Genomic DNA, 47,794 nt, shown 5'->3' on the forward strand with positions numbered 1-47,794 from the left:
TGGGCACCTCCGGCCTTGCAGCCTACATCGGGCTGCTCGAGCATGGCCGTCCCGAGCGCGGCGAGACGGTGGTGGTGAGCGCCGCCGCCGGCGCCGTGGGTTCGGTGGTGGGGCAGATCGCCCGGCTCCAGGGGTGCCGTGTCGTGGGCATCGCCGGAGGTGCGGAGAAGCGGCGCGCCGCGGTCGAGGAATTCGGCTTCGACGCCTGCGCGGACCACCGTGACCCCGAGCTGGCACAGGCCCTCGCGCACGCCTGCCCCGATGGCGTCGACGTGAGCTTCGAGAATGCCGGCGGTGCGTCGCGTGACGCGGTGTGGCCCCTCATGGCGCGTGGCGGACGCATCGTGGTGTGCGGCCTCATCTCCGAATACAACGAGCCGCAGGCCACGGGCCCAGGCTGGTACCGGCTACTGACCCAGCGCCTGACGATTCGCGGCTACATCACCTCGGACCACTTGCACTTGCGCGGCGCATTCGAGCGCGACATGGCACGCTGGTGGTCCGAGGGGCGCATCCGCATGCGCGAGGACGTGAGCCAGGGGCTGGCCAGCGCGCCCGCCGCCTTCATCGGGATGCTGCAGGGGCACAACCGCGGCAAGGTGCTGGTCTCGCTGGCTGCGGACCACGGGGATGCGGGCGCCGGCCTCACTCCGGCTTGATGCCCTGTTCGGTGATGACCTTCTTCCACATGGCGGCGTCTTCGCGGATCTGCCGGTCGAGCACCTCAGGCTTGCCGGGCGTGGCCACCAGGTTGGAAGCCTTGAACTTCTGAAGCACTGCCGGGTCGGCGAGCACCTTGTTGAGCGCTTCGTTGTAGGTCTTCGCGATGGCCGGCGGCGTGCGGGCGGGCAGCAGCATCGCGTACCAACCGTCCGTGACGAAGCCCTGGTAACCCATTTCCTTGACGGTCGGGGCATCCGGGAGCTCGGGCAGGCGCTGCAGGCTGGTCACCGCCAGCAACTTCATCCGTCCGGCGCGCACCAGCGGTTCGCAGAACGCGATGGTCGACAGCGTGAAGTCGACATGGCCGGCCGTCACGTCCGATTGGCCGAGCGACGGGTTCTTGTAGTGAACCATCCGGATGTCCACGCCGCTCTGCTGCTTCAGGCGCTCCAGCATCAGGTGTTGCGGCGTCCCGATGCCGATGGACGCAAAGGTGAGCGAGCGGCCCTGGCTGCGCGCCAGGTCGAGAACCTCCTTGAGGTTGGAGCCGGGCAGGGATGGCGTGGCAACCAGCGCATAGGGCGTGGTCGCGATGATGCCCACCGCCTGGAAACTGGCCACCGGATCGAAGGGCAGGCTGGGGTGCAGCGCGCCCGCGATGGGATGGACGTTGAAGGTCACGAGTGCCGTGTTGCCGTCGGGTGCCGCCTTGGCCACGTGGTCCGCGGCAATGTTGTAGGAGGCGCCGGGCTTGTTCTCCACGATGATGGTTCGGCCCATCACGCGGCCCATGTGGTCGGCCAGCAGGCGGGTGAGGATGTCGGTCCCGCCGCCGGGCGCGCTGCCGGTGACGAACTTCGTGACCTGCTGTGCGCGCGCGCCGGTCGTTCCCAGGAAGGCCAGCAGGGCGGCAGTGGCGGTTCGGCGATTGCATGTCATGTCGACCTCGGCAGTTGTGGGCAAATGGTTCCGGCTCGGCGGCTCTAGCACGCGGGGCTCGCGGGCGGCTGCCGGGTGATGCCATCCTTCAGCATCTGCTCGATCTGCGACTCGCTGTACCCGACGTCGCGCAGTATCTCGGCGCTCTGTTCTCCCTGCAGGGGCGGGGGACGGTAGTTCGCCGGCGGAGTGCCGTGCCATTCGCTGGGAACCGCCATCTCCCGGATCTTGCCCACGTGCGGATGGTCGACTTCCGAGAAGAAGCCGATGTCATGCAGATGGGGGTCGTCCAGCAGGCTTTCGAAGGTGTTCATGGGAAACACCGGGATGTCGGCCGAGGCCAGCGCCTCCTGCCATTGCGCCGTTGTGCGCAGGACGAGCTGGTCGCGCACGAACGCGTTGAGCTCTTCGCTGTGCGCCGTGCGCGTGGTCATGGTGGTCAGTCGCGGGTCCGTGCCCCACAGGTGGCCCATGCCGACCACCTCCAGGAACGCCTTCCAGTGATGGTCGTGGTAGATGGCGCAGCACACCCAGGCATCCTTGGTGCGGTACGGCTGACGGGCCTTGGCCAGCAGGCGGGGATAGCCGAAGTCGCCCTGGGGCGGCAGGAATTTCTGGCCATAGAGATGGTCGCCGAGCACGTAGGGAACCATGGTCTCGAACATGGGCACGTCCACCTGCTGGCCCTTGCCGGTCCGGTCGCGGCTGTACAGCGCGGCGAGCACGATGCCGAAGGCGTAAAGGCCAACGGAGCGATCGGCGATGTTCACGGGCACGTAGTGCGGCTCGTCGTCGGTGTTGGCGGCAACGGCCCACGGCAGGGCGGTGGCGGCCTGGATCAGGTCGTCGAAAGCGGGCGAGCGGGCATAGCGGCCGCGCTGCGAGAAGCCGACCATGCTCACGTAGATGATCCGGTCGTTGACCTCGGCCACGTCCTGGTAGGTCAGGCGCAGGCGCTTCATCCCATCGGGACGGACATTGGTCGTGAGCACGTCCGCGTCCTTCGCCAGCCGCAGGAAGGCCTCTCGGCCAGCGGGCTGTGCCAGGTCCAGCACGATGCTGCGCTTGTTGCGATTGGCGGCAAGGAAGACAGGGCCCATGCCCGCGTCTCCCTGGGGCCCGATCTTCCTGGTCGCGTCGCCCACGGCGGTCTCGACCTTGATGACGTCCGCCCCCAGGTCGGCGAGCATCTGCGTGGCGGACGGCCCCATCAGGACGGCGGTGAGATCGACGATCTTCAGGCCCGAGAGCGGGCCGGTGAGTGGCTTGTCTTGCAGCATTCTTGGAGACCAGTTTTCAATCCGGTGTGCTTAATGTACCATTATCGGAACTTCCGGGCGAGATGTTCAGTCCCGGACTTTTCCGGGCGGCCTCGCGCCGTCTTCCATGCCCTTCCAAAGGAGTCGAAGTGACCCAGAACGCCATGTGCAGCATGTTCAACATCGAGATCCCGGTCTTCGGGTTTTCCCACTGCCGCAACGTCGTGGCCGAGATCACCAAGGCAGGTGGATTGGGCTGTCTCGGAACGGCTTACTACACCCCTCAGGAGCTCGAGTGGGAGCTCAAGTGGATCGACGAGGAGGTGGGCGACAAGCCTTATGGCGTCAACCTGCTGTTGCCGCAGAAGTACGAAACCGTGGGCGAGGCGTCCCTCGATCCGGCCCGTCTTTCGCCCGACCATGTGAAGTGGCAGCGTGATCTGCTCGATGCGGCGGGCATTCCTCCACTTCCGGCCGCGGAGCGGGAGGAGCTGATGCAGGCCGAGCTGGGCCGCCTGCACATGACGCCCGAATTTGCAGGCGAGCTGCTCGATGTCGCCTTGCGGCACCCCAACGTGAAACTGGTCGTGAGTGCGCTCGGCTCGCCGCCGCGTCCCATCCTCGAGCGCCTGCACGCGCAGGGCATCAAGGTCGGCGCCATGACGGGCAAGGTCGAACACGCCCTCAAGCACAAGGAGGCCGGGCTCGACCTCGTGATCGCCCAGGGAACGGAAGCGGCCGGCCATACCGGCGTGGTGAGCTCGATGGTCCTCTGGCCGGAGGTCGTGGACGCGGTCGCGCCCATGCCGGTCCTGGCGGCCGGCGGCATCGGCCGGGGCCGCCAGATGGTCGCTGCGTTTGCACTGGGTGCGCAGGGCATCTGGTGCGGCTCGATCTGGCACGGCACCCGTGAGAGCGACCTGACCGACGAGATGAAACAGTTGCTGTTCAAGGCCCGATCGGGTGACGCCGTGCAGACGCGGTCGAAGACCGGCAAGCCCGGGCGCATGCTGCGCAGCAAGTACACCGAGGCATGGTTGCAGCCCGATGCGCCCAAGCCCCTGCCCATGCCCTGGCAAAGCGTGCTGAATGTCGAGGCTCGCCTGCGCATCGACCGTGCGCGCGCGCTGGACTACATGACGTGCCCGGTCGGCCAGATCGTGGGAACCATCAACCACGAAAGCTCGGTTCGCCAGGTGATCTATGACATCCTCGACGAGTTCGCCGACACGATGGAAGGGCTGGGCGAAAGGTCCGGCCTGGTCTGAGAAGGTGGGCGGGCTCAACCGCCACGGCCACCTGGGCGGGTCGCCGGTGCGCCGTGCATGAGGGGCCTCGGGTCGCTCGTGCGGTCCGCCTGGCCGGGTGCCACTGCCAGTGCGTAGCTGACGTCACGCTCGACCGCGAAGCGGTCCGCGCGATAGACGAGCACCCCGAGGTAGACCAACTGGCGATTGGGCGCGAAGAAGGCCCGCATCACGTGTGCCACCGGGCTGCCGACCGCCACCTGCAGATGGGTTGCGTCCTCATAGGTCGCCACCGAGATCGAGGTGCGCTCGATGGCGGACGTGAGCGGCGGCCGGGCGTTGTCGCGCACCAGGCGGCTCAGCTTGATGGTGTGCTCGCTGCCGGAAGGAAAGCGCTGGTACAGCGACAAGGCCACATAGTTGTCCGACACCGTGTAGGGCGTGCCGTTCAGGCCATCGATCTTGCGGATGCGAACGTACTTTCCGGCGGGCGTGCCCAGACCGGCGAACTGCGTTGGCAACTGGTCGAACTCCTGGTGGGAGAGCACCTTGATCGAATAGCTGTTGCCGTCGCCCTCGCCGTCCATCGAGCCGGTGGAAGAGAACAGCGGGGCGTCGACACTGGCGGGATCGAAGGTCACGCATGTGCGGCGGCCGCGCTGGCTCGACAGGAGGCCTTCCTCCACCAGGATCTGGATTGCCTGGCGGACGGTGACCCGTGCCACCGCGAACTCGTCGACCAGTTGCTCGAGCGTGGGAATCTCGTCCCCGGGCTTCCACAGCCCCGTGACGATGCGGTCGCGCAGGATGCCCGCGAGCTGCGCGTACAGGGTGATCGGCCCGGCTCGCAGCGGGGCGTGGTTCATGCTTGCGGGGGCATAGGCGGCTGCGAGTGACATCCGGGTCTCCTGCGGGTTGTCTAGAAAGACTAATGACAATCTTATAGCACTAGCCTAGACTCGGCACGTTCTTTCCAGCACCAGCATGACGGGCTTCCAGCATCACACTGCCGAGTTGAGGCTTCACTGTGGCGAACGGGCCCTGGAGGCGTTGCCGCGCGAGCTCGACCGCCTGGCATGCCGCCGGGCCATCGTCTTTTGCGGCACCACGCTGAGCCAGCCGGGCGGCGCGTTGGACCGGGTCGCGCAAGCGCTGGGCGACCGCCTGGCCGAGGTCTTCCGGGGGGTGCTCGGGCACAGCCCGGTCGCCAGCGTGGAGGAGGGCGCAGCGCGCATCGCGAACGCAAGGGCTGACGCGGTGGTCGCGCTGGGGGGTGGCTCGGCCATCGTGACGGCACGCGCTGCGAGCGTCCTCGCCGCGGAAGGAGGCCGTGTGAGCGACCTGGCCAGCCGCATCGACGGCGACGGCCGGATGCGCAGTCCGCGGCTCGGCAAGCCGAAGCTGCCCCAGTTCGTCTTGCCGACCACGCCCACCACGGCTTGCGTGAAGGCCGGTAGCGCGGTCCAGGGCGCCGACGGCGACCGCCTTGCGTTGTTCGATCCGAAGACACGCGCAAAGGCGGTGTTCATCGATCACGCCTTGCTCGCCACGGCGCCTGCGGCCTTGGTCTGCTCCGCTGCCTTGAACGCACTGGCCATGGCGGTGGAAGGCTTGGAGTCGCAAGACAGCGACCCCTTGTCCGATGCCTTGCTGATGCATGCACTGCGGCTGCTGGCGCAGGATTTGCCGGCAATGCGCGATGAGCCGCACGACGCATCGCGGCGGGCGCGACTCGTGCTGGCGGCCGTCCTGTGCGGGCAGGGCACCGACCAGGCCGGAGGGGGGCTCGCTTCGGTGCTGGGCCACGCCATCGGCCACCGCAGCCAAGTGCCCAATGGCATCGTCAACGCCATCGTGCTGCCGCACACCATGCGGTTCAACCTTCCGGCAACGCACGAGCGCTTGTGGAAGGTACGGGCCAGCCTCCCGCCATCGACCGGCGCGGAGCCGACGACGAAGGTGATCGAAGCGCTTGAAAGCCTGTTCGTCGGCCTGGGCCTGCCACGGCACTTGCGCGACACGGGCCTGCAGCACGCCGACTTCGACGGGGTTGTCGCCGATGCCGGCGCCGACCACTTCCTGCAGCGCAATCCGCGTCGGGTTGAAGGCCCGGCGCAGCTGCGTGCGCTGCTGGAAGCGTGCTGGTGAGCCGGCCCGAGGATGTCTCTCCTGGATCTTTCGAATTCAAACAAGTACTATTGACAGATCTTTAAGACCATTGTCCACTCGACCCTGCCAGGTCAATTCGCTTTGCCTTGCGACCATCGTCATTCCGAAGTCCAGACAGGAGACCCAATGTCACAGATTCCCCTCCAGCACGGCGTGTTCCTCGCCCCCTACCATCCGAACGAGGAAAGCCCCACCACGTGGCTGCGCCGCGACATCGAGCTGGCACAGCATCTGGACAAACTGGGGTTCGCCGAGCTGTGGGTGGGTGAGCATCACTCGGGCGGCTTCGAGATCATTGCGTCTCCTGACCTGTTCATTGCGGCGGCTGCCGAGGTCACGCGCCGCATCCGCTTCGGCACCGGTGTGATGACGCTGCCGTATCACAACCCCCTCGTGGTCGCCAACCGGATCGCGCAGCTCGATCACCAGACGATGGGCCGCGTGTCCTTCGGCTTCGGTCCCGGGTTGTTGATGTCCGATGCGCTGATGATGGGCATCGATCCGGAGAAGACGCGCGACATGCTGCTCGAGGCGATCGACGTGATCGTCCGGCTGCTGCGCGGCGAGTCCGTGACTGCCAGGACCGACTGGTTCAACCTCGTCGAGGCGCGCGCCCACCTGCTGCCGTACTCGCAGCCGCTGGAGATGGCCGTCGCCAGCGCCGGAACGCCCTCCGGCGGACGCGCCGCCGGAAAGTTCGGCATGTCCATGTTGTGCGTTGCCGCGTCCCAGGTGGGTGCATTCGACGTGCTGGCAAGCAACTGGAAGATCGCCAACGAGGTGGCTGCCCAGTACGGCAACACCATGGACCCGGCCAAGCTGCGCCTGGTTGCGCCGGTACACATTGCCGAGACACGCGAGAAGGCGCTCGAGAACGTCCGCCACGGCCTCGACCGCTGGGTGCGCTACTACGACATGGCCTCGCCCAACCCCTTCCCGAAGGATGGCCGGGATCCGGTCGATATCCTGATCGATTCCGGCCGTGCCGTCATCGGAACGCCCGAGGACGCCATCGCCATGATCGAGCGGCTGCGCGGCAAGCAGGGTCAGTTCGGCGTGTTCCTGGCGCAGCACGTGGACTGGGCCGACTGGGACCAGACCATGAAGTCCTTCGAGCTCTATGCGCGCTACGTCATGCCGCACTTCAGTGGCGCCAATGCCAATCGCATCGCCACCTACAACGTGATGGCCGAACGGGTCGAGGAGTTCAAGGCCCTGCGGCGCGGCGCAGCCGACAAGGCCTTCGCACAGCACGAGGCGGCCCCGCGCAAGGTCGGTTGAGCATCCATGAGCGCCGTTGCAAGCACTGGAGATGCCGGCACGGTCACCGAGTTCAGCTCGGTCGACTTCCGTCGCTGCCTGGGTGAGTTCATCACCGGCGTCACCGTCATCACGACCGTGGGGCCGGACGGGCGCCGCTACGGGCTGACCGCCAACTCCTTCAGCTCGGTCTCGCTGGACCCGCCGCTGATCCTGTGGAGCCTGAGGCTCAACGCGTCGAACTTCCCGATCTACAGCACCGCCGACCATTTCGTGGTCAACATCCTCGCGGAAGACCAGATCGTGCTGTCGCAGCGCTTCGCCAAGTCGGCGGCCGACCAGTTCGACGGCGTGGCGTTCACGCCAAGCGCGGACGGCGTGCCGCTGCTCGAGGGCTGCGTCGCGCAGATGGAGTGCCGTCGCGAGGCGACGTATCCGGGCGGCGATCATGTCGTTTTCCTCGGGCGCGTCCTGCGCATCCGCAATCATGGGCGCCAGCCGCTGGCGCTTCGCAGCGGGAAGTACATGGTGGTCCACGCGCACGAGCCGGTGGCGCCGGGGGCCGTCGACGAGGCCAACGTCGCGACGCTGTCGGCGATCCATGCAGCGCGTCCCTTGACGGATGAGCTCGGCCGTGAAACCGATCGCACGGTCGGCATCTCGGTATGGGGCAACCTGGGCCCCACCATGATCTGGTGGCGCGAGTCGAGCCGGCCGCTGCGCACCAGCGTGCGCTGCGGGCTGGTGGTCTCCCTGCTTGGCTCGTCGACGGGCGCGCTGTTCGCGGCGTACGCGCCGCGCGAGGTGACCGGGCCGTACCTCGACCAGGAACTGGAGCAGCAGGAGCCGGGCGACGAACGGCGCTTTCGCACCCGCGACGATGTCGAGAACTACCTGCGCGAGGTGCGCGCCCGCGGCGTCGGCACCATCACCGATGCCATGACGCCTGGCGTGAACGAACACCCGGTGACGGCAGTGGCCGCACCGGTGTTCGATGCCAAGGGCGCCATCGTCCTCGCCATCGCCATGCTCGGCGACGCGAAGGAGTTTCGCGTCGACGATTGCGCTGTCGAGCGGCTGCGCGCCGTGGCGGCGGGCCTCTCCATGCGCCTTGGCTACAAGGCCGAATACCAGCGGCATCGCTGACCCGATCGAAGGAACAACACATGGACTATGGACTTGCAGGCCGCGTCATCGCGGTCACCGGGGGCGCTTCGGGCATTGGCCTGGCGGTCGCGCGAGAGGCGCTTCGGCAGGGCGCGCGCGTCGCGCTGCTGGACAGCTCCACGCAACAGATCGACGCCGCATTGACGGAACTCAAGGCCATGCCTGGCGCCGCGGTCGTCGCCCGCGCCGTGGATGTTCGGGACAAGGCCGGCTGCGAGGCCGCCGTCGATGCCATCGAGCGCGAGTTCGGGCCGATCGACGGCCTGGCTGCGTGCGCCGGCGTCTCGCGCCCCGAGCCGGCCGAGCAGATGGCGGAGGAGACGTGGGACCTGGTGATCGACATCAACCTCAGCGGAGTCTTCCACAGCGTTCGCCCGGTGGGTCGGCGCATGCTGGCGCGCGGCCGCGGCGCGATCGTGACGATCGCATCGACCGACGCGCTGGGCGGCCATGCAGGGCGCTCGCACTATGCCGCGTCCAAGCACGGCGTCGTGGGGCTGACGCGCTCTCTGGCCATCGAATGGGGCCGCCACGGCGTGCGCGTCAACGCGGTGGCGCCGGGCGTGGTGGATACGCCCTTGTTGCGCAAGGTGGCGCCGCCCGAACACGTGCAGAACGCGATGGTGGATCGCGTCCCGCTGGGGCGCTTCTCGCGCGCCGACGAGCAGGCCCACGCCACCTTGTTCCTCTTGTCCGACGGTGCGTCCTACATCAACGGCTCGACGCTGGCGGTGGACGGCGGGCTCACCGCAGGCTACTTCACGCGCTGGCACGGCGCCGACCTGGGCTCCAAGGCCATGCTGGAAGAAGGCGTGTATGGGCCACCCGCCAGCCCGTCCGTGGCTTGAAGGAATCGATGATGCCGAGTGAACCAACCAGGCGCGTTGCGTTGCTGACCGGCGGCACCGGCGGCCTCGCGCACGCCACGGCCGAGCTTTTCGCCGCCGACGGCATGACCGTGGTCATCGCCGACCTCGACCCGGTGCGGGCGCACAAGGTGGCCGAATCGCTGCCGGGCTCCGGACATCGGGGCATCGGGATGGACGTCAGCGACGAGGCCTCCGTGCGTTCGGCGTTCGATGGGGTCGAGCGCGACCTGGGGCCGGTCGGCGTGCTGGGCTGCTTCGCCGGGCTCCTGAGCACAGGGGCCGTGCCCGGCCGCGTTCTGCTGACGGATCTCTCGCTGCACGAGTGGGAGGGGGTCAACGCCGTCAATGCGCGCGGCACCTTCCTGTGCATCCGCGAGATGGCACGACGCCGCGCAGCCGTCCCGGTGGCGCATGGGCGGATCATCACCATCGCCTCGCTGGCCGGACAGCAGGGCGGCCTGGCCGCAGGCGCCGCCTACAGCGCCTCCAAGGGCGCGGTGCTCGCATTGACAAAGGTTTGCGCGCGCGAGCTCGCCAGCCAGGCCATCACCGTGAACGCCATTGCGCCCGGTCCGATCGACACCCAGATGCTGCGGTCGACCGTGCCGGCCGAGCGTGCCGGCGAGAAGTACGAGCATGTCCAGGGCATTCCGCTGGGCCGCGTCGGGCTGCCGCGCGAGATTGCCGCGGCCGTTGCCTGGCTCGCCTCGGTCGACGCCGGCTACATCACCGGGGCCACCATCGATGTGAACGGCGGCCTGTACATGCGCTGAAGCAGCAGCGACCCGAGACACACATACACAGACAAGGACCTTCATGGAATTCTCCGGACCTCTGGCGGGCGTGCGTGTGGTGGACATCACGGCGGTGCTCATGGGCCCGTCCGCCACCCAGATGCTCGCGGACCTGGGCGCCGACGTGGTGAAGATCGAACCCCCGGCCGGCGATGCCACGCGCAAGATCGGACCCGCGGGCGACGAGCGCATGGGACCGATCTACCTGGGCCTGAACCGAAACAAGCGCAGCCTCGTGCTGAACCTGAAGACGCCTGAAGGCCTGGAGGTCCTGCGCAAACTCGTGGCAAAGGCGGACGTGCTGACCTACAACGTCCGGCCAGCGGCGATGGAGCGATTGGGCCTGACCTACGAGGCCCTGAGCGCGCTCAACCCGCGCCTCATCTACGTGGGCATGTTCGGCTTTTCGCAGCGCGGCCGGTACGCGCCGTCACCCGCGTTCGACGACCTCATCCAGGCCGCGACTGCGATGCCCAGCGCCATGGCGCCCAGCGTGGACGGGACGCCGCGCTTCATTCCCATCAACCTGGCCGACCGGTCCGTCGGCCTCTACGCCTTCGGCGTGATCGCGTCGGCCTTGTACGCACGCGAGAAGACCGGCCGCGGCCAGCGGGTCGACGTGCCCATGTTCGAGACGATGGTGCCCTATGTGCTCGGCGACCATCTCTATGGAGAGAAGTTCGTCCCGGCCCGGGGCGACTTTGGCTACCCGCGCCTGCTGTCGCCGGCACGCCGGCCCTTTCGCACCTTGGACGCCCATGTGTGCTGCGTCATCTACCAGGACCACCACTGGAAGGCGTTCCTGGAGATCCTGGGCATGGGAGACATGTACGAGACGGATCCCCGGCTGGCCAACATCACGACGCGCACGCAGCACGCCGATGAACTCAATGCGTTCGTCGAGCAGCACCTTGCACTCAAGAGCACTGCGCAGTGGCGCGAGTTGCTCAAGTCCGCCGATATCCCGGTGTTCCCGGTCCATACCTTCGAGACCCTGCTCGACGATCCGCACCTCAAGGACATCGGCTTTTTCCGCGAGCAGGACGTGCCATCCCTCGGCGTGATCCGCGAGACGGCGGTCCCGAGCGAATGGCATGGAACACCGCCCTCGAACTACCGGCCGCCGCCGGCGCTTGGCGAGCACAGCGCCGAGATCCTTCGCGAGCTCGGATACGGCGAAGACGACATCGAGGCGCTGGCCGGGCAGGGCGTGACGCGTGCCGGCATGCCTTATCCCAGGAGCGAAGCCGAGCCGATCTGAGCGGCGCCCGATATGCAGCTGTTCGATTCGACGAGCTCCCCCTTTGTGCGCAAGGTCAATATCGTGGTCCACGAGCTGGACCTGGAGAGTCGCGTCGAGCGGCTGGCGCAGGACGCCCATCCCGTCCGGCGCGACGGCAACCTGGTGCGCTTCAACCCCCTGGGCCAGGTGCCTGCGCTCATCCTGGATGACGGCAGCGTGCTGAGCGACAGCCGTGTGATCTGTGAATACCTGGATCGCCTTGGCGAAGGCCGCATCTTTCCGCGAGAGGGGCCTGCGCGCTGGGAGGCACTGACCTGGCAGTCCCTCGCGGATGGCCTGCTGGACGCGGCGGTCCTCATGCGCTATGAAGCCAATGCGCGCCCTGCGCAGTACCGGTGGGAGGGCTGGGAGGCCGCGCAGTGGGCCAAGGTCGAGTCGGTCCTGCAGTCCCTGGAGCGTGCTGCTCCTTCGCTCGGCGAGCGATTGGACATCGGCACGCTCAGCGTTGCCTGCGCACTCGGCTACCTGGACTTCCGCTTTCCGGAACGGGCATGGCGCCCGCAGCGCAGCGCGCTTGCCGAATGGTTCGCCCGGATGTCGACGCATCCCTCGATCCAGGCGACCCGGCCTCGCCCACGAAACTGACCACCCCGTCAAAGATCCACCTGATCCCCATGGAAATACATTGGACCGACGGTACGCTGTCCCTGCAATCGCCGGACGATTTCAAGGCGTTCAAGGTCGTCATTCACGGGGCATCGGACGTGAAGGACCGCGTCTTGCAGGACTTCGCCGGCACGGCACGTTTTGAAGGCGATCAAGCCTGCTGGGTGTCCCAGCGCGGCTTGCGGGCGCTGGCCGGACCGCTGGCGACGCCGCAGTGGCTGGCGAACCTCGACATCATGGTGTCGAAGGCCCGGCCCCATGGCTGGATCGACGGCCCGACGGGGGACATCCGCGCTCATGTGGTGCGGGGTTGAAGAGGCTGGGATTGATTTGATCCACCATGGACCGCCCCCTTCGGGGGACAGATCGGTGATCAGGGATAGATGGATCGATGGATCAGTGGAGCGGGTGAAGGGAATCTAATACCATCTTGGAGCCCGCAGCAGATGTAGAAGGTTCGGTTAGATCGGCGGATTACGCCCCCACGTACGCCCCCAAATCGGTCAGAACTGTGCTGTGCAGGGCCTCCAAACGTGTAGGGGCTGCTCCAGGTCAAAGGGCTATGCAGTGCTGCTTTCGGGCAAAGATGCCCGCTATGGCCCGATCTGGCGCCTTGCTGGGCCGGTTGCTGGCAGCTCCGGCGACTTCACCCTCCTGACACTCAGCGTCGAGCCCCAGGGTCCGTGCGCGTGCTGCCGCGCTCTGCTTGGCGTTGCTGCTGCTTGCGCAGCACCTCGTCGGCCAAGGTGCGCGCGCCGGAAAGATCGCGGGGTCGCCTGCTATCAGCGTCTTGCGTGTCCGGCGTGACTGGGCTTTTGCACGAGCCCTTGCGGGCGTGCGTTCAAGCCTGCCCGCGCTGTGATGGTATTACCCACGCTTGCCGCGCGTCACTGCGGGCCCGGATTCAAGCCGGCGCGGGCAGCGCCCCAGGCAGGGCGTGCGGGCGGCGCGGCGGACCTGCTGGATCAGGGCAACGCGTGCAGGTGCCTGCGCACGAACCGGACATGCCGATCATCGGATGCATAGACGTACCGCGCGGCGGCGGTCACAGTGTGCATGTTCACGGTCCGCGGGAACTGCGCGTCGCTGATCTTGCGGATGTTGTCCCAGGTGTTGGCCTCGCCGGAGTAGAGGAACGCGCAGCGCGGCGACAACGGCACGACGAGCAGGAACGCCGCATCGAGCGCACCGACGTACAACAAGGGATGGTCCCCGATCATCAGGTCGAACCTGCAGCCGGGCGTCAGCGTGCGAGTCGCCCAACTCCCCTTGGTCACTTGGGCCAGCAGGTTTTCTGACTGGATCAGGTGCGGCAGCACGCCCACAGCGACCTCGGCATAAGCCTCGGGCCAGTGCTTGTCGATCCACTGCCGCGTCGTGGTGGTCGGGTCGTATTGACGGCCGAACTCGGGATCTTCGTCCAATTGCTCGCCCGAGGATCGCGCGGGCTCTTTGGTGCAACACGGTCATGATCCTCGGCACGCGCACGAGCAGCGAAACGATGAACTGCGCCCAGTATCTGCGCTGCGCGGCGCCCAATGATCTGATGCCGCCGGCCAGGATCGCGCGGTGCACTGCGGCGGCTGGGTCATCGACGTACGGACCCATGAACTCGCGCTCAACGGTGGTATCCATCTGTCCGCCCGGCTTCGGGGTCGAGTACAGGTGCCGAGCGAAACCAACTTGGTTGGCCGTGGCGCGCTTATGCACGAACTCGCCCCTCAGGCTCTGCTGCAGCGTCAGCATGTTGTCGTGCCCGCTGTGCCATTGGCGCAGCAGAAACTGGGGGACGTAGTGCTGACGGGTGTAAGGCTGTCCCATGCGCTACGGGGTTCAGGCTCGGCCCGCCTGCCGACTCTCTTTACGCGCGTCCAGCACCCGCCTGAATGCGCTTCGTCAGGTCCGGGGACAGCTTGGCCTCGACATCGATGCCGACTGACGTGCTGACAGTGCCGCGCATTGTCTCCAGCGGGGCGTCCTGGACGTAATCGGCGATGTAGCCCAGCCACGCGGTGCCGGTCAATTCAATACCGTAGTTCGCCTTCTGCGCGTGGTCGAGTCGAGTGGGCACGTCGGCCAGCATGCCTGAGACATCCTGATGCGAACCGCCGCCCCTTGCCCTTGCCGATGACCCAGCCGACGGCAGAGATCGTGATGGGGCGATCGGCGAGGTTGGTGACATCGAAATTCACGAACTGCATGCGTGATGTCCCGTCGCCGCGAATCAGCTCATAGACGCCAACGCGCACCTTGAGGCGCACGCGCCGGGCATCCAGCACCAGCCACAGCGAGATGCCGACGGCGGCGAGCGTGCCGAAGCCGGCGACCCATGTGCCTACGGCGTTCGCGATCTGAATCCATTGATCGAAGGTGATGCTGCTAGCCGGCATCAATTTTCTAGCAGGGCAGCTATGGCGATCTTGCCTAGGCCTGCAAGCGAATCGAATCCGATTGCAACGCCGCGCGCCTTCGCGACTTCTTTCATCTTGTCCCACACTGTCTGCGAGCGGATGCTGTCGAGCAGGTCAGCGCCTGCCATCGTCAGTTCGGGCGACAGCAGCGCATCGTCGCCGTTGGTCGGCGCGCGAATGCCCTTCAGGTAGCCGTGATCTTCCAACATGAAGGCGTGGACCGCTCGAATCGCCTCGGGGTCATCGCTCGCAATGGGCGCGCGGTACTCGAAATTGAAGGCTTTCTCTCGCGTCATCGACTCCACTTCGAGGAGAACGGATCGCATCGTGTCCCAGTCGCGCTTCATCGGATCGTCTCCGTCAGGCAGGTAGAGACGGCGGCTCGGCCGCGTCGACCTTCGGCGGGTCATGCCGCTTGTCCCGAAGCAACTCACCGCGCTCGTCCAAGTATGCGTCGAATTGAGCCGAAGCTCCCTGGATTGCGGCGGCGACCTTGCCCATCGAATCAGGTGTTAGCTGGACGTATTCCTGCCGCATGCCCCCGCGCTTGATGTGCAGCCGGGTGTACGTGTAGCCCTTGGCATCGCTGCTCAACCAGTCGGCGTGCACGACGAGATTGCGCAGCACCGACACAGCCTTCAGCCGGGCAATGAGACCTTGAAAGGACGGCACCGGCCCCTCGACCGTGGCGTGCAGGTCCTCACACAGCCGTTCATACACATCGACCTTCTGACCGTAGGGCATGCCGTGAATCACCAGCAGGCCGACCGAGTCGGTCCGGTCGTTGATTGCCTCACAGATCGCGCTGTCGATCGACTTTTCCAGCGCGTTGAACAGCAGGACGACCATGCCGATCAGCGGCAGCGTCTCAAACAGCACCGCTCCTTCGACATCATCGTCGTCCCCGAAGTCATGCCCGAGGTACTGTTGAAAATCGGCGAACCGCTTTTTCAGTATGTCCATGTGGGTCACCCGACCGGCGCAGCGTCTTCGTCCTCGCCCGCTGCGCGCGGGCCGTGCTGCTCGTCCGGCACCTGCCTGACCAGGGCGATGCAGCCAGCATTGAAGGCTTCCATCCACGACACGAACGACTCGGCGCTCGATTCCATATCGACCCAGACGCTGGCGTCCTCGGTCGACTCGTGCAGGACCCAGAAGAAGCGACCGGGATCAGGCTCGTCGACCCAGACGGACAGGTGGCGAAGGTGAGACATGGAATTTTTGGCCTTGCTGAGATTTGCGCGAATGTCGCACATTTGAGTCTCGACTGTACTGTATGTTTGACCAGTACTATGAGGGTGCGAATGAAGCGGCGGTTTCGATGCGGCGTCGAGTTGAGCGACCGCGAGTTCGGCGAGCAGCCATGGGTCGGCGGCATGTTGGAACTCAGCGGCGGCGCGCTGTACCTGGGCACCAACGGCAAGGCGAGTAAGCCTGAGCCGCTGGTGCTCTACAGGCCGGCCATTCGGGCGTGCTTCAGTGACACGATCAGCTTCTTGGGCTTTGAGCGAAACGGCGAGGCGTTGCACTTGCAGGGCTGGTACTGCGAGACACGCGGAGCAACCGAAGGCAAATAAGTAATTGGGGCTGGAAAGGCGGAAGCGACGCAGGGTCAATCGGGCATGTAGTTGCGCCCCTTCGGCATCGGCCAGCGCACACCGGCACCACGGTCGAGCAGTTCGTGCACCGCGTCACCGGCAGTACTTTCTTGCCCCTGCAGCAGGTCCGCGACAGCTCGGATCGCAGGCCAGTATTCGCGCACGAAAGTGTCGGCCATCCGGTGCCCGGCGTCGATCAGCTCAGGGCGCTCGACAGGAAGCAGGTCGGCCACTTCCAGGGCTTGCCGATGGTCGTCGGCGCCGCCGCCAAGCATCACATCGACGGCAGCCGTGTGCTTCTGTCGTGCTTCGGCGTACGAGCCAGCCAAAAGGACCGCGAATTCTGCTAGCAAGTCGTGCCGGGACAGCTTCCAGCCGGAATCGACCATCCCTCGCGCCATATGTGGTTGCACCCGACGCGACATCTCAGTCAGGCCGTGGTGCATACATTGACGCCCTTGGCGATCGATGATGATTCTTCTGCCCGCGCGCGCATCTGCCAGCGTACGGAGGTGGATGGCGTAGACGCGCTCCCCCAGTACCCAGCCGACGACCGCGTGCCCGGCTTCATGGTGGCGCACGTAACCGGGGAAGTCGTTTGCGGGCATCAGCCGATCGTACTGCGGCCGGGTCCCTCATCTCACGCGGCGGACGATGCGCAGCGGCAGACCCATGCCCGGCCGGTCATCGGGCAGCAGGTCGGTGACATCCAGACCGCGCTCGGCCATGACCAAGGCCAGCCGCTCGCTGAAGTGCTCCATGGCCTTGCATTCGAGCTGGCGCGCGCGCGGAGCAGAAACGCCCAATGCCCGCGCCACCTCCACCAGGGAGCAGGCGCGCTGCGACTCGTCCCCTTGCCGTGCCAGTCGAGCCGTAGCGCCGAGGTCGGGAAAATCAGGATGCCGGCGCAGCATGGGCTACCCCTTCCCCTTGGCGACATAGGAGCCCGGCACGTCGCCGATGCGCCCAGCCAGCCGGTCGGCCAGGGCGATGAGGCGATCTTCCCGGCTGCCCTCGCCCGCGGCGGTGAGCAGTGCCCCGGTGCTGGTGGCGTCCGCGCGCAGCAGGGCGACGAGGATCGCGAGCCGCGCATCATCCCTGCGTTGCTCCGGTCGCAGGAGTGCAGCAAGGGTGGTGCCGAGCGTCATCATTGCACCGGCCCCTTCGGCTTCGCGCGTTCGCGCACGATCATGGCTTCACCGGCTTGCGAGAGTTGCGCGCGCCGACGCAACTGCGGCAGTTGCCAGCAGGCACAGAGCGTGGCTGGATAGCTTCCTGGTGCCGGTCGCCGACGCACCGGCGGCTCGTGCCGGCTGGTGCGCTGGCGTCGCGCCGCGCGCAAGGTCTTCCAACCTGTCGAGGCGTTCATCGCGCACTTTGAGCTTGGCGGTGAGGGCCGCGCCGACTGCATCACCGATTACATTGATGTCGGTCCGCGTCAAGGTCATGCGGGCAGGCGCATCAGCGCACTTGGCACTCAGGCTAGGCGGCGGCTTCACGGCACCGCTGGCCAGCATGACCGCGATGTCGGGTCTGCTTGCTGCTACTCGCACGCGCTCGACGCCGCCCGGAGGCTGCACGATGAAGCCTCCACCTTTGCCGTCGCGTTGGATGCTGGATGCATCGAGCGCGTTGCCGTCGCGGCGCAAGTAGGCGGTCATGGCTGCTCCATTGCGACGGGCAGGCGCCGAGGACGTGCAGCGCGCCGGCTGCCCGAGAGTGGAAGCAGGTTCGTCGACCTATCAGTTGGCGCGTTCGCGAAGGCGTCCAGCGTTGCGATGAGTGTGCGCACCATCAGGTCCTCGCGCGTGCCTTTGGGCAGGGTTGGCTCGATGTTCTTCAGCGTTGCGGAGAACCTGGCCATTGTGCCGCGCGCCATTGCGAGCGCCTCGTCGCGTTGGCGCTGGGTGAGGTCCGCCGCAGCGCGGGCTGGCCGCTCAACTGCTTCGCGTCCTCGCGCCTCTTCTTCAGCGCGCTGGCGCGCGCTCATCTCGTCGAAGATGCTCAGGAACTGGCCGGCATCCGTGACCGGTTTGAGGTTGCTTTGGGGAGGCGACGGAGTTGCGTTCGGGTTCTCGAAGAAACCGCACGTGTCAGGGTCGATGATTGAAACGGTAGGCATAGGATTCCCTTCGTGCATGGAGATAGGGGAGGTGGGCTGTCGGGCGGACTTCGCCTGCGGCTTGCACTTGCGCCGAGTCGGTGCCAACTCGCCTGGCGCGGTTCTGGTGCTGTCAGGCTCCAACTGATCGGTATCAGCAGGCAGCGCGTCCTGCATCCCCGTTTCTCTGCCGCTGACCAGTCGCCAGACGGCGCAGGCCGCCTTCGGATCGGTGAGTTTCGCGAGGTCCTGGCGCGCCTCCAACTCGCTAAGGCGGGCGCCAAGGTCAATGAAAAATTCCTGGTCGAACAACTCAGGTCGCTCGCCGTCCTCGCGTTCATATCTGTCGTCGTGCTCGCGACCCTTACGCGAGTAGTTGGCCAACCTGCGGCGCACCTCGTCCGGGCCATAGAAGAGGGCCAGGCGCTCACGGGATTCGAGGCGTTGGGGCATGTGTCTTTCGAAGGCACTGCGTCAATGCAGCAGGTTGCGCTATTCTGAAACGCAATACGCACTTTGCCAAGGGCATCGATTTTGTAATAAACCCCCGGCGCGAGGATCAGAGGTGCTGACCGCTGAGCGCGCGGCTATGGTGAGCTGCAACTGTGCTGGGATCGCATGCCTGCTCACGCGCCAGGGCGCTGAGGTGATGCCGGTGAACGACGCAGCACTGTTGGGGAACTTAACCCTAAGCGCATGCGCTGGCCGAGGACACCGCTCCAGCCAGACCGCCGACCGGCGCCGCCACCTTCCACGTCAGCGAAGCACAAGCCGCATCATCGCGCCAGTCTGACTCGCAATGCCTGTATGAGTTCTACCGCCCCGGCAATAGGCTCAAGGTACGGAGGTAGTTCTTCATCGAGCCATGGCGCCGTTTCCCGATATTCCGTCGGGTTGAGAAGTACGAACCGGATTGCGCTGGCTCTATCATCCATTTGGGCGAGCAGCACTAGGTGCGCAACAGGCCGTCGCGACTTCAGGACATGCCACCGCTGAACGCCTCGATAAGTTCGCGGCCAAAGCAACTGCAGCCGTAGCTTCACCATCCCTGCGAACACGAGTACCCGGCTTCGGGGGTGGACACGGCAGTCCATTCCGACCTGCTGCAGCAGCCCCGCGATGTCGGATGTCATCCGGTCGCCGACCTTTCTGCCGACCAGCTTTCTTCGCTCATGGAGTGCGCGGACCGCACCCGAGTCGCGGCCAGCCAACTCCAGTGCTCGTGACACGGATCCGAATGCATTGGTATAGGCCTTCTTCGAATGCAGTCCCAACGCTTCGAGATCGAGGGCGTTTAACTCGGGGTGCTCGGCCAGCCGCTCACGAAGAATTTGGAGCAACTGTTCCTTGTCACGACGAAGCCTTCGACGGGCCCAGAGCTTGGCCTGCACCCGCATCCAGAGATCGGTCGGTACTACCGGCTCAATGACGTTATCCGCGCGCGTGACGGGGCGCTTATTCCTGCCGAGGCCTCCGATGTAGCGCTCGCTGCCCCAAACAAAGTTGCCGGCGAGCGCCTCGCAGCGCAACAGTCGATCTACCATGGACTCTGTGAACGGTCGCCCATCCTGTGCGACCTTCCCCAGTGCGCGCAACTGACGAGCGACGCCCCTGATCGTGGTGTTCGTGTCTGCGTACATGCTGAAGATGCTCCGGGTCAGCTCTACCTCTGCTGGCGGACCGGGCTGCCATGCGATCCGCTCACCCTGCAAGGATTTTGATTGCCCGCGGGTAAGCGGCCGCCTGTTCCCGTCTCGATCAACGGCCATGCGAGTCAGGCCAATGCAGGGAAGTGGTCCCATCTGGTAACCGAGGTGAACAGCGCGGTCCTGGCCGGCGCGGGTTTTCACGCCCAGTTCACGTGCGTACTCGGCCGCCATGGCGCGCTTGAGCGTCTTCAGCAGCGCGGTCATCGGCTCATCGTCCGAGCCAAAGACCTCCTGCACGTAGATCACCTTGGCGCCGTGCAGCCGACAGGTGTACTCGTAGTACGCGGCCGCGTCGATGTCTTGGAAGCGCCCCCAGCGGCTAACGTCGTAGACTAGAACCAGATCGAAGGGGCGGGGCTCGTCCATCACCTCCCTCAGAAGGCGCTTCATGCCCTCCCGGTTCGAGATCTGCAATCCGCTCTTGGCGGCGTCCTCATAGACTCGAACCACCTCGATGTGGTTCGCCTCGGCATAGCCCTTTATCGCAAGCAGTTGCGTGCCAATGGACAGTTCTTGCCGGTCAGATGACATGCGAACGTATGCTGCGGCGCGCATAACTTCTCCTCGCGAACCGAGGTTTGCACCCCTAACTGCTCGATCGCAACCCGCGCAACGTAGGCGCAGCAAGCGTGGTCCCCGCCGACCGCGGGACAGCAGACAAGCGCCAGCCGGCTCATGCAGTTCGAGTCCGACCGCATTCCGTCGATGCCCGCAGGGCAGGCTACCCGGCAGAATCGTGGACCAGACATACCTCTGTTGAACCGGACTTTTGAAGGACCCCCAGCATGCCGGCAACACCCGATGAGATCAAGATGCTAGTTGACGCCTTCGAAGCGGCGCACCCTCGCATGGCGCGCGCGATGGCGGATCTGCTGCTGCGCGGCAACGTCATTCTCGAGGAGCACTCACTGCTTGACGGGTCCGTGGGGGATGGCTTTGAGGCTTTCGTCTTCAAAGTGCTCGAGGAGCACGGCGTCGAGAAAGATCAGTTCGCGGCAACATTGATCGCACTTGGGCGGCTTCGTGAAACCATCGACCACCTCGATCAAATTCCACCCTAAGCGCTAACCCCACAGGGCGCACATCCTGCGCTCCTACCACTCGTTTGCCATTGCCGTAGAACACACAACTTCGTCTTTGCGTCGAGGTGTCCCATGGCGACTCGCTGGTGCTCGTCCTGCGGGCAGGCTTTCGTGCCGGCCCCTCAAGTGCCGCGCCAGATGTACTGCGCGCTACCGGACTGCCAGCGTGAACGACGACGCCTGTGGCAGATCGCCAAGCGAAGGAGCGACCCGGACTACCTGGCAAACCAGGCCCGCGCGCAAAAAGCATGGTCTGAGCGCAATCCAGGGTACTGGCGCGCCTACCGCAATACCAACCCTGAATACGCCAACGAAAACCGAACGCAGCAGCGCGCCCGGAACCGCAAGCGAATCATTGCAAAGATGGACTCGTGCTCGCCGTCGCTTCGTGCGGGAATCTATGAGTTGCGGCTCCTGCAGGCCGACCCCGGAATTGCAAAGAAGGACGTGTGGGTCGTCAGCCTGAGGGTGTTGCCGCCCTCCGGCCCCTGAGCCCTTCTGATTGCAAAGAGAGGACTTGTTCGAACTGTCGGCGACTTGCTGCTACCTTCCACCACACCCAACTGATCTCAAAACACTTGGCAGCCATGTCGATCGATCAAGGACTCGAACGCTGCGGTGGCGAGGCCCCGGCACCATGCCGGGCAGCCGAGTACGTTCGGATGTCGACCGAGCATCAGCAGTATTCGACGCTCAACCAGTCCGACAAGATTCGCGAGTACGCCCAGCGCCGCGGCATCCTGATCGTCAAGACCTATGCCGATGAAGGCAGAAGCGGCCTTCGCATCGATGGCCGGCTGGGCTTGCAGCAACTGATCCACGACGTGCAGTCCGGCGCCGCCGATTTCAGCGTCGTGCTGGTCTATGACGTGAGCCGTTGGGGGCGCTTTCAGGATGCCGACGAGAGCGCGTACTACGAATACATCTGCCGGCGCGCGGGAATACAGGTGGCCTACTGCGCTGAGCAGTTTGAGAATGACGGCTCCCCTGTCTCGACAATCGTCAAGGGGGTCAAGCGGGCGATGGCCGGGGAATACAGCCGTGAGCTCTCCGTCAAGGTCTTTGCCGGCCAGTGCCGACAGGTGGAACTGGGATTTCGACAGGGCGGCGTAGCCGGATTCGGCCTGCGGCGCCTGCTCATCGATCAGAACGGGTCCGTCAAATCCCAGTTGGACCGCGGAGAGCAGAAGAGCTTGCAGACCGATCGAGTGGTCCTGACGCCGGGCCCCCAGCCCGAGGTCGACATGGTGCTCCAGGTCTATCGCTGGTTCATAGACAATGACATGAGTGAGGCTACCATCGCTGTAAAGCTCAACACGGCCGGCATCAGGACCCCGACAGGACGGGAATGGAGCCGGGCGGCCGTGCATGAGATTCTGACCAACGAAAAGTACATCGGAAACAACGTCTACAACCGCACCTCCTTCAAGCTCAAGAAGGTTCATGTCTTCAACACGCCGGACATGTGGATCAGGAAGGACGGGGCGTTCGAAGGCATCGTTCCACGCGACCTCTTCTTCACGGTCCAGGGCATCATCCGTGCGCGAGCGAGGCGCTTCAGCGACGAAGAGCTGATCGAGCGCCTGCGGCGCCTGTTGGAGCGCCGGGGGTTCCTTTCCGGCCTGGTCATCAACGAGACAGATGACATGCCGTCATCGTCGGTATACGCGCTGCGGTTCGGCAGCTTGCTGCGGGCGTACCAGCTTGTGGGCTTCACGCCAGGGAGGGACTATCGCTACCTGGAGATCAACCGCCACCTGCGGCAACTGCACCCGCGGATCGTGGCCGAAACCACGGCGCAGGTCGCGGCGCTGGGTGGCCAGATCCTTGTGGACCCGGCCACGGACCTGCTGGACGTGAACCAGGAGTTCCGTGCATCGATCGTGCTCTCGAGATGCCGGTCAAGCGAATACGGGCGGCGACACTGGAGGGTGCGTTTGGACACCAGCCTGCGGCCGGACATCACCATCGTAGTCAGACTTCAACCCGAGAACAGGGCGACACTGGACTACTACCTGCTACCCCATCTGCAGTTCGGCGCCAGCGCGCTCAGCTTGGCGGAACAGAATGCGATTGAACTGGAGAGCTTTCACTTCGACTCGTTGGACTACTTCTACGGCATGGCGGAGCGATTCCGCCTCAGGAGAGCGGCATGACTGCAGGCGGCCAGCCGGAGCTGCGGATGATCCCCGTTTCCCGCATTGAGGTGCTGAATCCTCGGGATCGCAACCAGCAGGTCTTCGACGAGATCGTCGAGAACATCCAGAACATCGGCCTGAAGAAGCCCATCACGGTGACCCCGAGGATCGGAGACGACGGCGCGGAGAAGTACCTGCTAGTGTGTGGCGAGGGCCGCGTCAAAGCATACCGCAAGCTCGGTGAGGAACGCATTCCGGCGTTGGTGGTCACCGCCAGCGATGACGACGCCTTCCTCATGAGCTTGGCAGAGAACATCGCCCGGAGGCGCTACAAGCCTCTTGAACTGCTCTCAGGAATCGCGCAACTTCGCGACAAGGGGTACAAGGCCCGGGAAATCGCCCAGAAGGTCGGGCTGGGGGTGAGCTACGTTGAAGACGTCCTGACGCTGCTGAACTGCGGTGAGGAGCGCCTGCTGTCGGCGGTCTGCTCCGGCGCCATCCCGATGAGGGCAGCCATCACAATCGCCGGCGCGGGTGATGACAACAAGGCCATACAAGCCGCACTCCACGATGCTTACGAGAGCGGCCAGCTGCGAGGCCATCAGCTGATGAACGCGCGGCGTCTGGTCCTGCGGCGCCAGTCCGCGGGAAAAGGTCTAAGAAGGGCCCCGTCGTCGTCTCCGAACGCCGCCATCACGTCCTCGAGCCTGGTGCGGGCCTATCAGAAGGAGGTGCAGCGTCAACGCTTTCTGGTGCGCCGGGCGACGGTCGCGCAGCAGCGCTTGGCCTTCGTGATTGGCGCGCTTCGCCAGTTGGCGGCGGACGAGAACTTCTGCAATCTCCTGCGCGCCGAGGGCCTTGACACGGTTCCAAAGTACCTGGCGGACCACATCGTCCGGGGGTGAGTGACGTGGCCGTCTCGCTCGCGTTCATCCCCAAGCCGTTGGTGCTTCCGATCGATCGGATCCTTCCTTCCAAGATTTGGCCGGATGCCGTTCTTGAGACAAAGAAGTTCAAGCTGATCCTTGCCTCGATCCGAGAGGTGGATCTTATCGAGCCGCTCGCCGTGGGCGCTGTCGACAGAAAAACCGGCCATCATCTTCTGCTGGACGGGCACCTGAGGCTGCTGGTGCTCAGGGAACTGAAACGCACGGAGGTGCCCTGCCTGGTAGCCTCGGACGACGAGAGCTACACCTACAACAATCGTGTCAACCGCCTCTCGACGATCCAGGAGCACTACATGATCCGCCGCGCACTGGAGCGCGGCGTGGCGCCCGAGCGGCTAGCCAGTGCGCTGTGCGTGGACACAGCCCATCTCATGAGGAAAGCCAACCTGCTCAACGGCATCTGCGCCGAGGCGGCGGAACTTCTGAAGGAGCGGCAATTCTCCACTGAGGTATCCAGTGCCTTGCGCCAGATGAAGCCCACACGTCAGATCGAGTGCGTCGAACTAATGATCGCTGCGAACACCTTGACGGTGCCCTATGCGCAAGCGCTGTTGATGGCCACCTCTGCCGAGATGCTGGTAGCTGGCCGGCGGCGCCGGCTCGAAAAAGCCGTCAGCCAGGAACAGGTCGACCGCATGGAGCACGAGATGGCCAACCTGCAGGACCAATACAAGCTCGCAGAACAGACGTACGGGGAGGACGTTCTCAATCTCGTAGTGGCCCGTGGGTACATTAGCAAGCTGATCGACAACCCCCAGGTGATGCGCTATCTGCGCAGGTACCACGAGGAGGTTCTGGAGCAGTTCCAGAACATTGTCCAGTCGGTTTCCATGGAGGGGTAGGGCGTTGAGTAGCCGCTTTGAGTAGCCGCTTCATGTATCGGTATCGGCGCGGTCCGATAACGAGCCCTCGGGCCCGTCCTGGCGTTGACGCGTCGCAACCAAGCCTGATTCGTGAGCGGTTGGCGCCGGTCAGAGGTCATTGATTGGCAGGATCGAAGCTCACAGGCGCAGGTGAATTTTCTTGTAGATCGCCTTTTTTGATGAAAGAAAAAATCTGTGAGCCAGCAATGCAGGGTTTCACCCGGGTCGCGGCTGACCGAATCGCCCGCCCGCCCTCGGCAGCTCTCGGCCCCCTGGGTGCTGCCGGGCTCGCGCGGACAGTCGGGGCACGAGCGGCACGGCACCGGGAAGGCACCGTGCCGGGCCATAGGCGTGCCGTTGTCATCGGGTGAAGGGGTCATGGCTTCCAGCCCTGATAGCGCGCCTGCGCCTGTTCTGCAGTGATGCGTGCGTGGCAGTCGATGTGCAGTGCACGCAGGTTGGTCATCTGGTTCGTGCCGCCCTGATACAGGGGCACGATGTGATCCACCTCGGCCGTTGCAGACGTGAGCTTGAGGGGTTGGCCTGCCTGACACAGCGGGCACTGGCACAGGTAGCCATCACGCTCCAGCACACGGCGGCGCAGGTACTGCAGGGCCTTGCCCCTGATGCGCTGCTCGACTTGTGCAGGGCCTGGCACTGCAGCAACGGCAACGAGGCACGAAGCATCGGCAGACCGTGACGAACTAACTTCACAGCGCGCCCTTCAGATGTCGCGCGGCGGCATGCCCGCTTCGGTCATCGCATCGCAGAACTGCTGCAGGGTCAGGAAGCCCACGGCTTGCGTGCTCAGGGGCAGCAGATCAGCGTCGCCGTCCCGGCACAACGCGGCGCGGGCGCAGATTTGGTCGGCCAGCGCGTGTGGCATGCCTGCGGCGACGCATCTCTGCAGGAGGCCGGCGACCAAGCGGCGCATTCGGCCTCTGCCTTGCTCATCAGCACGGCCGGCCTCCAGCGGCAGATAGGCGCATTCGAGCGCATATTCGAACGTCGCTGCAGGACTCAGCCACACGCTGCCGTCCTCGGACTGTGTCGCGGGCTTCTGGTTCGGGTCGATGTTCATGGTGGCGGTCCTTCGTCGTATTGTTTCGGGCGTGCTCATGGCGGTCCTCATTCGGCCGCGTTCATTCCTTCGGTTGTGGTCCGAGCGACGTGCGGTTCATTTCGCGGGCCATCTCGGGTTGTCATGCCACGGGAACCGCATGCCCGGGTTGCGGCGTTCGAGATAGGCGCGAACCAGTTCGTTGAACCGTGCGTTGATTGCCTTCACCTCGGCGCGCGTCAGCTTGCGGTCGGGCACGGGCGGCAGCAGATCAGCGCCCACGTTCACGCTCAACATCAGCAGGTCGGTGGCGGCGTCGAAGGCGCGGCAATCGGTGTCGGTGGTCATGGCGTCTTTCTGGTTCTGGTCGAGACGGCGGTCGAAGTTCATGGCTTCGGTCCTTTCGCGGTGGTTGAAATCAATGAGCCGCCTCGCCGCCTCGCCGCCGCCTCGCCGCGTCAATTTGGCGAAGCGGGGCCGCGCCTGAGAGAGGAAAGAGAGAGGCCGCCTCGCCGACTCTCTTTTCTCTTAAAGGCGGCGAGGCGGCGGCGGCGAGGCGGTGAAACGTCCGCTGATGGCGAGGCGGCGGCATGGTTCAGGCCCGGCCCGCCGCCGCCTCGCCGGCTGCACTCTTTCTGGGCTTGGGCGGCGGCGCGAGCTTTACATCGTTGGGCAGGCGCACGCCGCGCCGCAGCGGATGCAGGTAGGTCCGCGCACCATGCTCGGGTGGGTTGGGCAGCAGGCACTCGACGACGAGACCGGCATCGATCAGGGCCGACACGACATCGCGGGCAGGTTGGCGGGTCACGTCCATGCGTGCCTGCATGACCTGCACCGCTGTCTCGCGCGAGAGCCTGACGCCCTGCTCGAACTCGCTCAGCAGGAGGTTCAGCCCCTGCTCGTTGCGGGCCTTCAACTCGACAACCGCGTCAACGGGCTCGGCGCGGTCAGCCTTGCCGATGTTGGTCGGCCGGGGTGGGACCCTTTCGATGGAATGACCCTCGCGCTCGAAGAAGTAGTGCGCATCGGGCGGCGCCGCGTACTGACAGCGCACGACCGCCATCTCATAGCCGTAGCGCGGTTTCTCGATCGGCCGTCCAGTCAGCGCCCGCCACTGCTTGGCGTCCTCGGCACGATGCATGACCCATTCCATGCGACAGCCGTCGGGAAGCGCCGATCCGTTGCGGCTGCTGTACATGCTGAATTCGCGCGACTTGGCCGGCCCCTGGCCGGTGTGGTGACTGAAGATCGACGCGCAGCGGATCATGTCCCGCACGATCCGACCGGACTCGACGATGCCCTGCTCGCTGTCATTCACCCGGGACTCGCCCGCCGCGAAGCTAATCGTCGGGTCGAACATGGTCGCAACGACCTCCTGATCCCGCGACGCATTGCCGATGATGATCGGCAGCTCGGAGGGCACCACGAGGTTGTCCTTGACCGCCGACAGCTTCGCCTTCCCGCCGGTCACGTCGCTGATGCGCACGCGGTCCAGCACGGTCTTGATGTCGCGGTCGCTGAGCGCCATCGCCCGGCAGATCTGGCGCACGGTCGCGACGACGACGTGCTTCGGGTCCTCGCCGGTCAGGAACAGCACGCGGCCCGGTTTCAGGATCGCGTGCCCGAAGAACGGCCGGCCGAGGGCGATGCAGACGGCCATCCACAGCAGCCAAACCGTCTTGCCCGTCCCGCCGCTGCCGACCAGCAGGGCGAGATCCGCCCACAGGAAGCCCTCGATGATCTCGGCCGGGGTCAGGTCTGCCGCCATCAGCTCGTCGAACGTAACCGGCTCGGGGAACGTCCACACGGCGCGCGCTGCCGCCTGCAGCGGAGCCTGCTGGTCGAACATGACGCTGCGCTCGTCGATGCGGTCACGACCATTCAACGGGGGCAGCTCGGCGCGCTCGGTGAGGATTCGGCGGCCGGTGTCGATCACCGATTGCCGAAAATCCGGGGCAAGTCCCAGTGGAAGCGGATTGTCCCAGGCGGCCGGACTGCGAACGGCGTCAACCGACAGGCCCATCGGTTTGAACACTCGCGCGAGTGTCGCGTCGTCCGCCTGCAGCCGCTCGGCCAGGAAGCGGCAAGCGTCCCCCAGGGTCGTGACCAATTCGGACGCGGAGCTGTTCGGTAGGGCGCTCATGACCGAGCCCCGGTGGTGTGGAGAGCGTCGTCGCTCATGATTGGCTCCCCGGTCTCGCATCGACAATGAGCCGCGCAACCCGCGCCTCGATCAGTTCGCCAAGTGTCTGCTGCGCTTCGGCGCCCAGGGCCACAGTGCGCAGCGCCGCGGCCGCGGCGAGCAGACGGCGGTACTCTGCACGTGCCGCGATGGCTTCATCTACTCGCCGCGTGAGCAGTTGTTCGATGCGCTCGATGCGCTGGAAGTGCTGGTCCATCGTGACCGGGAGCGGCCAGAACGGATGGTTTGCAGTTGCCATGGATTCGCCTCCATGGCCGGGGGCCGTTGAGAGGTCCTCAGTTGCAGGTGACTGGTGACACGCCTAAACTGGCGTCGGGTTTTCTGTCATCACCTGCGGCCGGTCGCCCCTACAGCGCCCGGCCGTTTTATTGGGTCGCGGGAAGATCAGCCTCGCGCGGCCGGCCACGTCCCCTTAGGGGCGATGCGTCGGCAGGGGCATCCTGCGCGCACACCACGCCGTGGGCCTCGGCCTGCTTGCGCAGGTGCTCGCGAACCTGCCAAGCAACCCAACGGCGGCCTCGCTCGCCGTGCGAGATGGGTTGCGGGAACCTGCCGCCCTTCACCTTGCGATCAATGGTCGAGACTGAATCGCCAGTGAGGGCGATGACAGTCGCGGTCGTCAGCAAGGCATAGTCCACGCTCAGCAGTGCCAGGGGCTGCACGCGGTCGCCCTTGGTCCAACGTGGGCCGCCCGGCGTCGAGAGGACCGTGCCCTTGCGCTTCGCAGACGGCTGGCCTGGAGATGGGTTTGATGCTTCGGACTTCATGGTGCCGCCATTGAACTTCAGGAGAACCCGTTGCATCAAGGATGTAGGTTGTGGACTCATAGAGCCAACCTTTCAGCGAATCTCGACGAATATTCGAATGTCGAGTTTCACTTCCACCGAAACCGCGGAAACGGCCGATTGTTCTCGTCATTCCATTCGTAGAGGTACGCAAGAATTGTTCGCTCTCTTCTGGCGAGGACCGACGCAAGAACCCTGGACATTTCTGCGAGGCTTTTGTGCTGGCGAAAATTGGCCGAGGCCCAGTCGTGAGCGCGTTTCCTCGTTCCGCTTTGCCTGCGCTTGGCGCGCAAATCTTCGAGTTCATCGGTCAGGCGGGAGGCCTCGGCGGACCACCGATCCACATCGCGTTGCAGCGTGAACCCGTCTCTGATAGCTCGCAGGAACGCGGCGTGCACGTCACCCTTTGCGGCATTCAGGCGACGGCGAGCTTCTGCTTCGACGGCCTTGCTGACTCTTCCTGTCAACGCGTAGCCCCGATGCGCACGACCTTGGCAGCCTTCGCCCGTGCCTTCGGAGGCGCCGCCAACACTTCGAGGTAGTTGCCCCAGACAGTCATCGCCTCTTTGCGCTGCTTGGTCCACTGCGTGCGGTCGTAGGCGCTGCCGAGAGGGCCGGTCTTGCCATGGCCCAGCAGCTCTTCGAGCACAGCCTCCGGGATGTCGTGATGCTCGGCGAGAACCGTTCGCGCGACGGCGCGAAAGCCGTGCGCGGTCATCTGTTCCTTGCTGTAGCCCAGGCGTCGCAAAGCGGCGTTGACGGTACCGTCGGACATCGGCCGTTCGGCCGTGCGCTCGGACGGGAAGACGTACTTGCCGCCGCCCGTCATGTTCTCCAGCCGCCGCAGGCACTCGATGGCCTGAGCCGACATGGGCACGACGTGCGGCTTGCCCTGAACTTTCGCTCGCAAGGTGCGCTTCATCTCATGGCTCGGGATGGTGATCGTCTGCTTTTCGAAGCTCACCCAGTGCCATTGCATGCCCCGAAGGTTGCCGGGCCGCTGAAAGAGCAGGGCGCTCAACCACAAGGCCTCACGCGTCACGCTGCGCCCGTAATAGGAATCGATGGCACGAATCAACCCCGGCAGGTGCTCGACTTCGGTGATGGCTCCGTAGCTCTTCTGGATCGGTGCGCGGATTGCGCCGCGCAGGTCTACCGACACGTCGCGCTCGGCCCTGCCGGTCTGCACCGCGTAGCGCAGCACCTGTGATGCGTACTGCCGCAGGCTGGTCGCGGTTTCATGCATACCGCGTTTCTCGACTATCACCAGCGGCGCAAGCAGGATTGGCGCGGTGATCTGCGTCACAGGCAGGCCGCCGATGCGCGGGAACAGGTGCCGGGCCTGCATCGCGAGCCACTTGTCGCGGTGGGCAGTCTGCCATGCGAGCGGGTTGCGCTCGTGGAACTCGCGGGCGATGCCTTCGTAGGTGTTCACGGCAGCGACGCGGGCGCGTTCCCGCTCGACTTCCCGTTGCTGCTGCGGATCATGCCCGTCCCGCAGAAGGGCCTTGGCACGTTCACGCTCTGCCCGTGCGTCGGGCAATTTCACTGCAGGGTAGGGGCCGATGCCGTAGCGGCGTTCACTGCCGCCGTGGCGATATTTCAGGTACCAGTACCGCGCACCGTTGGCATTGACTTCGAGGAACAGGCCCCCGCCGTCGAAGTGCTTGCCCTGGGGGGCTGCGTCACACTGCTTGACGGTCAGAGGGGCGATCTGCTTGGGCATCTCAGGGGGCTCCTGCTGTTTTGGGGGCGTAAATTCGGCGTTGGGGGCGTTCTTCGCCCCTTTGCCCCCACCTGCGCCCCCAAAAGGGTTGAAATTCCGTGATGTTCAATGCATCCCGGTAATGCCCCAATTATCCCAATTCTTCAATGAAAAAGGGCCGCTTTTGGCGGCCCATGGTGTTCGATGATGTGCAAATGTGGAGCGGGTGAAGGGAATCGAACCCTCGTATGAAGCTTGGGAAGCTGCCGTTCTACCATTGAACTACACCCGCAGCGGGTGCGGATTGTACCCGTCCGGATGGCCGTCCGACCGCAACAGTGCAAGCCGCGATGGCTTCCGGAACAGGGGGGCCTTCAGCGAAGCGGCAATTCGTCGCCGGCCTTCAGCGTCAGCATCTGCCCAGCCCGGTTCTCGCTCAGCACCGGCATGGGTCAGACGACGCCCTGCGCCAGCATCGCGTCCGCCACCTTGACGAAGCCCGCGATGTTCGCGCCATCGACATAGTTGACGGTACCGTCGGCCTGGGAGCCATGCTGCACGCAGGTCTGGTGGATGCCCACCATGATGTCGTGCAGGCGGCGGTCGACTTCCTCGCGCGGCCACGACATGCGCATCGCGTTCTGGCTCATCTCCAACCCCGACGTCGCCACGCCGCCGGCATTGCTGGCCTTGCCCGGTGCGTAGAGCACGCCGGCATCCTGCAGCCGCTTGATTGCGTCCATCGTCGTCGGCATGTTGGCACCTTCGGCGACGCACTTGACGCCATTCGCCACCAGCATGGCCGCATCGTCGGCGCCCAGTTCGTTCTGCGTGGCGCAGGGGAGGGCGACATCGACCGGCACGACCCACGGCTTCGTGCCGGCGCTGAAGTTGGTCTTGGTGCGATCGGCGTAGTCGCTCACCCGGCCGTAGAGGTGGTTCTTGACCTCCATCAGCTCGGCGAGCTTTGCGGGGGTGAAGCCATCCTCGTCGATCACGGTGCCGCTGGAGTCGGACACGGTCACCACCTTCGCGCCCATCGCCATGGCCTTCTGCACTGCGTACTGCGCGACGTTGCCCGAGCCCGAGACGCTGACGCGCAGCCCTTCGAAACTGCGGCCGGCACGCTTGAGCATCTCCTCGGCGAAGTACACCGTGCCATAGCCGGTGGCCTCCGGACGGATGAGCGAGCCGCCGAAACTCAGGCCCTTGCCGGTGAACACGCAGTCGGCGCGGTTGCTGAGCTTCTTCATCATGCCGGCCATGAAGCCGACCTCGCGGCCGCCCACGCCGATGTCGCCGGCAGGCACGTCGGTGTCGCTGCCCACATGACGGAACAGTTCGGTCACCAGCGCCTGGCAGAAGCGCATGACCTCGCCCGGGCTCTTGCCCTTGGGATCGAAGTCCGAGCCGCCCTTGCCGCCGCCCATGGGCAGCGTGGTCAGCGCGTTCTTCAGCGTCTGCTCGAACGCGAGGAACTTGAGGATCGACAGGTTGACCGACGGATGGAAACGCATGCCGCCCTTGTAGGGGCCCACCGCCGAGCTGTGCTGGATGCGGTAGCCCCGGTTGACCTGGACGTCGCCGTGATCGTTGGTCCACGCGATGCGGAACATCACGATGCGCTCGGGTTCGATCAGCCGCTCGAGCAGCCCATGCTCCGCGTACTTGGGGTGGGCGGCGATGAAGGGCCAGAGGCTCTCCATGACTTCCGCCACCGCCTGGAGGAACTCCGGCTGTCCTGGGTTGCGGCTGGCGACGTGGGCGAGAAAGTCGTGTACCGAGGTGTGTCTCATCTGATGGCTGTTCCTTGCGAAATCGAATCGGACTCGAATATTCAGGTCCGAAATGTCCAGCCCGTCGGGGTCGCAGGCCGGCATGGCGACACCTTAAACGATCTCACAGGGGGACCCGAACCCCCGTCAGGCACCGCGCCGGCGCCACCGCAGAAGAAGCCGGGCATAGATGCCTACGTTCAGCAGGACGACGAAAACGCCCACGCCGACTTGCCACTCCCGGGTCATGGCCTCGGGGTAGATCACCCCCAGCAGGTAGTGCTGGACGAAACCGCCCTCGTAGCCCGTGTCGCCGGCTTCGCGCCGCAGCGTGTTCTCCAGCGGCGTGAGCGGGCAGTCGGAGCCGGTCCAGGAAATCCAGGCAGCCCATGCCACGGCCGGCAGGTGCAGCAGCGCCGCCAGCGGCCAGCGCCACACCAGCGCGCCGCCGGCCAGGACGAAGACGATGAAGAGGCCGTGCAGCAGCAGTACGGCGTCTGCGAGCAGGCGGGGGGTCATGGCCGCGAGGGTCGCACGGGCGCGGCCTTTCGGCAAAGGCGCGCCCGCATGGCCGCAGGGGCAGCGTGGGCAGGGCCAAACCTATAATCCACGGCTCAGCAGATCAATGGTCAGGTGGGTTCGATGCAGGGGCTGCCCGCAGCCGGCCGCCTCTCTCAGAACTCCAACCCCAAGATGAGCCAGCCCACCTTCAGCGTCGCGGACATCCGCAAGTCCTTCCTCGATTTCTTCGCCTCCAAGGGTCATACCGTGGTGCCGTCGAGCTCGCTGGTTCCGGGCAACGATCCGACCCTGATGTTCACCAACTCCGGCATGGTGCAGTTCAAGGACGTGTTCCTCGGCACCGACAAGCGCCCTTACGTGCGCGCGGCCTCGGTGCAGGCCTGCCTGCGTGCCGGCGGCAAGCACAACGACCTGGAGAACGTGGGCTACACGGCGCGCCACCACACCTTCTTCGAGATGCTGGGCAACTGGAGCTTCGGCGACTACTTCAAGCGCGAATCGCTGAGCTGGGCCTTCGAGCTGCTGACGCAGGTCTACAAGCTGCCGGCCGAGCGCCTCTGGGCCACGGTCTACCAGGAGGACGACGAGGCCTACGATATCTGGACGAAGGTCATCGGCCTGCCGCCCGAGCGCGTGGTGCGCATCGGCGACAACAAGGGCGGGCGCTACATGTCCGACAACTTCTGGATGATGGCCGACACCGGCCCCTGCGGCCCGTGCTCCGAGATCTTCTACGACCACGGTCCCGAGGTGGCGGGGGGGCCGCCCGGTTCGCCCGATGAAGACGGCGACCGCTATATCGAGATCTGGAACAACGTGTTCATGCAGTTCGACATGCAGCCCGACGGCAGCGTCAGACCGCTGCCCGCGCCGTGCGTCGACACCGGCATGGGCCTGGAGCGCCTGGCCGCGATCCTGCAGCACGTGCACAGCAACTACGAGATCGACCTGTTCGACCGCCTTGTCAAGGCCGCGTCGCGCGAGACCGGCGAGAAAGACCTGCACAACAAGAGCCTGCGCGTGATTGCCGACCACATCCGGGCCACCGCCTTCCTGGTGGCCGACGGCGTGATCCCCTCCAACGAGGGCCGCGGCTACGTGCAGCGCCGCATCGTGCGCCGCGCCATCCGCCACGGCTACAAGCTGGGCCAGAAGAAGCCCTTCTTCCACAAGCTGGTGCCCGAACTGGTGGCGCTGATGGGGGAGGCCTACCCGAAGCTCGTGGCCGACGAACAACGCATCACCGAGACGCTGAAGGCCGAGGAGGAGCGCTTCTTCGAGACGCTCGCCAACGGCATGGAGATCCTGGATGCAGCCCTGGCCGGCGGCGCCAAGGTGCTGCCGGGCGAGGTGGCCTTCAAGCTGCACGACACCTACGGCTTTCCGCTGGACCTCTCGGCCGACGTCTGCCGCGAGCGCGGCGTGGATGTCGATGCCGCCGGTTTCGATGCCGCGATGGAAAAGCAGAAGGCCGCTGGCCGCGCGGCCGGCAAGTTCAAGATGGAGCGCGCCGTCGAGTACGCGGGCGCGGCCAATGCCTTCACCGGCTACGAGCACGTGGAAGAGAAGGCCCGCGTGCTGGCCCTCTACGTCGAAGGCGCGCCGGTTCAGGAACTGAAGGAAGGCCAGCCCGGCATCGTGGTGCTCGACACCACGCCCTTCTACGCCGAGAGCGGCGGCCAGGTCGGCGACCAGGGCGTGCTGGTGGCCGAAGGCCTGCAGTTCGGCGTCGACGACACGCAGAAGATCAAGGCCGATGTCTACGGCCACCACGGGACGCAGACGCAGGGCACGCTCAAGGTCGGCGACACGGTCACGGCCCGGGTCGACACGGCGCTGCGCGCCGCCACCATGCGCAACCACAGCGTGACGCACCTGATGCACAAGGCCCTGCGCGAGGTGCTGGGCGGGCACGTGCAGCAGAAGGGCTCGCTGGTCGACGCCGACAAGACGCGCTTCGACTTCGCGCACAACGCGCCAGTGACAGCGGCGCAAGTCCTCGAGATCGAGCGCCGCGTCAACGCCGAGATCCTGGCCAACCAGGCCACGCAGGCGCGGGTGATGGACATGGAGTCGGCCCAGCAGACCGGCGCCGTCATGCTCTTCGGCGAGAAGTATGGTGAGACGGTGCGCGTTCTCGACATCGGCACGAGCCGCGAGCTGTGCGGCGGCACGCACGTGGCGCGCACCGGCGACATCGGCCTCTTCAAGATCGTGAGCGAGGGCGGCGTGGCCGCCGGCGTGCGCCGCATCGAGGCGGTGACCGGCGCGAATGCGCTGGCCTACCTGCAAGAGCTCGAGGCCACGGTCAACAGCGTGGCCGCCACGCTCAAGACACCCGTGCCCGAGGTGCAGCCGCGCCTGGTGCAGGTGCTGGAGCAGGTGCGCGCGCTGGAACGCGAGGTCGGCGCGCTCAAGGGCAAGCTGGCTTCCTCCAAGGGCGACGAGTTGCTGGCCCAGGCGGTGGAGGTCAAGGGCGTCAAGGTGCTGGCTGCCAAGCTCGACGGCGCCGATGCCAAGACGCTGCGCGAGACCATGGACAAGCTCAAGGACAAGCTCAAGACCGCAGCCATCGTGCTGGCGGCGGTCGATGGCGCCAAGGTCCAGATCGCGGCCGGCGTCACGGCCGACAGCATCGGCAAGCTCAAGGCCGGCGAGCTGGTCAACTTCGTGGCGCAGCAGGTGGGCGGCAAGGGCGGCGGCAAGGCCGACATGGCAATGGCCGGCGGCACCGATGCTGCCGGGCTTCCGAAGGCGCTCGCCTCTGTGCAGGACTGGGTCGCGCAGCGGGTCTGACGCCCTGCCCAGCCGGGCGCGTCCGTGCCATAGTCGCGCGGATGCAAGGGGCTTTCCGGATCGATTTCGACTTTCTCGTGCCGCCGCGGGCGGCCGCCTCTGTCCATGGCTGAAGTGCCGCCGGTCGACGTCCTGGTGATGGGGGCGGGCGCCATCGGCTGCTATATCGGCGGCAGCCTCGCGTCCGAGGGCGTGCGAGTGCTCTTCGTCGGCCGTCCCCGCGTGCTCGTGGCGCTCGAGCGGCACGGCCTGCGGCTCAGCGACCTGGACGGCGGCGAGCGGTACATGCCGCCCGGCAGCCTGCGCGTGGCGGAGCGGATTCCGCCCGGCGTGCGCCCGGGCCTGGTGCTGCTGACCGTGAAGAGCGGCGCCACAGCGCAGGCCGCGGCGGAGCTCGGCGAGGCGCTGCCGCCGGGCACGGCGGTGATATCGCTGCAGAACGGCATCTCGAACGCCGCTGCAGCGGCACAGGTGGCGCCCCGGCTGCGGGTGCTGCCGGGCATGGTGCCGTACAACGTTGCCGAGATCGGACAGGGCGCATTCCACCGCGGCACGGCCGGCCGCCTGGCCGCGCAGGACGACGCGCTGCTGCGGCCCTGGCTGGCCGTGTTCGAGAGCGCCGGCGTGCCGATCGACCGGCACGCGAACATGCTGCCGGTGCAGTGGGGCAAGCTGCTGCTCAATCTCAACAACCCGATCAATGCGCTGTCCGGCCTGCCGCTGCGCCAGCAGCTGATGGACCGCGGCTACCGCCGCTGTCTCGCGGCCCTGATGGACGAGGCGCTGGAGGCGCTCGCATGGGCGCACATCAAGCCGGCGCAGCTGGCGGCGGTGCCGCCGCGCCTCATGCCCACGATCCTGCGCCTGCCCGATCCGCTGTTCAAGGTGGTCGCGGCGCGCATGCTGCGCATCGACGAGAAGGCGCGTTCCAGCATGGCGGACGACCTGGCGCTGGGCCGCCGTACCGAGATCAATGAGCTGTGCGGCGAGGTGGTGCGGCTTGCGCGCTCGAACGGCGCCCGCGCACCGCGAAGCGCGAAGATGGTCGAGCTGATCGAGGCGTGGCCCAGCCGGCCGCAGCCGCTCTCGGCGCAGGAACTGATGTCGGCGCTGGGCCTGGCGCAGGACGCAGATCATTCTCGAAAAGGCTAGGCGGCATGCATGTCCTGATCCTCGGCAGCGGCGTCATCGGCACCACGGTGGCCTATTACCTCGCGAACGCGGGCCACGAAGTCACGGTACTCGAGCGCCAGGACGGTCCCGCGCTGGAGACCAGCTACGCCAACGCGGGCGAGGTCTCGCCCGGCTACTCGGCGCCCTGGGCTGGGCCGGGCGTGCCGGCGAAGGCCGTCAAGTGGCTGCTGATGCGCCACAGCCCGCTGGTGGTGCGGCCCATGCTCGATCCGGCCATGTGGCGCTGGGGCATCGCGATGCTGTGCAACTGCACGCAGGCACGCTACGAGATCAACAAGAGCCGCATGGTGCGGCTTGCCGAGTACAGCCGCGATTGCCTGCGGCAGCTGCGCGCCGACACCGGCATCCGCTACGACGAGCGCTCGCTGGGCACGCTGCAGCTGTTCCGCACGCAGAAGCAACTCGACGGCACGGGCAAGGACATCGAGATCCTCAAGGCCTATGGCGTGCCCTACCAGTTGCTCGACCGCGAGGGTTGCGTGCAGTACGAGCCTGCGCTGGCCGCCGTGCGGCACAAGTTCGTGGGCGGGCTGCGCCTGCCGGGCGACGAGACGGGCGACTGCTTCAAGTTCACCCAGGGCCTCGCGCGGCTGGCAGTGGCCGCGGGGGTGCGCTTCCGCTTCGGCGTGACCATCACCGACATCGCGCGCAATGCCGAGGGCGTGGCCGCGGTCCATACCGATGACGGCCCCTTCCATGCCGACCGCTACGTGGTCGCGCTGGGCAGCTATTCGCCGCTCCTCCTCAAACCGCTGGGCATCCGCTTGCCGGTGTACCCGGTCAAGGGCTTCTCGATCACCGTGCCGATCACCGATGCCGCAATGGCGCCCGAGTCCACGGTGATGGACGAGACCTTCAAGGTCGCGGTAACGCGCCTGGGCGCACGCATCCGCGTCGGCGGGACGGCGCAGCTGTCGGGCTACGACCTGCGCCTGAACGACCGGCGGCGCGACACGCTCGAGCACGTGGTCACCGACCTGTTCCCGGAGGGCGGCAGCGTCGAAGGGGCAGAGTTCTGGACGGGCCTGCGGCCGATGACGCCCGACGGCACGCCGCTGCTGGGCGCCACGCCGATTCCCAGGCTGCTGCTGGCGACCGGCCACGGCACGCTGGGCTGGACCATGGCCGCAGGCACGGGGCGGGTGATGGCCGACCTGCTCGCGGGCCGCCAGCCCGAGATCGACATGGAAGGCCTGGGCCTCGAACGCTACGCCTGAGAAGGTGCGAACGCGCCCGCCGGCGCCACGCTCGCACCCTGGATGCGGTGGCGCGCCAGCGCCTCGGCCACGAAGCCGCCGGCCTTCATCTCCTCGACGTAGGCGGCCAGCGCCGCAGCCGCTTCGGCGCCGCGCGAGGCCGGCGTGCCCATGGCCTGCTGGATCACCATGAAGCGCCCGGGCAGCAGGCGCAGGCCCGCCGTGCGCGCGGCTTCGGCCTCGAGCACCTGGCGGATGCCCGCGGCCACCTCCACCTCGCCCGCCTGCAGGCTGTCGAACACGCCCTGCGCACCCTGCACGCGCACCAGCTGTGCCTTGCCGATCCCGCGCGTGAGGAAGAGGTCGTAGGCGCTGCCCGCGCCGACCGCGATACGGATGCCCTCGCGGTCCACATCCTCGTTGCGCTGGAGCTTCGAGCCGGCCGGCACCAGGTAGCTCCCTTCGATCAGCACATAGGGCGCCGTGAAGCGCAGCCCCTCGCTGCGTGCCGGATCGATGGCGAAGAAGCCGATGTCGGCCTTGTCGTTGCGCACAGCGTCGACCGAGGCGGCGGCCTTCTCGAACACCACCAGCTCGATCGGCACGCCCAGGCGCTGCGCGAAGGCGCGCGCCAGGTCGACCGAGACGCCGACCGGATCGCCGGTCGCGGCGTCCTTGTTCGCGAGGATCGGGTTGCCGAGGTTGATGGAGGCGCGCAGCACGCCGGTGGGCGTGAAGGCGCGGACGATCGGGGAGGGGAGGGAGGTGCTCATCGTCGCTTTCTTCGGTTGCGCCGCCCGCCGGGATTCGCTTGGCAGCCGGCGGCTCGCCCAGTGTAAGTTGACGATCCCCCGCGAGGGCAGTCCTCAGCCCCCGAGTTTGATCGGGTTGATGTGAATCTGTAGAATTAGATCAAACGGATCAAGCGAGGCCTCCATGAGCACAACCGATCTCACCGCAAAAATGCAGGGCGACCTGCTGTCGCTGGAGCCCTATACCTCTGCACGGGCGGCCCGAAAGACCAGCGCGCGCAAGTTCCTGCTGGAGATCAAGGACGAGGCGATCTCGAAAGTGCTGCTCGCCTCGTTTCCGATGCTGGAACGCGCGCTGCTCGAGAAGACTGCCCAGGCCCGCGAGCGCCGCATCGAAGCCGTGGTCGACTTCATGGCGGGGCAGATGGTGCTGCCCAGCGAGATCGACAGGGAGATGGCCCAGCGGCTCGCCAAGCGGCATGCCCGCGTGCTGAACGAGTTCGGGTACTTCACCGCCGAGCAGTTGGCCGACGCCAACCGCTCGCAGGCGAGCAGCCGCAGTGCATTGGTGGACAACTGGCGCAAGCGCCGCCAGGTATTCGCCGTGCCGCATCCCGACAAGAGCGCGCGCGAGCGCGACGTGTACCCCGCGTTCCAGTTCGAGGACCACAAGCCGATCAAGGCGGTGCAGGCCGTGCTGGAAGCCTTCGGCGATCGCCGCGCGCCCTGGAAGCTCGCGCTGTGGTTCACCTCGAACAACGGCTGGTTGCCCGGCAGTGCCCGGCCCGTCGACCTGCTGGCATCGAATCCGCAGGCCGTGATCGACGCGGCGCGGCGCGATGCTGAAGCGAGTGCGGCTTGAGTTGCCGCGCGCCCGCACCGCCCCTCGACCCTCTCTTCGATCGCTGGCCCGCCGGTGCGCTGATCCACGTCATCCACGACACGGCCTTCGCGCCCGAGAGCTTCAACCCCGGCGCCGATAGCGCCGGCGCGTTGCGCAAGCCCACGCGTTTTGCGCCCATCCGCGATGCCAAGGGCCGGGTCGTGCCCTATCTCTACGGCGGTGCGACCCTGGACTGTGCGATCTTCGAGACGGTCTTTCACGACGTGCCGATCGACGCGCCCGACAAGTTCGTCGCCCTCGACGATTTCGCGCAGCGCGGCCATGGCCAGCTCGTGCCCCGCCGCGAGCTCCTGCTCGTGGACCTGACGAGCGAAGGGCTGCACCGGCTCAAGGTGCCGAAGGAGGAGCTCATCGCCAGCCCGGCACGCGACTACGTGGACACCGCCAGGTGGGCCGAGGCGCTGCATCGCCAGTGCAAGGATGCCGATGGCCTGGTGTGGATGTCGCGCCAGCGCGATCGCGACAAAGCATTGCTGCTTTTCAGCGACCGCGTGAGGGGCGTTCTTTCGGGAACGCGCATTGGCGGGCCGCTGGCGCGCAATGATGCGTTGCGCCAGGCCATCGTGGCCGCGGCGCTGCGCGCCGGTATCGATGCGTCCTGACGTCCAGGGCCTGGCCGCTGCCGGCTCGAGCCCGCTCTTGACGATCGCCGGCACCGCCTGCGGCGAGGTGAAGTAGCGAATCAGCTGCTTCGCCGCATCTGGCTGCCGTGCAGTGCTCGAGATGCCGGCCGAGAACACGGTGACGCGCTGCACTTCCGCCGGCAGCGGCCCGATGTAGTCGATGCCTGGGATCGGCAACAACTCGCTGACTTGCTGCAGTCCGAGCGCAGCCTCGCCGCGCGCAACCACCGAGCCGACCCGCTCGCTCAGGATGCGTCGGCTCTTGGGCTTCACCTGTTCCTCGATGCCGAGCTTCTTGAGCAACTCGGTCTCGTAGTAGGTGCCGCTGGCGCTGGCGGAGTAGGCGATCGAGGGCGCGGCGAGCAGGGTGCGCTTGAGTGCGTCGACCGTGCCGATGGCACTCAGGCAGCTCAGGGAAAACGCGCCCGCTCCTAGGGTTTGTACCTAGACAGCTGAGGCGCTTCGGGATTATTCTTCGTGTGTCCGTTCCATTAATAAATCAATGTTTTACTAATGGAACAAACAAGCCACTTACCAGACCCCGGATCGAACCACGATGATGAAGCCCACCCGTCGCCAGGCGCTCGCGCTGGCCGTTTCCATTGCTGCCACCGGCGCTGCCGCTCCGGCCTTTGCGCAAGGCTATCCTGCCAAGCCGATCACCATCGTGGTTGCCTACCCGGCGGGCGGCGACACCGACGCGCTCGCGCGCCTCTTCGCCGAGAAGCTGGCCACGCGCATCGGACAGGCGGTGGTGGTCGACAACCGGCCCGGCGCCAGCGGCGTGATCGGCAGCAGCTTCGTGGCCAAGGCCCCGGCCGACGGCTACACGCTGCTGCTGGCGCCCAGCACTTTCTCGATCGCGCAGCTGGTGCTGAAGACCGGCGGCAGTACGGGCTACGACGTACTCAACGGCTTCACGCCGATCGTGCAAGCCGGCACGCTGCCGCTGTTCCTGGCGGCAGGGTCGGCCTCCGGCTTCAAGAGCCTCAAGGACGTGCAGGCCAAGGGCCAATCGCTCACCTACGCCAGCCCGGGCAGCGGCTCGCCCATGCACATCCTGGGCGAGATGGTCAACAAGGCCTCTGGCATGAGCCTCGGCCACGTGCCCTACAAGGGCGTGGCGCCGGCGGTCAACGACGTGCTGGGTGGCCATGTGCCGCTGACCTACATCACCTACGGTCCGATCGCGCCACACCTGGCCGGCGGCAAGATGCTGCCGCTCGCGGTCGCCGACCGCGCCCGTTCGCCGCTCGCGCCCAGCGTGCCCACCTTCGCCGAGCTGGGCTACAAGAACGTCGAGGTCACGGCCTGGCACGGCCTGTTCGGCCCCAAGGGCCTGCCGCCCGAGATCGTGAAGACGCTCAACGGCCACATGAACGAGATCCTCAAGATGCCCGACGTGGTGTCGAAGATGGCGGTTCTCGGTGCCTTGCCGCTGGGCGGCGCGCCGGAGGTGCTGGCCAAGACCAACGCCGCCGATTTCGAACGCTTCGGAAAGATCATCAAGGAGCTCGGCATCCAGGCCGATTGATATGGCTCTCCCCCAGGTTGGCCCACTTCGTGTGGCCGCCCACCCCCTTACCGGGGGCAACACCAGCGGCCCGGCGAAGCCGGTTCCGCGGTGTTCCACCAACGGGCCGCGCTTCGCGGGCCAAGTGCGACGCGAGGGTGCAACGTTTCTGGAAGTTGTTCATGAGTACTGAAAGCATCAAGGCCATCCCCGATCCCGACAGCCTGCAGGCCCTGCTGGCCGAGCTGCCGGCCAACCTGCTTGCCGGCCGCCGCGTGCTGGTGACCGGCGCCGCGCGCGGGCTCGGGCTGGCGTTCGCCAAATGCATTGCCGCCGCGGGCGCGTCCGTGGTGCTGGCCGATATCCTGTCGGAACTCGCCGACACCGAGGCGCGGGCCCTTCGCGAGGCCGGCTTCAATGCCCATGCGCTGGCGCTGGACCTGTGCGATGCGGCCTCGATCGAAGCCTGTGCCGCTGCCGCGGTGCAAGCGCTCGGCGGCCTCGACGGCTTGGTCAACAACGCCGCGATCACGAACTCGGGCGGCCGCGACGCCCATGCGCTGGACATCGAGACCTGGGACCGCGTGATGGATGTCAACGTGCGCGGCACCTGGCTCATGAGCCGCGCCTGCCACTCGGCGCTTGCACAGAGCGGGCGCGGCGCGATCGTCAACCTCGCCTCGGACACGGCCCTGTGGGGCGCGCCCAAGCTGCTCGCCTATGCCTCGAGCAAGGGCGCCGTGATCTCGATGACCCGCTCGCTCGCACGCGAGTGGGGCGAGTCCGGCATTACCGTCAACGCCGTCGCGCCCGGGCTCACGCTGGTGGAGGCCACCGAGTACGTGCCGCTGGCGCGCCACCAGAAGTACCTCGAGGGCCGCGCCCTCCCGCGCGAGCAGCAGGCGGTGGACGTCTGCGGCGCGGTGCTCTTTTCTCTCTCCGGCCTGGCGCGCTTCATGACCGGCCAACTGCTCGCCGTCAACGGCGGCTTCGTCATGCACTGATGCATGGATCTGCACTGATTTCCCCAAGGAGTTTTCGATGAGCGATTTGTCCGAGCAAAAGAAATTCGACGACAGCAAGGTCGGCGAGACGCTGCGCCGCCCTGAAGGCGCGAGCCTCGAGGCGTGGATGAACACCCGTATCGCGCGTTACTCGACGCGCAAGTACGACTGGGACGCGCTGAAGTTCCAGGCCGACCTCGATCCCAAGTTCCGCCGCGCGCAGATGCGCTACGTGGGCACCGGCGGCACCGGCGTGGCGAGCGACGTCAACACCATCCCGGCCGAGAGCTTCACCTTCTCGACCATGGTCATCCCGGCCGGCCACGAAGGCCCGCCGCACCTGCACGTCGACGTGGAAGAAGTCTTTTTCGTGCTGCGCGGCAAGCTCAAGGTGGTGCTGACCACGCCCGAGGGCGAGCGCTACGAGACCGTGCTGACCGACCGCGACCTGATCTCGGTGCCTCCGGGCGTGTACCGCGAGGAGATCAACATCGGCGACGAGGATGCGCTGATGTGCGTGATGCTCGGCGCGAAGAAGCCGGTCACGCCGACGTATCCGGCCGATCATCCCCTGGCCAGTATCAAGCGCTGAACGAGCGGGACAACGCAGCCATGAGCGATGCAGCCGTGATCGACGCCCAACCCCTGCCGGCTTCCGAGCTGGCCCGCCTCGATGCGCGCTTCCCGGCGCGCAGCGTGCCGGTACAGGGCGGGTCCTTGGTGTCGGTGCGCGAATGCGGCGCGGGACGAGCGATCGTGTGCCTGCACGGCATCGGCTCGGGCTCGGCCTCGTGGCTGGACACGGCGCTTCTGCTCGAAGGCGAGGCGCGGCTGATCGCGTGGGATGCACCGGGCTACGGCGAATCGACGCCGCTCGCAGCGCAGGCGCCCACCTCGCGCGACTACGCGCAGCGCCTGCATGGCCTGCTCGATGCGCTGGAGATTGCATCGTGCGTGCTGGTCGGCCATTCGCTCGGCGCGCTGACGGCTGCAGCTGCGGCGCGCCCCGGTTCGCCGCTGGCGTCGCGCATCTCGAAGCTGCTGCTGATCAGCCCGGCAGCGGGCTACGGTGCGGCGAGCCGCGCGCAGTCGCAGGGCCGCGTGCGTGCAGAACGCCTGGGCACGCTCGATGAACTCGGCATCGCCGGCATGGCCGCGAAGCGCTCGGGACGGCTGGTCTCGGCGCATGCGAGCGATACCGCGCGCCAGTGGGTGCGCTGGAACATGGCGCGCCTGCACGACACAGGCTACCGCCAGGCCGTGGAGCTGCTGTGCGGCGCCGACCTGCTGGCCGACCTGCCGCCAGCCATGCCGGTGCGCGTGGCCTGCGGCGCGCTGGACGTGGTCACCACGCCCGAGGCCTGCGCCGAGGTGGCAAGGCAGTGCGGCGTGCCGCTCGAACTGGTGCCCGAGGCGGGCCACGCGAGCTACGTCGAGCGGCCCGCCGCAGTGGCCGCGCTGCTGCGCGATGCCCTTGCAGACTGATCGATCCACAAGCACGAGAGACCTATGAGCAACGACCTGATGGAAGAGGGCGCCGACCGCTACAACGTGCCGGCCCTGGAACGCGGCCTTCGCATGCTGTGCGAGTTCAGCCGCGAGAGCCGCACCCTGTCCGCGCCCGAGCTCGCGCGGCGCTTCGACCTGCCGCGCTCGACCGTGTTCCGCCTGCTCAGCACGCTGGAGAACATGGGCTTCCTGGAGCGCGCCGAGGGCGGCCGCGACTACCGCCTGGGCCTGGCCGTGCTGCGCCTGGGCTTCGAGTACCTGGCTTCGCTGGAGCTCACGCAGCTGGGCACGCCGCTGCTCAACCGCCTGTGCGAGGAGCTGCGCACGCCCTGCAACCTGGTGGTGCGCGACGGCCGCTCCATCGTCTACGTGGCGAAGGTCGCGCCGCCCACGCCGTTCGCGAGCTCGGTCAGCGTCGGCACGCGCCTGCCGGCCCACGCGACCGTGCTGGGCCGCATCCTGCTGGAAGACCTGACGCTGCCGCAACTGCGCGCGCTCTACCCGGAGGACAAGCTGGAGACCTTCTCGCCGAGCACGCCCAAGACCGTCAACGAGCTCTTCGACATGGTCCAGGCCGACCGCGAGCGCGGCTACGTGCTGGGCGAGGGCTTCTTCGAATCGAACATCTCCACCATTGCCGCGCCGGTGCGCGACCACAGCGGCCACATCGCCGCCGCATTGGGCGCAACCATCACCTCCGGCCACATCGACGAGAACCGCATGGACGACATGGTGCGCCGCGTGCGCGAAACGGCCGACGAGATCTCGGGCCTCCTGAACTACGCGCCCGCCAGCAAGGCCAAGGTGGTCCCGCTGCGCAGCGCCTGAGGCCGACGACATGCCTGCATCCACTTCCTCCTTCTTCGCCGCCGACGCGCTGGCCGGGCGCGTCGCCGTAGTGACCGGCGGCTCGTCGGGCATCGGCCTCGCGACCGTCGAAGCCTTGCTCGGCTGCGGCGCCGCGGTCGCGCTGTGCGGCCGCAATGCCGAGCGGCTCGAGCGCGCGGTGGCCGGACTGCGCGAGGCCCGGCCCGAGGCCAGGCTCTTCGTGCAGACCTGCGACGTGCTGGACCCGGCTTCGGTGAGGGCCTTCGCCGCGTCCAGCGAGGCCGCGCTGGGCCCGGCCTCGATGCTCGTCAACAACGCCGGGCAGGGCCGCGTCTCCACTTTCGCCGACACGACGGACGCGGCCTGGACCGAGGAGCTGCACCTCAAGTTCTTCTCCGTCATCCATCCCACCCGCGCCTTCCTGCCGCAGCTCGCGGCGCAGCGGGCGGTGTGGGGCGATGCCGCCATCGTCTGCGCCAACTCGCTGCTGGCGCGCCAGCCCGAGCCGCACATGGTCGCGACCTCGGCCGCACGCGCGGGCCTGCTGAACCTGGTGCGCTCCATGGCCACCGAGTTCGCGCCGCAGGGCGTGCGGGTCAACGGCATCCTGATCGGCCTGGTCGAGTCGGGCCAGTGGCGCCGACGCTTCGAGGCACGCGAAGACAAGTCGCTCGACTGGTCCGCCTGGAGCGGCCAGCTCGCGCAGAACAAGCACATCCCGCTGGGTCGCCTGGGGCTTCCGGACGAAGCCGCGCGCGCGATTCTTTTCCTGGCCTCGCCCCTCGCGTCGTACACGACGGGCAGCCACATCGATATTTCTGGAGGCCTGTCCCGTCATGCATAACCCATCCACCCCCGCGCAGGTCACGGTCGGCGCCGTCGTCGCCGCCTTCCTCGAGCAGTGCGGCGTCAAGGCGGCCTTCGGCGTGATCTCGATCCACAACATGCCGATCCTCGATGCCTTCGCCCAGCGCGGGGCCATCCGATTCATTTCCGCACGCGGCGAAGCCGGCGCGGGCAACATGGCCGACGCCTACGCCCGCTCCACCGCCAGCCTCGGCGTTTGCGTGACCAGCACCGGTCCGGCGGCGGGCAACATCGCCGGCAGCATGGTGGAAGCCCTCACCGCCGGCGCGCCCGTGCTGCACATCACCGGCCAGATCGAGACGCCTTACCTGGACAAAGGCATGTCCTACATCCACGAGGCGCCGGACCAGCTGACCATGCTCAAGGCCATCTCCAAGGCCGCCTTCCGCGTGCGCAGCGTCGACAACGTACTGGGTACGCTCAAGCGCGCGGTGCAGGTCGCGCTGACCGCGCCAACGGGGCCCGTCAGCGTGGAGATCCCGATCGACATCCAGTCGGCGTTGACCACGATGCCGGCCGACCTCTCGCCGCTGCCCATCGAGGCCGCAGTGCCCTCGAAGGCCGGGCTCGATGCGCTGGCCACCCGCCTCGCGGCCGCCAAGCGCCCGATGCTGTGGGTCGGCGGCGGCGCGCGCCGCGCCGGCGCGGCCATCCAGCGGTTGCAGAAGCTCGGCTTCGGCGTCGTGACGACCACGCAGGGCCGCGGCACGGTGCCCGAGGACGACCCGGGCTCGCTCGGTGCCTACAACATCCAGAAGCCGGTCGAGGACTTCTACCAAAGCTGCGACGCGATGCTGGTGGTCGGCTCGCGCCTGCGCGGCAACGAGACGCTCAAATACGAGCTGAAGCTGCCGCGCCCGCTGTACCGCATCGATGCCGACGCGGCGGCCGAAGGCCGCTGCTACCCGAGCGACGCCTTCGTCTGCGGCGATGCCGCGCTGGCGCTGGAAGGGCTGGCCGACCGGCTCGAAGCGCTGCAGTACAAGGCCGATCCGGCGCTGCTCACCGACCTGCGTGCCGCGCACGAGCAGGCGGTCGCCGCGCTGCGCGACGGCCTCGGCCCCTACGCCGAGCTCGTGCGCCAGATCCAGTCCGTGGCCGGCCGCAACTTCAACTGGGTGCGCGACGTGACGGTCTCCAACAGCACCTGGGGCAACCGCGAACTGCGCATCTTCGAGCCGAGCGCAGGCGTCCACGCCACGGGCGGCGGCATCGGCCAGGGCATGCCCATGGCCATCGGCGCGGCCATCGGCGCGGCGGTCACCGGCTCGGGCCGCAAGACCTTCTGCCTGGCCGGCGACGGCGGCTTCATCCTCAACCTGGGCGAACTCGCCTGCATGGTGCAGGAAGAGGCACCGATGGTGATCGTGCTCATGAACGACAAGAGCTACGGCGTCATCAAGAACATCCAGGACGCACAGTACGGCGGCCGC

The 47,794-nt window shown here is 66.6% G+C and carries 54 protein-coding genes, 1 tRNA gene and 2 pseudogenes; 28 read left to right on the forward strand and 29 right to left on the reverse strand.

All coding sequences use genetic code 11. The annotated features are described in order from the left end of the window. Positions 1 to 659 (forward strand): MDR family NADP-dependent oxidoreductase (locus APY03_RS44745; protein ID WP_232324463.1); only part of this gene is annotated, 659 nt, incomplete at its 5' end. Here the strand turns inward: APY03_RS44745 and APY03_RS29285 are convergent. Both APY03_RS29285 and APY03_RS29290 read right to left on the reverse strand, forming a co-directional pair. Beyond that, positions 646 to 1,602, reverse strand: coding sequence for a Bug family tripartite tricarboxylate transporter substrate binding protein (locus APY03_RS29285; RefSeq protein ID WP_068682537.1), 957 nt, complete (start codon positions 1,600 to 1,602; stop codon positions 646 to 648). The genes APY03_RS44745 and APY03_RS29285 overlap by 14 nt on opposite strands. Before the next feature lie 44 nt (positions 1,603 to 1,646). Then, a complete protein-coding gene (locus APY03_RS29290; RefSeq protein ID WP_068682540.1) occupies positions 1,647 to 2,882 on the reverse strand; it encodes a CaiB/BaiF CoA transferase family protein in 1,236 nt (411 codons plus the stop codon). Positions 2,883 to 3,010: 128 nt separating this feature from the next. Here APY03_RS29290 and APY03_RS29295 point away from each other — a divergent pair, with 128 nt between their 5' ends. After that, positions 3,011 to 4,129 (forward strand): NAD(P)H-dependent flavin oxidoreductase, encoded by a 1,119-nt coding sequence (locus APY03_RS29295; RefSeq protein ID WP_232081301.1) that lies wholly within the window; start codon positions 3,011 to 3,013, stop codon positions 4,127 to 4,129. Between the two features lie 14 nt (positions 4,130 to 4,143). Here APY03_RS29295 and APY03_RS29300 read toward each other — a convergent pair whose 3' ends face one another. Further along, the gene (locus tag APY03_RS29300) at positions 4,144 to 5,007 is read right to left on the reverse strand and encodes a GntR family transcriptional regulator (RefSeq protein WP_068682542.1); all 864 of its coding nucleotides are present in this window, start codon (positions 5,005 to 5,007) and stop codon (positions 4,144 to 4,146) included. Between the two features lie 85 nt (positions 5,008 to 5,092). Between APY03_RS29300 and APY03_RS29305 the strand changes: the two genes are divergently transcribed. The 8 genes from APY03_RS29305 (at position 5,093) to APY03_RS29340 (ending at position 12,590) form a co-directional block, all read left to right on the forward strand. Next, positions 5,093 to 6,256: an iron-containing alcohol dehydrogenase family protein gene (locus tag APY03_RS29305; protein ID WP_068682544.1), complete on the forward strand. Its 1,164-nt coding sequence runs from the start codon at positions 5,093 to 5,095 to the stop codon at positions 6,254 to 6,256. Positions 6,257 to 6,403: 147 nt separating this feature from the next. Further along, positions 6,404 to 7,558, forward strand: coding sequence for an LLM class flavin-dependent oxidoreductase (locus APY03_RS29310; RefSeq protein WP_068682546.1), 1,155 nt, complete (start codon positions 6,404 to 6,406; stop codon positions 7,556 to 7,558). 6 nt (positions 7,559 to 7,564) lie between these two features. After that, on the forward strand, positions 7,565 to 8,683 hold the full coding sequence (locus APY03_RS42810; protein ID WP_068682548.1) for a flavin reductase: 1,119 nt from the start codon (positions 7,565 to 7,567) through the stop codon (positions 8,681 to 8,683). A 20-nt stretch (positions 8,684 to 8,703) separates the two neighbouring features. Next, complete coding sequence (locus APY03_RS29320; protein ID WP_068682550.1) at positions 8,704 to 9,552, forward strand: SDR family NAD(P)-dependent oxidoreductase; 849 nt, start codon at positions 8,704 to 8,706, stop codon at positions 9,550 to 9,552. A gap of 11 nt (positions 9,553 to 9,563) precedes the next feature. Beyond that, positions 9,564 to 10,346: an SDR family NAD(P)-dependent oxidoreductase gene (locus APY03_RS29325; protein WP_068682720.1), complete on the forward strand. Its 783-nt coding sequence runs from the start codon at positions 9,564 to 9,566 to the stop codon at positions 10,344 to 10,346. Positions 10,347 to 10,389: 43 nt separating this feature from the next. After that, on the forward strand, positions 10,390 to 11,628 hold the full coding sequence (locus APY03_RS29330) for a CaiB/BaiF CoA transferase family protein (RefSeq protein WP_068682552.1): 1,239 nt from the start codon (positions 10,390 to 10,392) through the stop codon (positions 11,626 to 11,628). A 12-nt stretch (positions 11,629 to 11,640) separates the two neighbouring features. Further along, positions 11,641 to 12,255, forward strand: a complete 615-nt coding sequence (locus tag APY03_RS29335) for a glutathione S-transferase (RefSeq protein ID WP_068682554.1) — start codon at positions 11,641 to 11,643, stop codon at positions 12,253 to 12,255. A 29-nt stretch (positions 12,256 to 12,284) separates the two neighbouring features. After that, positions 12,285 to 12,590 carry a hypothetical protein gene (locus APY03_RS29340; RefSeq protein ID WP_068682555.1) on the forward strand — a complete coding sequence of 102 codons (306 nt, stop codon included), beginning with the start codon at positions 12,285 to 12,287 and terminating at the stop codon, positions 12,588 to 12,590. Between the two features lie 651 nt (positions 12,591 to 13,241). Here the strand turns inward: APY03_RS29340 and APY03_RS44750 are convergent. The 7 genes and pseudogenes from APY03_RS44750 to APY03_RS29365 all read right to left on the reverse strand — a co-directional run bounded on the left by APY03_RS44750 (position 13,242) and on the right by APY03_RS29365 (position 15,901). Beyond that, entirely contained in the window at positions 13,242 to 13,700 is a 459-nt protein-coding gene (locus tag APY03_RS44750) for a hypothetical protein (protein WP_068682559.1), read from the reverse strand. 55 nt (positions 13,701 to 13,755) lie between these two features. Continuing rightward, positions 13,756 to 14,097 (reverse strand): annotated as a pseudogene (locus APY03_RS45760) (DUF4238 domain-containing protein); the annotation flags it as partial. 40 nt (positions 14,098 to 14,137) lie between these two features. Then, positions 14,138 to 14,359: a hypothetical protein gene (locus APY03_RS41890; protein ID WP_146039359.1), complete on the reverse strand. Its 222-nt coding sequence runs from the start codon at positions 14,357 to 14,359 to the stop codon at positions 14,138 to 14,140. Next, positions 14,301 to 14,666, reverse strand: coding sequence for a hypothetical protein (locus APY03_RS29350; protein ID WP_068682561.1), 366 nt, complete (start codon positions 14,664 to 14,666; stop codon positions 14,301 to 14,303). Before APY03_RS29350 ends, APY03_RS41890 begins: the two co-directional genes overlap by 59 nt. Beyond that, positions 14,666 to 15,034, reverse strand: coding sequence for a DUF2513 domain-containing protein (locus APY03_RS29355; protein ID WP_068682563.1), 369 nt, complete (start codon positions 15,032 to 15,034; stop codon positions 14,666 to 14,668). Before APY03_RS29355 ends, APY03_RS29350 begins: the two co-directional genes overlap by 1 nt. A gap of 13 nt (positions 15,035 to 15,047) precedes the next feature. Continuing rightward, the gene (locus APY03_RS29360; protein ID WP_068682565.1) at positions 15,048 to 15,650 is read right to left on the reverse strand and encodes a hypothetical protein; all 603 of its coding nucleotides are present in this window, start codon (positions 15,648 to 15,650) and stop codon (positions 15,048 to 15,050) included. Between the two features lie 5 nt (positions 15,651 to 15,655). After that, entirely contained in the window at positions 15,656 to 15,901 is a 246-nt protein-coding gene (locus tag APY03_RS29365) for a hypothetical protein (RefSeq protein ID WP_083944645.1), read from the reverse strand. A 120-nt stretch (positions 15,902 to 16,021) separates the two neighbouring features. Between APY03_RS29365 and APY03_RS29370 the strand changes: the two genes are divergently transcribed. After that, positions 16,022 to 16,264, forward strand: coding sequence for a hypothetical protein (locus APY03_RS29370; RefSeq protein ID WP_146039360.1), 243 nt, complete (start codon positions 16,022 to 16,024; stop codon positions 16,262 to 16,264). 35 nt (positions 16,265 to 16,299) lie between these two features. On the opposite strand, the gene APY03_RS41895 is transcribed toward APY03_RS29370, so the two are convergent. The 6 genes from APY03_RS41895 to APY03_RS29400 form a co-directional block, all read right to left on the reverse strand. Further along, positions 16,300 to 16,893 carry a hypothetical protein gene (locus APY03_RS41895; protein WP_146039361.1) on the reverse strand — a complete coding sequence of 198 codons (594 nt, stop codon included), beginning with the start codon at positions 16,891 to 16,893 and terminating at the stop codon, positions 16,300 to 16,302. A 27-nt stretch (positions 16,894 to 16,920) separates the two neighbouring features. After that, complete coding sequence (locus tag APY03_RS29380) at positions 16,921 to 17,199, reverse strand: hypothetical protein (protein ID WP_068682573.1); 279 nt, start codon at positions 17,197 to 17,199, stop codon at positions 16,921 to 16,923. Between the two features lie 3 nt (positions 17,200 to 17,202). Next, positions 17,203 to 17,436: a hypothetical protein gene (locus APY03_RS29385; RefSeq protein WP_068682575.1), complete on the reverse strand. Its 234-nt coding sequence runs from the start codon at positions 17,434 to 17,436 to the stop codon at positions 17,203 to 17,205. 45 nt (positions 17,437 to 17,481) lie between these two features. Continuing rightward, a complete protein-coding gene (locus tag APY03_RS29390; protein ID WP_068682577.1) occupies positions 17,482 to 17,946 on the reverse strand; it encodes a hypothetical protein in 465 nt (154 codons plus the stop codon). Further along, positions 17,943 to 18,839 carry a hypothetical protein gene (locus APY03_RS29395; protein WP_068682579.1) on the reverse strand — a complete coding sequence of 299 codons (897 nt, stop codon included), beginning with the start codon at positions 18,837 to 18,839 and terminating at the stop codon, positions 17,943 to 17,945. The genes APY03_RS29390 and APY03_RS29395 overlap by 4 nt, the downstream gene beginning before the upstream one ends. A gap of 323 nt (positions 18,840 to 19,162) precedes the next feature. After that, a complete protein-coding gene (locus APY03_RS29400) occupies positions 19,163 to 20,650 on the reverse strand; it encodes a recombinase family protein (RefSeq protein WP_068682581.1) in 1,488 nt (495 codons plus the stop codon). Positions 20,651 to 20,880: 230 nt separating this feature from the next. On the opposite strand from APY03_RS29400, the gene APY03_RS29405 reads away from it, so the two are divergent. From APY03_RS29405 to APY03_RS29425, 5 genes are all read left to right on the forward strand, one after another. Continuing rightward, positions 20,881 to 21,156, forward strand: coding sequence for a hypothetical protein (locus APY03_RS29405; RefSeq protein ID WP_068682583.1), 276 nt, complete (start codon positions 20,881 to 20,883; stop codon positions 21,154 to 21,156). Between the two features lie 93 nt (positions 21,157 to 21,249). Beyond that, positions 21,250 to 21,669: a hypothetical protein gene (locus tag APY03_RS29410; RefSeq protein ID WP_068682585.1), complete on the forward strand. Its 420-nt coding sequence runs from the start codon at positions 21,250 to 21,252 to the stop codon at positions 21,667 to 21,669. A 95-nt stretch (positions 21,670 to 21,764) separates the two neighbouring features. Beyond that, entirely contained in the window at positions 21,765 to 23,333 is a 1,569-nt protein-coding gene (locus tag APY03_RS29415; protein ID WP_068682587.1) for a recombinase family protein, read from the forward strand. Continuing rightward, positions 23,330 to 24,220, forward strand: coding sequence for a ParB/RepB/Spo0J family partition protein (locus APY03_RS29420; protein WP_068682589.1), 891 nt, complete (start codon positions 23,330 to 23,332; stop codon positions 24,218 to 24,220). Before APY03_RS29415 ends, APY03_RS29420 begins: the two co-directional genes overlap by 4 nt. A 5-nt stretch (positions 24,221 to 24,225) precedes the next feature. After that, entirely contained in the window at positions 24,226 to 25,104 is an 879-nt protein-coding gene (locus APY03_RS29425) for a plasmid partitioning protein RepB C-terminal domain-containing protein (RefSeq protein ID WP_068682722.1), read from the forward strand. Between the two features lie 397 nt (positions 25,105 to 25,501). Here APY03_RS29425 and APY03_RS29430 read toward each other — a convergent pair whose 3' ends face one another. From APY03_RS29430 to APY03_RS29475, 11 genes are all read right to left on the reverse strand, one after another. Next, positions 25,502 to 25,783, reverse strand: a complete 282-nt coding sequence (locus APY03_RS29430; protein WP_068682591.1) for an HNH endonuclease — start codon at positions 25,781 to 25,783, stop codon at positions 25,502 to 25,504. A 66-nt stretch (positions 25,784 to 25,849) separates the two neighbouring features. Further along, a complete protein-coding gene (locus tag APY03_RS29435) occupies positions 25,850 to 26,206 on the reverse strand; it encodes a hypothetical protein (protein ID WP_068682593.1) in 357 nt (118 codons plus the stop codon). A 96-nt stretch (positions 26,207 to 26,302) separates the two neighbouring features. After that, complete coding sequence (locus tag APY03_RS29440; protein WP_146039362.1) at positions 26,303 to 26,575, reverse strand: hypothetical protein; 273 nt, start codon at positions 26,573 to 26,575, stop codon at positions 26,303 to 26,305. 205 nt (positions 26,576 to 26,780) lie between these two features. Beyond that, complete coding sequence (locus tag APY03_RS29445) at positions 26,781 to 28,328, reverse strand: AAA family ATPase (protein WP_068682597.1); 1,548 nt, start codon at positions 28,326 to 28,328, stop codon at positions 26,781 to 26,783. A 34-nt stretch (positions 28,329 to 28,362) separates the two neighbouring features. Then, complete coding sequence (locus APY03_RS29450; protein ID WP_068682599.1) at positions 28,363 to 28,626, reverse strand: hypothetical protein; 264 nt, start codon at positions 28,624 to 28,626, stop codon at positions 28,363 to 28,365. Positions 28,627 to 28,753: 127 nt separating this feature from the next. Beyond that, positions 28,754 to 29,191, reverse strand: a complete 438-nt coding sequence (locus APY03_RS29455) for a helix-turn-helix transcriptional regulator (RefSeq protein WP_068682601.1) — start codon at positions 29,189 to 29,191, stop codon at positions 28,754 to 28,756. 71 nt (positions 29,192 to 29,262) lie between these two features. Beyond that, entirely contained in the window at positions 29,263 to 29,640 is a 378-nt protein-coding gene (locus APY03_RS41900) for a hypothetical protein (RefSeq protein ID WP_146039364.1), read from the reverse strand. Next, on the reverse strand, positions 29,637 to 30,899 hold the full coding sequence (locus APY03_RS29460) for a tyrosine-type recombinase/integrase (protein WP_068682603.1): 1,263 nt from the start codon (positions 30,897 to 30,899) through the stop codon (positions 29,637 to 29,639). The genes APY03_RS41900 and APY03_RS29460 overlap by 4 nt, the downstream gene beginning before the upstream one ends. 197 nt (positions 30,900 to 31,096) lie before the next feature. Beyond that, positions 31,097 to 31,170: transfer RNA gene (locus APY03_RS29465), tRNA-Gly, on the reverse strand. Between the two features lie 160 nt (positions 31,171 to 31,330). Then, positions 31,331 to 32,674 (reverse strand): NADP-specific glutamate dehydrogenase, encoded by a 1,344-nt coding sequence (gdhA, locus tag APY03_RS29470; RefSeq protein WP_068682605.1) that lies wholly within the window; start codon positions 32,672 to 32,674, stop codon positions 31,331 to 31,333. Positions 32,675 to 32,800: 126 nt separating this feature from the next. Continuing rightward, positions 32,801 to 33,172: a DUF2784 domain-containing protein gene (locus APY03_RS29475; RefSeq protein WP_068682724.1), complete on the reverse strand. Its 372-nt coding sequence runs from the start codon at positions 33,170 to 33,172 to the stop codon at positions 32,801 to 32,803. Positions 33,173 to 33,346: 174 nt separating this feature from the next. Between APY03_RS29475 and alaS the strand changes: the two genes are divergently transcribed. The 3 genes from alaS to APY03_RS29490 all read left to right on the forward strand — a co-directional run bounded on the left by alaS (position 33,347) and on the right by APY03_RS29490 (position 38,382). Next, on the forward strand, positions 33,347 to 35,971 hold the full coding sequence (gene alaS / locus APY03_RS29480) for an alanine--tRNA ligase (protein ID WP_068682726.1): 2,625 nt from the start codon (positions 33,347 to 33,349) through the stop codon (positions 35,969 to 35,971). A gap of 105 nt (positions 35,972 to 36,076) precedes the next feature. Beyond that, complete coding sequence (locus APY03_RS29485) at positions 36,077 to 37,123, forward strand: 2-dehydropantoate 2-reductase (RefSeq protein WP_174262803.1); 1,047 nt, start codon at positions 36,077 to 36,079, stop codon at positions 37,121 to 37,123. A gap of 5 nt (positions 37,124 to 37,128) precedes the next feature. Then, a complete protein-coding gene (locus tag APY03_RS29490) occupies positions 37,129 to 38,382 on the forward strand; it encodes a D-amino acid dehydrogenase (protein WP_068682609.1) in 1,254 nt (417 codons plus the stop codon). Here APY03_RS29490 and APY03_RS29495 read toward each other — a convergent pair. Further along, on the reverse strand, positions 38,373 to 39,134 hold the full coding sequence (locus APY03_RS29495) for a transporter substrate-binding domain-containing protein (RefSeq protein ID WP_068682611.1): 762 nt from the start codon (positions 39,132 to 39,134) through the stop codon (positions 38,373 to 38,375). The genes APY03_RS29490 and APY03_RS29495 overlap by 10 nt on opposite strands. Before the next feature lie 163 nt (positions 39,135 to 39,297). Here APY03_RS29495 and APY03_RS29500 point away from each other — a divergent pair, with 163 nt between their 5' ends. Both APY03_RS29500 and APY03_RS29505 read left to right on the forward strand, forming a co-directional pair. Next, positions 39,298 to 39,975, forward strand: a complete 678-nt coding sequence (locus APY03_RS29500; protein ID WP_068682613.1) for a hypothetical protein — start codon at positions 39,298 to 39,300, stop codon at positions 39,973 to 39,975. Further along, complete coding sequence (locus APY03_RS29505) at positions 39,972 to 40,619, forward strand: RES family NAD+ phosphorylase (protein WP_068682615.1); 648 nt, start codon at positions 39,972 to 39,974, stop codon at positions 40,617 to 40,619. Before APY03_RS29500 ends, APY03_RS29505 begins: the two co-directional genes overlap by 4 nt. A gap of 9 nt (positions 40,620 to 40,628) precedes the next feature. Here APY03_RS29505 and APY03_RS40770 read toward each other — a convergent pair. Further along, positions 40,629 to 41,036 (reverse strand): annotated as a pseudogene (locus APY03_RS40770) (substrate-binding domain-containing protein); the annotation flags it as partial. 163 nt (positions 41,037 to 41,199) lie between these two features. Here APY03_RS40770 and APY03_RS29510 point away from each other — a divergent pair. The 7 genes from APY03_RS29510 to APY03_RS29540 form a co-directional block, all read left to right on the forward strand. After that, entirely contained in the window at positions 41,200 to 42,174 is a 975-nt protein-coding gene (locus APY03_RS29510) for a Bug family tripartite tricarboxylate transporter substrate binding protein (protein ID WP_068682727.1), read from the forward strand. A 161-nt stretch (positions 42,175 to 42,335) separates the two neighbouring features. Beyond that, positions 42,336 to 43,157 (forward strand): SDR family oxidoreductase, encoded by an 822-nt coding sequence (locus APY03_RS29515; protein WP_068682617.1) that lies wholly within the window; start codon positions 42,336 to 42,338, stop codon positions 43,155 to 43,157. Positions 43,158 to 43,194: 37 nt separating this feature from the next. Beyond that, on the forward strand, positions 43,195 to 43,749 hold the full coding sequence (locus tag APY03_RS29520; RefSeq protein WP_068682618.1) for a cupin domain-containing protein: 555 nt from the start codon (positions 43,195 to 43,197) through the stop codon (positions 43,747 to 43,749). A 20-nt stretch (positions 43,750 to 43,769) separates the two neighbouring features. After that, positions 43,770 to 44,642 carry an alpha/beta fold hydrolase gene (locus tag APY03_RS29525; protein WP_068682620.1) on the forward strand — a complete coding sequence of 291 codons (873 nt, stop codon included), beginning with the start codon at positions 43,770 to 43,772 and terminating at the stop codon, positions 44,640 to 44,642. Positions 44,643 to 44,666: 24 nt separating this feature from the next. Continuing rightward, positions 44,667 to 45,494, forward strand: a complete 828-nt coding sequence (locus tag APY03_RS29530; RefSeq protein WP_083944640.1) for an IclR family transcriptional regulator — start codon at positions 44,667 to 44,669, stop codon at positions 45,492 to 45,494. 10 nt (positions 45,495 to 45,504) lie between these two features. Continuing rightward, complete coding sequence (locus tag APY03_RS29535) at positions 45,505 to 46,338, forward strand: SDR family oxidoreductase (RefSeq protein ID WP_068682622.1); 834 nt, start codon at positions 45,505 to 45,507, stop codon at positions 46,336 to 46,338. Further along, positions 46,331 to 47,794, forward strand: a 1,464-nt coding sequence (locus APY03_RS29540; protein ID WP_232324464.1) for a thiamine pyrophosphate-binding protein, incomplete at its 3' end; no start/stop codon positions are given. The genes APY03_RS29535 and APY03_RS29540, both read left to right, overlap by 8 nt.

The organism is Variovorax sp. WDL1 (assembly GCF_001541225.1).
Lineage (GTDB): Bacteria > Pseudomonadota > Gammaproteobacteria > Burkholderiales > Burkholderiaceae_C > Variovorax.

Coding starts and splice junctions, on each gene's coding strand:
- APY03_RS29285 (WP_068682537.1), bottom strand. CDS start 1,602: ATGACATGCAATCGCCGAACCGCCACTGCCGCCCTGCTGGCCTTCCTG.
- APY03_RS29290 (WP_068682540.1), bottom strand. CDS start 2,882: ATGCTGCAAGACAAGCCACTCACCGGCCCGCTCTCGGGCCTGAAGATC.
- APY03_RS29300 (WP_068682542.1), bottom strand. CDS start 5,007: ATGTCACTCGCAGCCGCCTATGCCCCCGCAAGCATGAACCACGCCCCG.
- APY03_RS29305 (WP_068682544.1), top strand. CDS start 5,093: ATGACGGGCTTCCAGCATCACACTGCCGAGTTGAGGCTTCACTGTGGC.
- APY03_RS29310 (WP_068682546.1), top strand. CDS start 6,404: ATGTCACAGATTCCCCTCCAGCACGGCGTGTTCCTCGCCCCCTACCAT.
- APY03_RS42810 (WP_068682548.1), top strand. CDS start 7,565: ATGAGCGCCGTTGCAAGCACTGGAGATGCCGGCACGGTCACCGAGTTC.
- APY03_RS29320 (WP_068682550.1), top strand. CDS start 8,704: ATGGACTATGGACTTGCAGGCCGCGTCATCGCGGTCACCGGGGGCGCT.
- APY03_RS29325 (WP_068682720.1), top strand. CDS start 9,564: ATGCCGAGTGAACCAACCAGGCGCGTTGCGTTGCTGACCGGCGGCACC.
- APY03_RS29330 (WP_068682552.1), top strand. CDS start 10,390: ATGGAATTCTCCGGACCTCTGGCGGGCGTGCGTGTGGTGGACATCACG.
- APY03_RS29335 (WP_068682554.1), top strand. CDS start 11,641: ATGCAGCTGTTCGATTCGACGAGCTCCCCCTTTGTGCGCAAGGTCAAT.
- APY03_RS29340 (WP_068682555.1), top strand. CDS start 12,285: ATGGAAATACATTGGACCGACGGTACGCTGTCCCTGCAATCGCCGGAC.
- APY03_RS41890 (WP_146039359.1), bottom strand. CDS start 14,359: ATGCTGGCCGACGTGCCCACTCGACTCGACCACGCGCAGAAGGCGAAC.
- APY03_RS29350 (WP_068682561.1), bottom strand. CDS start 14,666: ATGCCGGCTAGCAGCATCACCTTCGATCAATGGATTCAGATCGCGAAC.
- APY03_RS29355 (WP_068682563.1), bottom strand. CDS start 15,034: ATGAAGCGCGACTGGGACACGATGCGATCCGTTCTCCTCGAAGTGGAG.
- APY03_RS29360 (WP_068682565.1), bottom strand. CDS start 15,650: ATGGACATACTGAAAAAGCGGTTCGCCGATTTTCAACAGTACCTCGGG.
- APY03_RS29365 (WP_083944645.1), bottom strand. CDS start 15,901: ATGTCTCACCTTCGCCACCTGTCCGTCTGGGTCGACGAGCCTGATCCC.
- APY03_RS41895 (WP_146039361.1), bottom strand. CDS start 16,893: ATGCCCGCAAACGACTTCCCCGGTTACGTGCGCCACCATGAAGCCGGG.
- APY03_RS29380 (WP_068682573.1), bottom strand. CDS start 17,199: ATGCTGCGCCGGCATCCTGATTTTCCCGACCTCGGCGCTACGGCTCGA.
- APY03_RS29385 (WP_068682575.1), bottom strand. CDS start 17,436: ATGATGACGCTCGGCACCACCCTTGCTGCACTCCTGCGACCGGAGCAA.
- APY03_RS29390 (WP_068682577.1), bottom strand. CDS start 17,946: ATGACCGCCTACTTGCGCCGCGACGGCAACGCGCTCGATGCATCCAGC.
- APY03_RS29395 (WP_068682579.1), bottom strand. CDS start 18,839: ATGCCCCAACGCCTCGAATCCCGTGAGCGCCTGGCCCTCTTCTATGGC.
- APY03_RS29400 (WP_068682581.1), bottom strand. CDS start 20,650: ATGCGCGCCGCAGCATACGTTCGCATGTCATCTGACCGGCAAGAACTG.
- APY03_RS29405 (WP_068682583.1), top strand. CDS start 20,881: ATGCCGGCAACACCCGATGAGATCAAGATGCTAGTTGACGCCTTCGAA.
- APY03_RS29410 (WP_068682585.1), top strand. CDS start 21,250: ATGGCGACTCGCTGGTGCTCGTCCTGCGGGCAGGCTTTCGTGCCGGCC.
- APY03_RS29415 (WP_068682587.1), top strand. CDS start 21,765: ATGTCGATCGATCAAGGACTCGAACGCTGCGGTGGCGAGGCCCCGGCA.
- APY03_RS29420 (WP_068682589.1), top strand. CDS start 23,330: ATGACTGCAGGCGGCCAGCCGGAGCTGCGGATGATCCCCGTTTCCCGC.
- APY03_RS29435 (WP_068682593.1), bottom strand. CDS start 26,206: ATGAACATCGACCCGAACCAGAAGCCCGCGACACAGTCCGAGGACGGC.
- APY03_RS29440 (WP_146039362.1), bottom strand. CDS start 26,575: ATGAACTTCGACCGCCGTCTCGACCAGAACCAGAAAGACGCCATGACC.
- APY03_RS29445 (WP_068682597.1), bottom strand. CDS start 28,328: ATGAGCGCCCTACCGAACAGCTCCGCGTCCGAATTGGTCACGACCCTG.
- APY03_RS29450 (WP_068682599.1), bottom strand. CDS start 28,626: ATGGCAACTGCAAACCATCCGTTCTGGCCGCTCCCGGTCACGATGGAC.
- APY03_RS29455 (WP_068682601.1), bottom strand. CDS start 29,191: ATGCAACGGGTTCTCCTGAAGTTCAATGGCGGCACCATGAAGTCCGAA.
- APY03_RS29460 (WP_068682603.1), bottom strand. CDS start 30,899: ATGCCCAAGCAGATCGCCCCTCTGACCGTCAAGCAGTGTGACGCAGCC.
- gdhA (WP_068682605.1), bottom strand. CDS start 32,674: ATGAGACACACCTCGGTACACGACTTTCTCGCCCACGTCGCCAGCCGC.
- APY03_RS29475 (WP_068682724.1), bottom strand. CDS start 33,172: ATGACCCCCCGCCTGCTCGCAGACGCCGTACTGCTGCTGCACGGCCTC.
- alaS (WP_068682726.1), top strand. CDS start 33,347: ATGAGCCAGCCCACCTTCAGCGTCGCGGACATCCGCAAGTCCTTCCTC.
- APY03_RS29485 (WP_174262803.1), top strand. CDS start 36,077: ATGGCTGAAGTGCCGCCGGTCGACGTCCTGGTGATGGGGGCGGGCGCC.
- APY03_RS29490 (WP_068682609.1), top strand. CDS start 37,129: ATGCATGTCCTGATCCTCGGCAGCGGCGTCATCGGCACCACGGTGGCC.
- APY03_RS29495 (WP_068682611.1), bottom strand. CDS start 39,134: ATGAGCACCTCCCTCCCCTCCCCGATCGTCCGCGCCTTCACGCCCACC.
- APY03_RS29500 (WP_068682613.1), top strand. CDS start 39,298: ATGAGCACAACCGATCTCACCGCAAAAATGCAGGGCGACCTGCTGTCG.
- APY03_RS29510 (WP_068682727.1), top strand. CDS start 41,200: ATGAAGCCCACCCGTCGCCAGGCGCTCGCGCTGGCCGTTTCCATTGCT.
- APY03_RS29515 (WP_068682617.1), top strand. CDS start 42,336: ATGAGTACTGAAAGCATCAAGGCCATCCCCGATCCCGACAGCCTGCAG.
- APY03_RS29520 (WP_068682618.1), top strand. CDS start 43,195: ATGAGCGATTTGTCCGAGCAAAAGAAATTCGACGACAGCAAGGTCGGC.
- APY03_RS29525 (WP_068682620.1), top strand. CDS start 43,770: ATGAGCGATGCAGCCGTGATCGACGCCCAACCCCTGCCGGCTTCCGAG.
- APY03_RS29530 (WP_083944640.1), top strand. CDS start 44,667: ATGAGCAACGACCTGATGGAAGAGGGCGCCGACCGCTACAACGTGCCG.
- APY03_RS29535 (WP_068682622.1), top strand. CDS start 45,505: ATGCCTGCATCCACTTCCTCCTTCTTCGCCGCCGACGCGCTGGCCGGG.